The sequence below is a fragment of the Mesorhizobium sp. BH1-1-4 genome (assembly GCF_020165665.1).
Lineage (GTDB): Bacteria > Pseudomonadota > Alphaproteobacteria > Rhizobiales > Rhizobiaceae > Mesorhizobium.
The window spans coordinates 1-55,697 of the sequence record NZ_JAIUIN010000017.1 but is presented as its reverse complement, the minus strand read 5'-3'; the positions used below and the strand labels follow the sequence as shown (position 1 = coordinate 55,697).

Annotated in this window: 57 protein-coding genes and 1 riboswitch (1 of these 58 running past the window's edge); of the genes, 26 read left to right on the top strand and 31 right to left on the bottom strand. The window is 63.9% G+C overall.

Features of this window, described 5'->3' with window-relative positions; all coding sequences use genetic code 11:
- Positions 1-728: the end of an ABC transporter ATP-binding protein/permease gene (locus tag LB569_RS23495; RefSeq protein WP_224694288.1), read on the top strand. Its footprint begins 1,087 nt before the window's first position; only the last 728 of its 1,815 coding nucleotides appear in the window; its start codon lies beyond the left edge, outside the window; it ends in the stop codon at positions 726-728.
- Between the two features lie 98 nt (positions 729-826).
- A complete protein-coding gene (locus tag LB569_RS23490; RefSeq protein ID WP_224694287.1) occupies positions 827-1,630 on the top strand; it encodes a DUF1194 domain-containing protein in 804 nt (267 codons plus the stop codon).
- Between the two features lie 138 nt (positions 1,631-1,768).
- On the opposite strand, the gene LB569_RS23485 is transcribed toward LB569_RS23490, so the two are convergent.
- Together LB569_RS23485 and LB569_RS23480 are read right to left on the bottom strand one after the other, a co-directional pair.
- Positions 1,769-2,686 carry a glycosyltransferase family 2 protein gene (locus tag LB569_RS23485; protein WP_411970247.1) on the bottom strand — a complete coding sequence of 306 codons (918 nt, stop codon included), beginning with the start codon at positions 2,684-2,686 and terminating at the stop codon, positions 1,769-1,771.
- Between the two features lie 19 nt (positions 2,687-2,705).
- Positions 2,706-3,701: a glycosyltransferase family 2 protein gene (locus LB569_RS23480; protein WP_224694285.1), complete on the bottom strand. Its 996-nt coding sequence runs from the start codon at positions 3,699-3,701 to the stop codon at positions 2,706-2,708.
- A gap of 280 nt (positions 3,702-3,981) precedes the next feature.
- On the opposite strand from LB569_RS23480, the gene LB569_RS23475 reads away from it, so the two are divergent.
- Positions 3,982-4,302 (top strand): DUF1330 domain-containing protein, encoded by a 321-nt coding sequence (locus tag LB569_RS23475; RefSeq protein WP_224694284.1) that lies wholly within the window; start codon positions 3,982-3,984, stop codon positions 4,300-4,302.
- Between the two features lie 16 nt (positions 4,303-4,318).
- Here the strand turns inward: LB569_RS23475 and metW are convergent, their stop codons facing one another.
- Together metW and metX are read right to left on the bottom strand one after the other, a co-directional pair.
- The gene (gene metW, locus LB569_RS23470; RefSeq protein WP_224694283.1) at positions 4,319-4,933 is read right to left on the bottom strand and encodes a methionine biosynthesis protein MetW; all 615 of its coding nucleotides are present in this window, start codon (positions 4,931-4,933) and stop codon (positions 4,319-4,321) included.
- Complete coding sequence (gene metX, locus LB569_RS23465; RefSeq protein ID WP_224694282.1) at positions 4,930-6,099, bottom strand: homoserine O-acetyltransferase MetX; 1,170 nt, start codon at positions 6,097-6,099, stop codon at positions 4,930-4,932. The genes metW and metX overlap by 4 nt, the downstream gene beginning before the upstream one ends.
- Before the next feature lie 118 nt (positions 6,100-6,217).
- Positions 6,218-6,295: riboswitch (SAM riboswitch) on the bottom strand.
- A gap of 137 nt (positions 6,296-6,432) precedes the next feature.
- On the opposite strand from metX, the gene hisC reads away from it, so the two are divergent.
- Positions 6,433-7,551 carry a histidinol-phosphate transaminase gene (gene hisC / locus LB569_RS23460; protein ID WP_224694281.1) on the top strand — a complete coding sequence of 373 codons (1,119 nt, stop codon included), beginning with the start codon at positions 6,433-6,435 and terminating at the stop codon, positions 7,549-7,551.
- A gap of 47 nt (positions 7,552-7,598) precedes the next feature.
- Positions 7,599-8,534, top strand: coding sequence for a prephenate/arogenate dehydrogenase family protein (locus tag LB569_RS23455; protein ID WP_224694280.1), 936 nt, complete (start codon positions 7,599-7,601; stop codon positions 8,532-8,534).
- Positions 8,535-8,671: 137 nt separating this feature from the next.
- Here the strand turns inward: LB569_RS23455 and LB569_RS23450 are convergent, their stop codons facing one another.
- Both LB569_RS23450 and LB569_RS23445 read right to left on the bottom strand, forming a co-directional pair.
- Positions 8,672-9,598: a sugar kinase gene (locus tag LB569_RS23450; RefSeq protein ID WP_224694279.1), complete on the bottom strand. Its 927-nt coding sequence runs from the start codon at positions 9,596-9,598 to the stop codon at positions 8,672-8,674.
- A gap of 5 nt (positions 9,599-9,603) precedes the next feature.
- Positions 9,604-10,602 carry a DUF2125 domain-containing protein gene (locus tag LB569_RS23445; RefSeq protein ID WP_224694278.1) on the bottom strand — a complete coding sequence of 333 codons (999 nt, stop codon included), beginning with the start codon at positions 10,600-10,602 and terminating at the stop codon, positions 9,604-9,606.
- A gap of 153 nt (positions 10,603-10,755) precedes the next feature.
- Between LB569_RS23445 and LB569_RS23440 the strand changes: the two genes are divergently transcribed.
- The 3 genes from LB569_RS23440 to LB569_RS23430 all read left to right on the top strand — a co-directional run bounded on the left by LB569_RS23440 (position 10,756) and on the right by LB569_RS23430 (position 13,059).
- Positions 10,756-11,277, top strand: a complete 522-nt coding sequence (locus LB569_RS23440) for a gamma-glutamylcyclotransferase (protein ID WP_224694277.1) — start codon at positions 10,756-10,758, stop codon at positions 11,275-11,277.
- Between the two features lie 120 nt (positions 11,278-11,397).
- Positions 11,398-12,345 carry an aldo/keto reductase gene (locus LB569_RS23435; protein ID WP_224694276.1) on the top strand — a complete coding sequence of 316 codons (948 nt, stop codon included), beginning with the start codon at positions 11,398-11,400 and terminating at the stop codon, positions 12,343-12,345.
- Between the two features lie 87 nt (positions 12,346-12,432).
- Positions 12,433-13,059 (top strand): LysE family translocator, encoded by a 627-nt coding sequence (locus LB569_RS23430; RefSeq protein ID WP_224694275.1) that lies wholly within the window; start codon positions 12,433-12,435, stop codon positions 13,057-13,059.
- A gap of 12 nt (positions 13,060-13,071) precedes the next feature.
- Here the strand turns inward: LB569_RS23430 and LB569_RS23425 are convergent, their stop codons facing one another.
- Both LB569_RS23425 and LB569_RS23420 read right to left on the bottom strand, forming a co-directional pair.
- A complete protein-coding gene (locus tag LB569_RS23425) occupies positions 13,072-13,860 on the bottom strand; it encodes a lysophospholipid acyltransferase family protein (protein ID WP_224694274.1) in 789 nt (262 codons plus the stop codon).
- A 77-nt stretch (positions 13,861-13,937) separates the two neighbouring features.
- A complete protein-coding gene (locus LB569_RS23420; RefSeq protein WP_224694273.1) occupies positions 13,938-14,843 on the bottom strand; it encodes a LysR family transcriptional regulator in 906 nt (301 codons plus the stop codon).
- Positions 14,844-15,003: 160 nt separating this feature from the next.
- Here LB569_RS23420 and LB569_RS23415 point away from each other — a divergent pair, with 160 nt between their 5' ends.
- The gene (locus tag LB569_RS23415) at positions 15,004-15,636 is read left to right on the top strand and encodes a pyridoxamine 5'-phosphate oxidase family protein (RefSeq protein ID WP_224694272.1); all 633 of its coding nucleotides are present in this window, start codon (positions 15,004-15,006) and stop codon (positions 15,634-15,636) included.
- 7 nt (positions 15,637-15,643) lie between these two features.
- Here the strand turns inward: LB569_RS23415 and LB569_RS23410 are convergent, their stop codons facing one another.
- The 3 genes from LB569_RS23410 to ftsE all read right to left on the bottom strand — a co-directional run bounded on the left by LB569_RS23410 (position 15,644) and on the right by ftsE (position 18,127).
- Positions 15,644-16,369: a YdcF family protein gene (locus LB569_RS23410; protein WP_224694271.1), complete on the bottom strand. Its 726-nt coding sequence runs from the start codon at positions 16,367-16,369 to the stop codon at positions 15,644-15,646.
- A gap of 119 nt (positions 16,370-16,488) precedes the next feature.
- The gene (locus LB569_RS23405) at positions 16,489-17,475 is read right to left on the bottom strand and encodes a cell division protein FtsX (RefSeq protein WP_224694270.1); all 987 of its coding nucleotides are present in this window, start codon (positions 17,473-17,475) and stop codon (positions 16,489-16,491) included.
- A complete protein-coding gene (ftsE, locus tag LB569_RS23400) occupies positions 17,468-18,127 on the bottom strand; it encodes a cell division ATP-binding protein FtsE (RefSeq protein ID WP_010911739.1) in 660 nt (219 codons plus the stop codon). The genes LB569_RS23405 and ftsE overlap by 8 nt, the downstream gene beginning before the upstream one ends.
- A gap of 190 nt (positions 18,128-18,317) precedes the next feature.
- Here ftsE and LB569_RS23395 point away from each other — a divergent pair, with 190 nt between their 5' ends.
- From LB569_RS23395 to LB569_RS23385, 3 genes are all read left to right on the top strand, one after another.
- Complete coding sequence (locus LB569_RS23395; RefSeq protein ID WP_224694327.1) at positions 18,318-18,959, top strand: hypothetical protein; 642 nt, start codon at positions 18,318-18,320, stop codon at positions 18,957-18,959.
- 23 nt (positions 18,960-18,982) lie between these two features.
- Entirely contained in the window at positions 18,983-19,525 is a 543-nt protein-coding gene (gene hpt / locus LB569_RS23390; protein WP_224694269.1) for a hypoxanthine phosphoribosyltransferase, read from the top strand.
- 119 nt (positions 19,526-19,644) lie between these two features.
- Positions 19,645-20,016: a response regulator gene (locus LB569_RS23385; protein ID WP_181173781.1), complete on the top strand. Its 372-nt coding sequence runs from the start codon at positions 19,645-19,647 to the stop codon at positions 20,014-20,016.
- Here LB569_RS23385 and LB569_RS23380 read toward each other — a convergent pair whose 3' ends face one another.
- Positions 20,017-20,964, bottom strand: coding sequence for a DMT family transporter (locus LB569_RS23380; protein WP_224694268.1), 948 nt, complete (start codon positions 20,962-20,964; stop codon positions 20,017-20,019).
- A gap of 219 nt (positions 20,965-21,183) precedes the next feature.
- Here LB569_RS23380 and LB569_RS23375 point away from each other — a divergent pair, with 219 nt between their 5' ends.
- Positions 21,184-22,041 (top strand): LysR family transcriptional regulator, encoded by an 858-nt coding sequence (locus LB569_RS23375; protein WP_224694267.1) that lies wholly within the window; start codon positions 21,184-21,186, stop codon positions 22,039-22,041.
- Positions 22,042-22,043: 2 nt separating this feature from the next.
- Here the strand turns inward: LB569_RS23375 and LB569_RS23370 are convergent, their stop codons facing one another.
- The 6 genes from LB569_RS23370 to argH all read right to left on the bottom strand — a co-directional run bounded on the left by LB569_RS23370 (position 22,044) and on the right by argH (position 29,251).
- Complete coding sequence (locus tag LB569_RS23370; RefSeq protein ID WP_140708454.1) at positions 22,044-22,415, bottom strand: glyoxalase superfamily protein; 372 nt, start codon at positions 22,413-22,415, stop codon at positions 22,044-22,046.
- A 45-nt stretch (positions 22,416-22,460) separates the two neighbouring features.
- Positions 22,461-25,049 carry a TIGR02302 family protein gene (locus tag LB569_RS23365; RefSeq protein ID WP_224694266.1) on the bottom strand — a complete coding sequence of 863 codons (2,589 nt, stop codon included), beginning with the start codon at positions 25,047-25,049 and terminating at the stop codon, positions 22,461-22,463.
- Between the two features lie 213 nt (positions 25,050-25,262).
- On the bottom strand, positions 25,263-26,204 hold the full coding sequence (locus LB569_RS23360; RefSeq protein WP_224694265.1) for a threonine/serine dehydratase: 942 nt from the start codon (positions 26,202-26,204) through the stop codon (positions 25,263-25,265).
- Positions 26,205-26,232: 28 nt separating this feature from the next.
- Positions 26,233-27,501 carry a diaminopimelate decarboxylase gene (gene lysA / locus LB569_RS23355; protein ID WP_224694264.1) on the bottom strand — a complete coding sequence of 423 codons (1,269 nt, stop codon included), beginning with the start codon at positions 27,499-27,501 and terminating at the stop codon, positions 26,233-26,235.
- A 27-nt stretch (positions 27,502-27,528) separates the two neighbouring features.
- On the bottom strand, positions 27,529-27,735 hold the full coding sequence (locus tag LB569_RS23350) for a hypothetical protein (RefSeq protein ID WP_140708462.1): 207 nt from the start codon (positions 27,733-27,735) through the stop codon (positions 27,529-27,531).
- Positions 27,736-27,850: 115 nt separating this feature from the next.
- A complete protein-coding gene (argH, locus tag LB569_RS23345; protein WP_140708464.1) occupies positions 27,851-29,251 on the bottom strand; it encodes an argininosuccinate lyase in 1,401 nt (466 codons plus the stop codon).
- A 35-nt stretch (positions 29,252-29,286) separates the two neighbouring features.
- Between argH and tlpA the strand changes: the two genes are divergently transcribed.
- On the top strand, positions 29,287-29,967 hold the full coding sequence (gene tlpA, locus LB569_RS23340) for a thiol:disulfide interchange protein TlpA (protein ID WP_224694263.1): 681 nt from the start codon (positions 29,287-29,289) through the stop codon (positions 29,965-29,967).
- A 57-nt stretch (positions 29,968-30,024) separates the two neighbouring features.
- Here tlpA and LB569_RS23335 read toward each other — a convergent pair whose 3' ends face one another.
- The gene (locus LB569_RS23335; protein ID WP_224694262.1) at positions 30,025-32,475 is read right to left on the bottom strand and encodes an EAL domain-containing protein; all 2,451 of its coding nucleotides are present in this window, start codon (positions 32,473-32,475) and stop codon (positions 30,025-30,027) included.
- Between the two features lie 494 nt (positions 32,476-32,969).
- Between LB569_RS23335 and LB569_RS23330 the strand changes: the two genes are divergently transcribed.
- The 4 genes from LB569_RS23330 (at position 32,970) to LB569_RS23315 (ending at position 37,352) form a co-directional block, all read left to right on the top strand.
- Positions 32,970-34,322, top strand: coding sequence for an extracellular solute-binding protein (locus tag LB569_RS23330; protein ID WP_224694261.1), 1,353 nt, complete (start codon positions 32,970-32,972; stop codon positions 34,320-34,322).
- A 106-nt stretch (positions 34,323-34,428) separates the two neighbouring features.
- Entirely contained in the window at positions 34,429-35,313 is an 885-nt protein-coding gene (locus LB569_RS23325; protein WP_224694260.1) for a carbohydrate ABC transporter permease, read from the top strand.
- 7 nt (positions 35,314-35,320) lie between these two features.
- Positions 35,321-36,235: an ABC transporter permease subunit gene (locus tag LB569_RS23320; RefSeq protein WP_224694259.1), complete on the top strand. Its 915-nt coding sequence runs from the start codon at positions 35,321-35,323 to the stop codon at positions 36,233-36,235.
- Between the two features lie 16 nt (positions 36,236-36,251).
- Positions 36,252-37,352, top strand: a complete 1,101-nt coding sequence (locus tag LB569_RS23315) for a sn-glycerol-3-phosphate import ATP-binding protein UgpC (protein WP_224694258.1) — start codon at positions 36,252-36,254, stop codon at positions 37,350-37,352.
- 97 nt (positions 37,353-37,449) lie between these two features.
- On the opposite strand, the gene LB569_RS23310 is transcribed toward LB569_RS23315, so the two are convergent.
- The 3 genes from LB569_RS23310 to LB569_RS23300 form a co-directional block, all read right to left on the bottom strand.
- A complete protein-coding gene (locus LB569_RS23310) occupies positions 37,450-38,532 on the bottom strand; it encodes an ABC transporter ATP-binding protein (protein ID WP_140708478.1) in 1,083 nt (360 codons plus the stop codon).
- Positions 38,529-40,109 carry an ABC transporter permease gene (locus LB569_RS23305; RefSeq protein ID WP_224694257.1) on the bottom strand — a complete coding sequence of 527 codons (1,581 nt, stop codon included), beginning with the start codon at positions 40,107-40,109 and terminating at the stop codon, positions 38,529-38,531. The genes LB569_RS23310 and LB569_RS23305 overlap by 4 nt, the downstream gene beginning before the upstream one ends.
- Positions 40,110-40,271: 162 nt before the next feature.
- Positions 40,272-41,279, bottom strand: coding sequence for an iron ABC transporter substrate-binding protein (locus tag LB569_RS23300; protein WP_224694256.1), 1,008 nt, complete (start codon positions 41,277-41,279; stop codon positions 40,272-40,274).
- A 272-nt stretch (positions 41,280-41,551) separates the two neighbouring features.
- On the opposite strand from LB569_RS23300, the gene LB569_RS23295 reads away from it, so the two are divergent.
- From LB569_RS23295 to LB569_RS23285, 3 genes are all read left to right on the top strand, one after another.
- Complete coding sequence (locus LB569_RS23295; protein WP_224694255.1) at positions 41,552-42,088, top strand: sigma-70 family RNA polymerase sigma factor; 537 nt, start codon at positions 41,552-41,554, stop codon at positions 42,086-42,088.
- A 1-nt stretch (position 42,089) separates the two neighbouring features.
- Positions 42,090-42,728, top strand: coding sequence for an NrsF family protein (locus tag LB569_RS23290; RefSeq protein ID WP_224694254.1), 639 nt, complete (start codon positions 42,090-42,092; stop codon positions 42,726-42,728).
- A gap of 216 nt (positions 42,729-42,944) precedes the next feature.
- The gene (locus LB569_RS23285; protein ID WP_224694326.1) at positions 42,945-44,864 is read left to right on the top strand and encodes a PAS domain S-box protein; all 1,920 of its coding nucleotides are present in this window, start codon (positions 42,945-42,947) and stop codon (positions 44,862-44,864) included.
- 63 nt (positions 44,865-44,927) lie between these two features.
- On the opposite strand, the gene LB569_RS23280 is transcribed toward LB569_RS23285, so the two are convergent.
- The 7 genes from LB569_RS23280 to LB569_RS23250 form a co-directional block, all read right to left on the bottom strand.
- A complete protein-coding gene (locus LB569_RS23280) occupies positions 44,928-45,806 on the bottom strand; it encodes a 3-hydroxybutyryl-CoA dehydrogenase (protein ID WP_140708488.1) in 879 nt (292 codons plus the stop codon).
- Between the two features lie 213 nt (positions 45,807-46,019).
- Positions 46,020-46,949 carry an electron transfer flavoprotein subunit alpha/FixB family protein gene (locus LB569_RS23275; RefSeq protein WP_224694253.1) on the bottom strand — a complete coding sequence of 310 codons (930 nt, stop codon included), beginning with the start codon at positions 46,947-46,949 and terminating at the stop codon, positions 46,020-46,022.
- Between the two features lie 23 nt (positions 46,950-46,972).
- A complete protein-coding gene (locus LB569_RS23270) occupies positions 46,973-47,722 on the bottom strand; it encodes an electron transfer flavoprotein subunit beta/FixA family protein (protein WP_140708491.1) in 750 nt (249 codons plus the stop codon).
- A 234-nt stretch (positions 47,723-47,956) separates the two neighbouring features.
- A complete protein-coding gene (locus tag LB569_RS23265; protein WP_224694252.1) occupies positions 47,957-48,757 on the bottom strand; it encodes a rhomboid family intramembrane serine protease in 801 nt (266 codons plus the stop codon).
- Between the two features lie 32 nt (positions 48,758-48,789).
- On the bottom strand, positions 48,790-49,371 hold the full coding sequence (locus tag LB569_RS23260) for a cob(I)yrinic acid a,c-diamide adenosyltransferase (RefSeq protein ID WP_224694251.1): 582 nt from the start codon (positions 49,369-49,371) through the stop codon (positions 48,790-48,792).
- Positions 49,372-49,395: 24 nt separating this feature from the next.
- A complete protein-coding gene (locus LB569_RS23255) occupies positions 49,396-49,587 on the bottom strand; it encodes a twin transmembrane helix small protein (RefSeq protein WP_224540500.1) in 192 nt (63 codons plus the stop codon).
- A 26-nt stretch (positions 49,588-49,613) separates the two neighbouring features.
- A complete protein-coding gene (locus LB569_RS23250; protein WP_224540502.1) occupies positions 49,614-50,480 on the bottom strand; it encodes an SDR family oxidoreductase in 867 nt (288 codons plus the stop codon).
- Between the two features lie 59 nt (positions 50,481-50,539).
- Between LB569_RS23250 and LB569_RS23245 the strand changes: the two genes are divergently transcribed.
- Entirely contained in the window at positions 50,540-51,391 is an 852-nt protein-coding gene (locus LB569_RS23245; protein WP_027031240.1) for a YihY/virulence factor BrkB family protein, read from the top strand.
- Positions 51,392-51,471: 80 nt separating this feature from the next.
- Here LB569_RS23245 and LB569_RS23240 read toward each other — a convergent pair whose 3' ends face one another.
- Entirely contained in the window at positions 51,472-52,368 is an 897-nt protein-coding gene (locus LB569_RS23240) for a DMT family transporter (RefSeq protein WP_224694250.1), read from the bottom strand.
- Positions 52,369-52,540: 172 nt separating this feature from the next.
- On the opposite strand from LB569_RS23240, the gene LB569_RS23235 reads away from it, so the two are divergent.
- Positions 52,541-52,777, top strand: a complete 237-nt coding sequence (locus LB569_RS23235) for a CopG family ribbon-helix-helix protein (RefSeq protein WP_140710055.1) — start codon at positions 52,541-52,543, stop codon at positions 52,775-52,777.
- Between the two features lie 11 nt (positions 52,778-52,788).
- Positions 52,789-53,076, top strand: coding sequence for a type II toxin-antitoxin system RelE/ParE family toxin (locus LB569_RS23230; RefSeq protein ID WP_140710057.1), 288 nt, complete (start codon positions 52,789-52,791; stop codon positions 53,074-53,076).
- 4 nt (positions 53,077-53,080) lie between these two features.
- Here LB569_RS23230 and gluQRS read toward each other — a convergent pair whose 3' ends face one another.
- Complete coding sequence (gluQRS, locus tag LB569_RS23225) at positions 53,081-53,956, bottom strand: tRNA glutamyl-Q(34) synthetase GluQRS (RefSeq protein ID WP_224694249.1); 876 nt, start codon at positions 53,954-53,956, stop codon at positions 53,081-53,083.
- A 75-nt stretch (positions 53,957-54,031) separates the two neighbouring features.
- On the opposite strand from gluQRS, the gene LB569_RS23220 reads away from it, so the two are divergent.
- On the top strand, positions 54,032-54,673 hold the full coding sequence (locus tag LB569_RS23220) for a DNA-3-methyladenine glycosylase family protein (protein ID WP_224694248.1): 642 nt from the start codon (positions 54,032-54,034) through the stop codon (positions 54,671-54,673).
- Between the two features lie 190 nt (positions 54,674-54,863).
- Positions 54,864-55,421 carry an HNH endonuclease gene (locus tag LB569_RS23215; protein WP_027031236.1) on the top strand — a complete coding sequence of 186 codons (558 nt, stop codon included), beginning with the start codon at positions 54,864-54,866 and terminating at the stop codon, positions 55,419-55,421.
- The last annotated feature ends 276 nt before the right edge of the window (positions 55,422-55,697 follow it).

Here is a 55,697-nt window from a genome sequence, read left to right as displayed (position 1 = left end):
TGCTGCACGACAAGGAGAAGCGTATCGCCTTCGATGAAAACGCCAATGGCAGCCTGACCTTCGAGAAACTCCAGGTGGCCTCGCCGGAGGGCTGCACAACGCTCTCCGACCAGCACGTCGAAATCCACGTCGGCGAGCGCGTAATGATCACCGGCGAGCCTGGCGCGGGAAAGACGCTGTTCTTCCGCGCCATTGCCGGACTGTGGCCATGGGGAAGCGGGAAGATCGGCATGCCGGGGGGAGAAGCCCCCACCTTCGTGCCTCGTGTCCCGTATTTCCCGGCCGGCACGCTGCGCGAAGTGCTAGACCATCCCTATGGTGTCGCTCCCGCAAGCGATGCCGAAATTTCGGCGGTGCTTGCCGAAGTCGGCCTCGAGCGGCTGTCGTCCTCGCTCGACCGGTCGGCCCGCTGGGAGCGTGAGTTGGGCGATGACGAACAGCGATCGCTCGCCTTCGCCAGGCTTGCCTTGCGAAAGCCGAAATGGGTGATCATCGATGAAGCGATGGATGCGTTCGACGGCCCGTCCCTCAGGCGCGTGCTGTCGCTCATGGACAAACATCTGAAGGGTGCGGCGATCATCAATATCGGGCGCGGCCTGCACAACAATCAGTTCTTTCCGCGCTCGCTGACGATCGTCAAGGATACCGGGGCGCCGGCGCTGAGACCCGCCCGCGTCAGGGCAGGGGCCATCGAACCGCCGCCGGTCGCTGCCCGGCGCAAGAAATAACACGGCCGGCACTCGGACCGACCGGGCGCGCAGCCGCAAGCTTTATTTCGCCGTGATCGCGAGCGACGGTCGCGATCGAAACATCGCTCGTGCTGGCCATGCTTGAGACAATGAGCCTGCTTGCCTGCCTGACCTGCGCCGAGGCCGCTCCGGTTCCTTCGGCGCCGGACAGGCTGGCCGTCGACGTCGAACTGGTGCTGGCGGTCGATATCTCGCTGTCAATGGACGAGACCGAGTTCGCCCTGCAACGCGCCGGCTATGTCGAGGCGCTGCGGCACGCCGATTTCATCCAGGCCGTCCGTTCCGGCCATACCGGGCGCATCGCGCTCGCCTATTTCGAGTGGGCCGGCACGGTGCGCGACGACGCGGTCATCGGCTGGCAGATCATCGACAGCGCCGAGAGTGCCAACGATTTTGCCGACAAGCTCGCGGCCCGCCCTTTCCGGAGCTTCCGCGGCACCTCGATTTCAACTGCGCTTGCCTTCGGGACCGGGCTTTTCGACGGCACCGGTTTCATGGGCGAACGCAGCGTCATCGACATATCCGGCGACGGCCCGAACAATATCGGGCCGCCGGTCACCGCGACGCGCGATGCGGCCATTGCCAAGGGCATCGTCATCAACGGCCTGCCGATCCTGATCAAGCCATCGCCGACATTCAGCCATCTCGACCAGTATTATGCCCAGTGCGTGACCGGTGGACCCGGTTCCTTCGTGCTGCCGATCCACGCGGCCGCCGAATTCTCGACGGCGATCCGGCGCAAGCTGATCCTAGAGGTCAGCGGCATTCAGGACACGCCCAAAATCACGCCCGTCAACATGGACGCGCCGGTCGACTGCCTTCTGGGTGAACGGGACCGGCGGTTCCTGTCGGATCCCTATTTCCCGGAGCTGGACCGATAGAGCGGTTCAGCGTTTAATAGAAACGCCGAACCGCTCTACTCTTTGTTTCCACGCAATTCCCAAGGGGAAACGCTACGCGCTTCTCCCGGGAAAACCGTTACACGCTTTTCCTGGAATTGCTCTAGGCCTGGCCGTGGTTCAGGCAGGCCGGGCGCCGCGTTCGTCGCGGAACTTGTTGGAGAGATCGCGCCGCCAGCGCCGGCCCTGGACATATCCGCTGACCAGTTCCGGCAAGGAGTAGCCGAGCGCCTTCGAAGAGCGATTGGCCATGTAACCCTCGAACGCCTCCGGTATCCGGCCCCTGAGAATGTCGGCGATGATCTGCCGTGCGATCATGTAAGGCGGGATGTGCGGGTAGGAGTGGGCGATATGCGGGTGTTTGCCCATCAGGTTCGCATAGGCCTCGACGTAACCCGCCCGGCGGCCCGAAATCGAATTCTGCGAATTGTATTTCGTCCAGTCCATATCTCCCGACAGTTGCGCGCCGAACCGTCGCGCCAGGCGCAGGAGCAATTCGCGGTCCTGCATCCGGTTGATGTCGCTGTCATAGCCGCCAATCTCCAGCAAGGCCTCGCGGCGGGCTGATATCGCGGAGCCGGCGATGAAGATCGTCTGGGCGACGAGCGTCCGCTCCAATAGCATTGGGCTGACGAAGGTCTCGGGATTGACGCAGTTGGTGCTGCGGCTGCCCTTCCGGGAGACAAAGGAGCTGAGCAGCACCTGAAGCGCGGCATTGTCGTCGAACCAGGCCAGGGTCCGCTCGAGCCGATGCGGCAGGTAGACGTCGTCGGAATCGAGAAATGTCACCACCGGAGCCCGCGCACGCTCGATGCCGGCATTCCTGGCGGCGTTGGCGCCGCGCCATTTCGCGCCGACATAGACCAGCCGTGGATCGCTGATGCGGGCCAGCGCGGCTGCGGTTCCATCGGTCGAACCATCGTCGACGACGATATGCTCGAACCGCGTCATGCTCTGGGAAAGCACGCTTTCGACGGCGCGGAGCACCGTTTCGCGCCGGTTGTGGGTCGGTGTGATGACCGTGATGAGGGGTGCCATGTCCACAGTCCTGGCCATGTCAGCTATGACCCACATGAACAGGCACGAGTTCCGGCTCGTCCCGGACCAGGCCAAGCGCCATGGCCGCCTGGCCGAAAAAAACCAGCGTGCAAAAGGCCAATCCGACGACCAAGGCGAACGGAATTTGCCAGACCGGCATTCCGAGTTGCGACGCATGCGCAAGGATGCGCCCGCTTACGCGCCGGGACATCGAAAACCAGCGCCTCGTCGCTTTCAGCACGCGACCGGGACGTGACGGCGATTCCAGCGCCACATATTTCCGGTCCGCATCGCGGCCGGTGACCAGAGCGCGCCAGAAGAAAAACCGCCAGCCACGCGGGGGATAGTGGCTCGCCCGTGCATTGACCCTGACGAAATCATGTCCACTTTCCCGCAACTGGCTGGTCAGCAGCGTGCAGGAAACCTTGAAGCCATTGCTGGCGGGATAGGGGTGGCTAGCCAACCAGCTTCTGCGAAAGGCACAATTGTTGGCGTTCATCGCTCGCCTGGAAGCGAAACGCTGATCACCGTCGCGCAGCGGGAAGAACCATAGGAGGGCAAAGGTCCGAGAGGCGAAATCGTCATGGCCGAGATAGGTATAGCCATTTACGGCAATCGTCTTGGGGTCTTCCATCGGCTTGAGGAGCGCGGACAGCCAACCAACTTCGATCACCGTGTCGGAATCGCAGAAGATGACGACGTCGCCATTTGCCAACGCAGCACCGGCATTCTTGACCTCATAATACCGGCCGCCGGGACAGGCGCTGAAAAGCATAGTCGCGGCCGTGGCAAGTTGCGGAACAAGTTCGAGGATACGGTGCTGGAGAAGCGGCGTGTCGGTGCTCTGTCCGCTGTGAACGACAATAAGCTGCGGCTTGGGATAATGGCCGTTCGTCGTCGTGCGTTCTATTTCCCGCGCCAAGGCAGTCAACGAAATGCCAATTTCGTCCTCGTTGATGGACTTGGCATTTTCCATTTCAACAACGATCGAATACGTCTGATTCTTCGGTTCCATGCTCCCGCCCAGCATCTATTCGGCGCGACGCTACAAAGAACATGTCCCTGTGTCATCACATGATGCGACGTTCAACACCTTCCGAAATGACGAATTTCTGACTTGGCGCCCCAATCGCAACACTCCTCGCGCGTCAGGAGACCTGCAAAGCCCGCACGATCGACGCTGATTCGCATATGTCGTTCTTATTATCTCGGAAGTAATCGAATTGCGTCGTGCTCCTTGGCAATTTGCGATCGTGAAGCTGGCAACTCAGCTTCGATCGAAAGGAGTTTCGTCCATGACCGCTTACGCCGTTGCCCATATGCGTCAAACCACGATGGGTCCCGAGATCGTCGAGTACCTGCACAGGATCGATGCCACGCTGGAACCTTTCGGCGGCCGTTTCCTGATCCATGGCGGCAATCTGGAGGTGGTCGAGAACGACTGGCCGGGCCACCTCGTCATCATCGAATTCCCTGACAGGGCGCATGTGCGCGACTGGTATGCTTCGCCGGCTTATCAGGCGATCCTGGCGCTGCGGACCGACAATTCGCTGTCGGATGTGGTGTTCGCCGACGGCGTCGAACATCCGCACAAGGCGACGGATGTCCTGGGATAGGATTGGGCCGGCAGCCCTACCGCTTCAGCAAGAACACCGCCTGCTGGCCGAAGAAATTCCAGAACCACCAGGGCATCGACAGGCCGATCTTCTGGCCGTTGGCGTCGAGCGCGGTCGCCTTTTCCACCGTCGCGCCAAGCTCTTCGCACAGGTTGACGAAGTCGCGGATGGTGCAGAAGTGGATGTTGGGTGTGTCGTACCAGGAATAGGGCAGGTCCTTGGTCACCGGCATGCGGCCCTCGACGAACAGCGACAGGCGTACCCGCCAATGGCCGAAATTGGGGAAAGACACGATGGCGCGGTTGCCGATCCTGAGCAGTTCGTCGAGCACCAGCTTGGGGTTGCGGGTCGCCTGCAGGGTCTGAGACAGGACGACGAAGTCAAAACCCTTGTCGGGATAGAATTCGAGGTCGGTGTCGGCATCGCCCTGGATGACGCTTAGCCCGCGCGCCACGCATTCGTTGACGCCACGCTGCGATAGTTCCAGGCCGCGGCCGTCGACCTGCTTGGTTTCCTGCAGCAATTCGAGCAGCGAGCCGTCGCCGGAGCCGACGTCGAGCACGCGCGATTGCGGCGGGATGAGATTGGCGACGACCTCGAGGTCGACACGCTGGCTGCCGTTGACGCTCATGATGCGAGTCCCCTGGCGCGCGCGGCGGAGCCGACGAAGCCGTTGATGGCGGCAAACAGTTCCGGTTCGTCGAGCAGGAAGGCATCGTGGCCGCGGTCGGTCTCGATCTCGACGAAGGACACCGAGGCGCCGGCGGCGTTGAGCGCGTGCACGATCGAGCGGCTCTCCTCGGTCGGGAAAAGCCAGTCCGACGTGAAGGACACCAGGCAGAAACGGGTCCTGGTGCCGGCAAAGGCGTCCGCCAACCTGCCGCCATGGTCGGCGGCAAGGTCGAAATAATCCATCGACCGCGTCATGTAGAGATAGGCGTTGGCGTCGAAACGATCGACGAAGGTCATGCCCTGGTGGCGCAGATAGCTCTCGATCTGGAAATCGGCATCGAAGCCGAAGGTCAGCGCTTCGCGGTCCTGCAGATTGCGGCCGAACTTGCGGTGCAGGGCGGCTTCCGACAGATAGGTGATGTGGGCGGCCATGCGCGCCACCGCCAGCCCCTTTTCCGGGCGCTTGCCGTGCTCGAAATATTTGCCGCCATGCCAGTCCGGATCAGCCATCACGGCCTGGCGCCCGACCTCGTGGAAGGCGATGTTCTGTGACGAGTGGCGCGCGCCGGTGGCGATCGGCAGTGCCGAAAAGACCCGTTCGGGATAGCTCGACGCCCATTGCAGAACCTGCATGCCGCCCATCGAACCGCCGAGCACGCAGAACAGCTTCTCGATGCCGAAATGGTCGACCAGCATCTGCTGCGCGCGTACCATGTCGCGGATGGTGATGACCGGAAGGTCGAGCCCATAGGGCTTTCCCGTGGCGGGGTTGGTCGAGGCCGGCCCAGTGGAACCGAGGCAGCCGCCGATGACGTTGGAGCAGATGACGAAGAAGCGGTTGGTGTCGATTATCTTGCCGGGGCCGATCAGCACTTCCCACCAGCCCGGCTTGCCGGTCACCGGATTGGTGTTGGCGACATGCTGGTCGCCGGTCAGCGCGTGGCAGACGAGGATGGCATTGGAGCGCGCGTCGTTCAAAACGCCATAGGTCTGGTAGGCGATCTGGAACGGCGACAGCAGTGTGCCGGCATCGAGCTTGAGCGGCTTGTCGGGTCCGAAACGCAACACCAGGCTCGACGGATTGTCGACCTCGTTGTTGGTCCTTGCTGCGCGCGGAGCGGCCATTCTCAATCTCTCTTGCTGCATCGTTTCTTGCGAAGTCGCCGCTTATTTCGCGGCGCCGATGCGGTCGTCCGGCCGGCAGCGGACAATAAAAAACCGGCATTGCCTTCGCAAAGCCGGTTACGTCACGCAAACGGCCCTTTAGCGAATTGTTTAACGTGGCTGCAAGCCGACCGGCCAAATCACCACGGAACTGTCTTCGTCCTTCTAGAACCCGCCCGGCTCGCCGTCAATGGCGGCCGCTGCCACCACTGCCGGCTCTCGACATTGCCGGCCATGGCTTGTATTTCCGCTGCGGCTTCCGGATGGAGGCGCTTTCGACGGATTTTGCAAGACATGAACCAGATACCGGATCAGGCACGTCCAACCCCGCGTGCGGGCATCATGGAGATAGACGCCTACGTGCCGGGAAAGAGCGCCGCGCCGGCCGGTGTCACCAAGGTCTACAAGCTGTCGTCAAACGAGAATCCGCTCGGGCCTTCGCCCAAGGCGATCGAGGCAGCGCGTGAGGTTGCCGCCAAACTCGACATCTATCCCGACGGCACCGCGAGGCGGCTGCGCGAGGCGATCGCCGAGGTGCATGGCCTCAACGCGCGGAACATCATCTGTTCCAACGGTTCCGACGAGATCCTCGGGCTGCTGGCGCAGACTTATCTCGCGCCCGGCGACGAGGCCATGTTCACCGAACATGCCTTCATGGTCTACAAGATCTACATCCAGTCGGCGGGCGCCACGCCGGTCGTGGTCAGGGAGACCGACGAGCGCGCCGACATCGATGCGATGCTGGCGGCGGTGACGCCGCGCACGAAAATCGTGTTCCTGGCCAATCCCAACAATCCGACCGGCACCTATGTGCCGTTCCAGGAGGTGCGCCGCCTGCATGCCGGACTGCCGAAAAACGTGCTGCTGGTGCTCGACGCGGCCTATGCCGAATACGTCCGCCGCAACGATTATGAGGCCGGCATCGAGCTGGCCGGCAGCGCCGAGAATGTGGTGATGACCCGCACCTTCTCCAAGATCGGCCTCGGCGGAGCGCGTATCGGCTGGATGTATGGTCCCATGCACATCGTCGACGCGATCAACCGCGTGCGCGGTCCCTTCAACGTCAATGCGACGGCGATCGAGGCCGGCATCGCCGCGATCCGCGACCGCGCTCATGTCGAGCGCAGCGTGGCGCATAACGAGACCTGGCTTGCCTGGCTGAGCGAGGAGATGACCAGGCTCGGCCTGCGCGTGACGCCGAGCGTCGGCAATTTCCTGCTCATTCATTTTCCCGACGACCAGAAGCATTCGGCGGCGGCGGCGGACGATTATCTGAGCGCGCGCGGCTATATTCTGCGGCGCGTTTCAGGCTACGGCTTTCCCAACGCGCTGCGCATGACCGTCGGCACCGAGGAGGCCAATCGCGGTGTCGTCGCCGCGCTCACGACATTCCTGAAAAGCCAGAACGCCTGAAAAGCCAGAACGCCTGAAAGCTAGAACGTCCGAGAAGCTGGAACGCCATGACATCACCGATGTTTGAAAAGATCGCGCTGGTCGGCATCGGCCTGATCGGCTCGTCGCTGGCCCGTGTCATCCGCCGCGAAGGCCTGGCTCGCCATGTCGCGATCTCGACCCGCAGCGCGGCAACGCTCAAGCGGGCCGAGGAATTGGGGCTCGGCGATTCCTACACCACCGACGCCAGGGAAGCGGTGCGCGATGCCGATCTGATCATCGTCTCGGTGCCGGTGGGCTCATCCGGGGCGGTGGCGCAGGAGATCGCGCCGGCGCTGAAGCCCGGAGCGATCCTCACCGATGTCGGCTCGACCAAGGCCTCGGTCATCGCGCAGATGCAGCCGCATGTGCCCGATGGCGTCCATTTCATTCCCGGCCATCCGCTGGCGGGTACCGAAAAATCCGGCCCGGATGCCGGGTTTGCCGACCTGTTCGACAATCGCTGGTGCATCTTCACGCCGGTGCCGGGCACCGATGCGGGTGCCTTGGAAAGGCTGTCGGAATTCTGGCACCGCTGCGGCGCCAACATCGACACGATGGACCCGCAGCATCACGACATGACGCTCGCCATCGTCTCGCATTTGCCGCACATCATCGCCTACAACATCGTCGGCACCGCCGACGATCTGGAATCGGTGACCAAGACGGAAGTCATCAAATATTCCGCCTCCGGTTTTCGCGATTTCACGCGTCTGGCCGCCTCCGACCCGACCATGTGGCGCGATGTGTGCCTGCACAACAAGGATGCCATCCTCGAAATGCTGGCGCGGTTCTCGGAAGACCTGGCGTTCCTGCAGCGCGCGATCCGCTGGGGCGACGGCGACAAGCTCTTCGACCTGTTCACCCGCACCCGGGCCGTGCGCCGCTCGATCATCGAGGCCGGGCAGGACATCGACGTACCCGACTTTGGCCGCCAGGCGGTCGAGCATCCCAAAGGGAGCTGATATTCAGGTGAGGCCGGCCTGCAAATGGCTGATACCTGCGCTTCCGGTGCTCACGTACAAAGGTACGCTCCGCTCCGGTTCTCGGCATCAGCCATTTTCGACTCGGCCTGACCTGAATCTCAACTCCCTTAGCGTTGTTAGAGTGTCGGCCAGGTCACTGCCATCATGGCGAGCGTCTCCGCCCGATCTGGTGCGCCCAGCCTGCCGCCGAAGCGCAGGCATTTGAGCGCGGCGGCGGCACTGGCAAAGCGCAGCGCCTGCTCGACCGGCATGGCCTCCGCCAGCCCGACGGCAAAAGCGCCGTGAAATACATCGCCCGCCGCCAGCGTGTCGACCGCCTTGATCCTCGGGGCCTCGACATGGCGGGATGTTCCGGCGCTTCGATCGAACCACCATGTGCCCGCCGCGCCGCCGGTGACGGCGACGAAGGCATCGGTGCGGGAAGCGAGTTCGGTGCAGGCGGTCTGCAGATCCAGCGCGTGGCCGCATACGATGCGGACCGCCGGCTCGGAAGCGACGATGTGCGAGGCCAGCGGCAACAGCAGCTCCAGCACCGCCAGCGGCGCGGTGTCGGCATCGAGGATCGCCGGCCGGCCGGCCGCGCGCGCCGCCTTCAGGGCAAGTGCCGCTGCACCCGGCCAGCGCACATCGGCCAGCACGGCATCGAATGCCCTGATGTCGGGGAACGGCAAAGCCTCGGGATCAGCCTGCGCGCGCGGGTCGTAGAAGGGCACGATGATACGCTCGCCATGCGCGTCGACCAGGATCGAGGCCAGCGCCGAGCGCGCACCGCTGACGCGGCGCACATGGCTGCAATCGACGCCCTCGGCTTCTATTCCGGCAATCAGTTGGTCGCCGACCGGATCGTCGCCGGCGCTCGCCCATAGCGACACATTGGCGCCCAGGCGATGCGCGGCGCAGGCCGCGCTGGTGGCCATGCCCGAGGCGATCTGGACGCCTTCGGAAGCGATGAATTTCCCCTGATGGTGGGGCAATGTGTCGACACGCAGGATCGTGTCCAGCGTCAGCGCGCCAACACTCAGGAGCCTCGCCGATCTTGCCATGGGTGCTATTGCACCGGCTTGATCTTGCCCAGCGGAATGAAGCCGAGCGAGGCCTTGCCCTTGACCACTTTCAGCGGCATCGACGGTTCGCTGCCGAGCAGCGCCAGGGCGGCAAAACCCTGCTCGATCGCGTTCTTCTGCTCGGGTATGGCGCCGGCAAGGATGGATGCCACGGCCTTGGGATCCTTGATCCTGATCATCAGATCGGCGTCGACCAGGCCGTCCACGTCAACCGACAGCGGCCCGGAAAGGGTGACACGCGCCGTCCCCGACGACAGATCGAGGTTGCGGATTTCGATCCTCTGGCCGCGCAGGCTTTTCACCTGCGTGCCGACCAGCGCGACACCGTTCTTCAGGGACACGTCGCCGCTGGCATCGAGCGCCGGCAGGACGCGCCCGCCGATCGCGTCGGCATCGATCTCGAGATCGCCAAAGCTGCCGACATAGTCGAGATCGCCGTTGTTGGGCTGCAATTGTCCAGAAGCCTTGCCGGCGCTGAACAGCTCGACCGGGTCGGTGTCGTCGGCCGGGTCGGTCTGGCCCGACAGGCCTTCGGCCTGCAGCGCGATACGCCGGGGCAGCGGGTACCACAATTTGACATTGGCCTGCAGATTGTCCCAGTCGATCCAAAGCGGCGTCATGCCCGGAACGGAGGTTCTGAGCGGACCGCGCAGATTGGCGACCGGCGACAGGGGCTGGACGATCTGGGCGACGGCATTGAAGGAACCGGCCGAGGCGGCAATGTTCTTGGCATCGTCCTCGTAGGCAAGGTTGTCGCAGGAAACCGTGAAGCTCAGAGGATAACCGCTGACCTTGAGATTGGCGCAGCCGGCCTCGATGCCGTTCTTGTTGAGCGTGGCAACGGTCTTATCGGCCTCTGACCTGACCTTGTCGGCCAGATAGAACCAGCCGGCGCTGTAAATGGCGAACAGCACGAGGATGAACGCGGCAAGCCACCACAGGCGGCGACGGTTACCCGGTTGGCGTTCGTCACTTGACGTCATGCTTTGGCTCTCATTAACGCAGGGATGTCGTGTACGGATTCTCGGGTTGCGACAACAGAGGTCGACGGTGACGAATAGGTAGCCGGGGACGGACGGAAAAAACACCGGTTTCCGGTGTGGTGTTGCCATTCTTTTTCAATCAGGCGCGGCGATATGGGCGATTTTTGGGTGTTCGGTTATGGTTCGCTGATCTGGCGGCCGGGTTTCGCGCATGTCGAGACACGGCGCGCCCAGCTGCATGGCTACCGCCGCTCGCTTTGTGTCTATTCCTTCGTGCACCGGGGCACGCGCCAGCGGCCCGGATTGGTGCTTGGCCTCGACCATGGCGGCTCGTGCGTTGGTCTTGCCTTCCGTGTGCCGGGCGAAGTGCGCGGCGAGGTCATCGCCTATCTGCGCGAGCGCGAGCTCGTCACCAGCGTCTATCTCGAACGGACGCTGAAGGTTCGTCTGGACGGCGGCGGCGCGGTCGAGGCGGTGGCCTATATCGTTGACCGCAAGCATGAGCAATATGCCGGGGCTCTGGATGCGGCTGACGCGGCGGCCGTCGTGCGCGGCGCCGTTGGCCGATCCGGCAACAACGAGGAATATGTGCTGAGCACGCTGGAACATCTCCAAGCGCTCGGGATCCGCGACCACTGGCTGGAGGATGTGGCGCGCCGGATAGCGCTTTTGTGAAGCGCTGGCTTTGCGGAAAAAGGCGGCCAGGCCTTTGACGTCGATCTGGCAAGACCTAGGTTAGGCTGAACCCAGCCAACGGGCGGCATCGCCCGGCCCCAATCATCACGGAGATCCGTCTTGCAGAAACGCCGTCTCGGTCGCACCGACCTTTCCATCGCGCCGCTGGTTCTGGGCGGCAACGTCTTCGGCTGGACCGCCGACGAGAAAACCTCTTTCGACCTGCTCGACCGCTTCGTCGGGGCTGGCCTCAATGCGATCGACACGGCCGACGCCTATTCGCGCTGGGTTCCAGGCAACCAGGGCGGCGAATCGGAAACCATCATCGGCAAGTGGATGAAGGAGCGGGGAAACCGCGACAAGGTCGTCGTGGTCACCAAGGTCGGCTCGGATATGGGGCAGGGCCACAAGGACCTCTCCGCCGCCTATATCGAGAAGGCCGTCGACGCCTCGCTGAAGCGACTGCAGACCGACGCAATCGACCTCTATCTGTCGCACTGGCCGGATCCGGCGACACCTTACGAGGAAACCCTCGGCGCCTATGAGAAGCTGCTCGCCAAGGGCAAGATCCGCTATGCCGGCTGTTCCAACCTCGATGCCGGCCAGTTGCGTGCGGCACTCGATGTGGCGAGCCTGCGCGGCCTGCCGCGCTACGAGGTGCTGCAGCCGGAATACAATCTCTATGACCGCTCCTCCTTCGATGGGCCGCTGCGCGACCTCTGCGTGGCCGAGGATATCGGCGTCATCACCTATTTCAGCCTGGCCAAGGGTTTCTTGAGCGGCAAGTACCGCACGGAGGCCGATCTCGGCCAAAGCGAGCGCGGCGGCGGGGTGAAAGACTACCTCAATGCGCGGGGCATGCGCATCCTGACGGCGCTCGATGCGGTGTCGGCGAGGCACCAGGCCAAGCAGGCGGAGGTTGCGCTTGCCTGGGCCATCGCGCGGCCTGGCGTCACCGCGCCGATCGCCAGCGCCACCAAGCCCAGCCAGATGGACAGCCTGATCAAGGCGGTGTCGTTGAAGTTGAGCGCCGACGACATGGCGGAACTCGACAAAGCCAGCGGCTGAGGCCGACAGCACGCACGAACGTCCAAGACGATTCTCACGCCCTGCCATACCGTCCTTCGCACGAAAGGCTCATGGGCGGAGGATCGGATGGCCGGCCTGCTTGTTTCGCAACCCGAGCTTTGGCGCCAGCTGCTCGCGTTGCTGCTGGCCGCCACCGTCGTCATGGGCAGTCCGGGGCCGGCGACGATAAGCGTCACCGCCGTCGGCGCCGCCTTCGGCCTGCGCGATTCGCTGCGTTACACCGGCGGCATCGTCGTGGGCACGATCGCCGTGCTGCTCGTAGTGGCGACCGGGGTCATGGCGGCGCTTGCCTCCATGCCGAAGCTGGCGCCGTTGCTGGTTGTCGCGTCCGCGGCCTACATCCTCTATCTCGCTTTCAAGATCGCCACGGCGCCGCCGCTGGCGGCATGTGCCGCCGAGGGTTCGCGCCCGACATGGCTGGCCGGGTTTCTGCTGGCGGTCGCCAATCCCAAGGCCTATGTGGCGATCGCCGCCGTGTTCGCCGGCGCCTCGTCGAGCGAGGGCGGTGCCGAACTCGACCCGTGGACGAAACTGACGGTTCTGGCGGTGATGATCGTCGTCATCCACGCCGTGTGGCTTCTTGCCGGTGCGGCGTTCGCGCGCTTCCTGCGCAGGCCCGTCGCCTCGCGGATCATCAACCTCTTCTTCGCGGCGACGCTGGTGCTGACCACGGTGCTGGCGGTGTACGGTTGACGGCCTGGGCCTTCAGGCCTTCGCGCCGAGCTCCCGAAGGCGCTTGACCGCGGTCGGAGGCAAGGCCGGTGGGTTTGGTGCGCGCGATGCCTCGACGAGAAGCTGGTCGCAGGCAGCCTCGGTCTCGCCGATCAGGCGCGCCATGAACTCGTCCTTGCCCAGACCTGGCGGAATGGGCGGCAGGAACCGCGCCTTGATGGTGCCGGGATAGCGCAGGAATTTGCGGCGCGGCCAATAGAGGCCGGCGACATGGGCCACCGGCACCACCGGCACGCCAAGCTGCGCGTAGATTTCGACGATGCCGTATTTGTAGGCCGGTTCGTCGCCAGGTGCCCGGCGCGTGCCTTCGGGATAGATGATCAGCTGGCGCGGGTTGCGCGCCATCTCTTCCCTGGTCGCGGCGACCACAGCTTTCAGCGCCTTGGAGCGGCTGCCGCGATGCACCGGGATCATCCGCATCTTCAGGATGTACCAGCCGAAGAACGGGATCCAGGTCAGCTCGCGTTTCAGGATATAGAGCGGGTCCTGAAGGAAAGGAAAGAAGGCGATCGCGTCCCAGAATGACTGATGTTTCGGTGCCAGGATGAAGGACCCCTCGGGCAGGTTTTCCTGTCCGGTGATCTCGTTCTTCGTGCCGGCGATCTTGTCGTAGAGCCACATCGAAGTGCGCGACCAGAATTTCGGCACGAACCAGGCGCGGTGGCGCGGCGACAGGAAATAGTAGGGGGTCCAGAGGATCATCTGGACGATCAGATTGACGTAGAAGACGAAATTGAACGCCAGCGATCTGACATAGAGCATGGGGGAGGTCCGGTGAGGAGGTGTGCGTTGGTTACACCAAGCGCGCAGAAAAAGGAAACGGTGCGATGCTGCCCATCCTACCAGGTCGCGTGAGCCAGGCGTTCCCTCAGGCGTGGGGCGGCAAAGTCGAGGAAGGCGCGCAGTTTCACCGGCAGCCGGCCCTGGCCCTCATGCACCAGGTTTACCGGCCAGGGCTCGGCTTCGAACTCCCTGAGCACGGGGCGCAGTGTTCCTGATCGTACTGCCGCGACGATCTGGTAGGAGAGCACCCGCGCCAATCCGACACCGTTGATCGCCGCATCGATCGCCGCCTCGGCGGTGTTGACCCTGAGCCTCGAGCGGACCGGCACGGCAAGATCAGCCCTGTCCACGGCGAAGGTCCAGGTGGCGGGTGAGCCAAGGCTTTCGAAGGCGATGCAGCTATGGGTCTCGAGATCTCCCGGGACCCGGGGAATGCCGTGCGCGGCCAGATAGGCCGGGCTTGCGCAGACGACATGCCCGATCGAGCCGACCCTGATGGCGACCATGCGCGAATCCGGCAACCTGCCGATGCGAACGGCGAGGTCGATATGATCCTCGGCCAGCTGGCTTATCCTGTCGCCGAGCGTGAGGCGGATATCCACCAGGGGATAGGCGGCGAGGAATTCGGTGACGACCGGCAGCACGTGAAGGCGGCCGAAGACGATCGGCGCGGTGATGATCAGTTCTCCGGTCGGGGCGCTGTATTCGCCGCCGGCGGTGCGTTCGGCGTCGCCGACCTCGTCGAGAATGCGGCGGCAGGCCGCGAGATAGGCGTGGCCCGCGTCGGTCAGCGTCAGCCGCCGCGTCGTACGGTTCAACAGCCGGGTCTTCAGATGCCGCTCCAGTTCGGAGACTTTGCGGCTGACCGTTGCAAGCGGAACGCCCGAACGGCGTGCGGCAGCGGAAAGGCTGCCATCTTCCACCGCCGCGACAAAAAGGGACATGGCTTCGAGGCGATCCATCATTCTTCCGGAAAATGGAAGGGAGGGTTGCGAGTATGACATCTACATTCGCAATATGGAAGGTCGCATATGGGTGGGGTGCAAACGCCGCCAGTGGGCGAGCGATGATTCGCGTCGTCGGAGCTCGGGCTCCGGGGATGTCGCATGCCAGGAGGTTTCGATGAACATGCACGCCTTTGCCAGCGATGTCGCCTTCACGCCGACGATCAAGGCGATCCAGGCGCGCAAGGGTTCGCGCCAGTCCTATGCGCGCGTCGAGGAGCGCGGCGGCTGGCAATCGGCGATCACACCGGACCTTGCCGCTTTCATCGAAATGCAGACCAGCGTCTTCCTGTCGACCGCTAATGGCGATGGTCAGCCCTATATCCAGCACCGTGGCGGGCCGGCCGGCTTTCTCAGGGTGCTAGATGAAAAGACGATCGGCTTCGCGGATTTTCTAGGCAATAAGCAGTTCATCACCCAGGGCAATCTGGCCGACAATCCGAGGGCCTTCCTGTTCCTGATCGATTATATGACGCGCCAGCGCATCAAGATCTGGGGTACGGCCCGTGTCGTCGAGGATGACCCTGAGTTGAGGGCGAGGCTGATGCCTCGGGACTACAGAGCGCGGCCCGAGCAGGTCATCCTGTTCACCGTCTCGGCCTGGGATGCCAATTGCCCGCAGCACATACCGCAGCGTTTCGAGGCAGCCGATGTGGCAGCGGCACTTGGCGAGCGCGACCGGCGCATTCAGCACCTCGAGCAGGAGATCGCACGTCTCAAGGGAATCTCGGGGGCTGCCGCCAAGGAATGACGCGGGATCAGCCGCCGGCCGCGGTTTCGGCCAGCGCGATGCCGTCGGGCGTCGGCTTCACCGGCACGATGCCACGTGCCAGCGCCAGCAGATATTTGGTGTATTCGGTGAACAGCACGCGCAACGCCTGCGGCTTGGTCAGCCAGCCGCCATTGTCGAGGTTGGAGTTGACCACCGGATAGGGCTCCAGCTTGGCACCATGCAGCAGTCGGCCCATCTCCAGCAGGCTGCGCGGCATGTGATAGTTGTTGGTGACCAGGATCACCGTGCCATAGGCATGGTTTTCCACCCACTTGGCGCTTTCCTCGGCATTGCCGATCGTGTCGAGCGCGGCGCGATCGATGTCGACGCAGCAGGAAAACAGCTTCTTGTCGCCGCCGGTCGCCGCCTGAAGCTGGCGGCGGCTGGCGGAAGGATGCACACCACTGATCAAGAGCCGCGCGCCCTTGCCGGACGCCAGCAGCTCCATCGCGGCGTCGAGGCGCGATTGCCCGCCGGTGAGCACGATGATGGCATCGGCCTTGGCCGGATTGGTGGGCGTGGCCAGATGGCTGACCTTGTTGGCGAACCAGCCAAAGCCACCGGCAAACAAGGTCGCGAGGATGAGGAGTGATAGAGCGGATATCCGCAGAGCGGTCTTTAAACGGCTAATCCGGGGGTGGCCGCGCCAACGGGCAACCACCACTGGCATCTGTCCAGCCGTTCCGGTCGAATCCCGCACGTCCATGACCATATGGTTAATCCCGAAATACGGCCTTTGATAGGTGAAAGATGCACTTTGCGTTACGCGAATTCTCCATCCGTGATCGCCCCCTTTTCATCGACGCCGTCTAAGCAAGAACGGATCTCTTTTCATGCGTCGGGCTGGCGAACGTCGATGTCGCTGAGATAGGCGACGACCGTGGCGTGCGAGGTCGCCGCCGTCAGCGCGCCGATCACCAGCACCATCAGGACGACGCCCAGGTAACCAGCCGAGCCGATGGCGAAATTGCCGAACAAAGCCGTTGCCTGATCGGCCTGCGGCGTTGCCATGTTGCGCGACGACCACCAGGAAAACACGATGAAGACGAGCACCGCCGCAGCGCCGCCGGCGGCCGCGCCCTTCATGCCGGTGACTAGGAAATGGCGGCGGAATTCGCGCGCGATGAAGGCCGCCTCGGCGCCGACGAAATGCAGCACCTCGATGATATGGCCATTGCCGGCCATGGCGCCACGGGTCGCGAACACCACCGTCAGCACGGTCGCCGACAGCATCAGGGCCAGAACGGCGATGCCTATGGTCACCGTGGTGCGGGCCATGGCGACCAGCCGGTCGACCCAGGTGCGGTGGTCGTCGAGCGATGCGCTCGGCAGTTTCGGCGTGATCGCGGCGCGCATGGCGGCGAAGTCGGGCGGACTGGTCTCGTCGATGGTGACGATGATCAGCCGCGGCACCGGCAGGTCGTCGATGTTGAGGCCCGAACCCAGCCACGGCTCCAGCAGCCTTGCGGTCGCTTCGCGGTCGATGATCCGGGTCGACTTCACGCCGGGAAATTCGCCGGCGATCCGCGAGGCCTGGGTAAGGGCCGCCTCCATGTCGAGGCCGTCGGCCGGTTTGATCTGGATCGTCGCCTCGCGCGAAATCTGGTTCTCCCAGACCGAGGCCGTGTCGCGTACCAGCGTCACGGCGCCAAAGGTCAGGCAGGACAGGAAGGTCATGATGGCGATGACCAGCACCAAAGCGCGACCGGCAATGTTCTGCGCCGGCACGATCGGCGCCATCTTGCGTTGCGCGCGCGGCCTCGCCTCGACCGCCTCGGCATCCTGCTCCTCGAAATGGTCCGCCGATAGGTCAGTCATAGATGTCCAGCCTTCCGCCGGCCAGGATCATGCGGCGCGCGTCGACCTGTTCCATCAGGCCGAGGTCGTGGGTGGCGATCACCACGGCGGTGCCGAGGCGATTGAGCTCGATGAACAGCCTGAGCAGGCGCCGCGCCAGCGGCGGGTCGACATTGCCGGTCGGTTCGTCGGCAAGCAGGATTTCGGGCTGTTCGATCAGGGCGCGGGCGATCGCGGCGCGCTGCTTCTCGCCGCCCGACAGCACCGGCGGCAGCACATGCATGCGCTCGCCCAGCCCCACCCATTTCAACAGCTCGGTGACGTCGGTGCGGTAGCTCGCTTCCTCGCGCCCGCGCACGCGCAGCGGCAGCGCGACGTTTTCGTAGGTTGTCATGTGGTCGAGCAGGCGAAAATCCTGGAACACCACGCCGATGCGGCGGCGCAGGTGCGGCAGTTCGGTGCGTGAGATGCGCGAGCGGTCCTTGCCGAAGATGGTGATCAGCCCGCGCGTCGGCTTCAGCGACATGAACAAAAGGCGCAGCAACGTCGTCTTGCCGGCGCCGGAAGGCCCGCTCAGGAACTGGAAGGAGCGCTCCGGTATGTGCAGGGAGATGTCGCGGAGGATTTCCGGACCCATGCCATAGCGGAGGCCGACATTTTCGAAGCGAATCAATTTCGACGACCTGAGATTCCGGGTGGCGGCGAGCCAGCCTGTTCTGGAAAAAGACCATCGGCCCGCATGGTTAACCGGCGGTTAATTCCTGGGTTGTTTCGGCTCTTCACGAGGGCTCCGGTGGGGAAGCGTTAACCATTTGTGTTTACTCAAAAGAAACGAAAAGCGAACGTGCTGCAATGCTGGGGCCATCATGGCTGAGGAACGAACCGCGCGCCCGGTTTCCGGCGAAATCATGACCGAACCGCCCGCAATTGCCATGGAGCGGATCGTGCGCGGTCCGGCGGCCGATGTCGTCGATGCGGACTACGTCGTCATGTCGCGGCCCGTCCCGCCGGTGGAAAACGCTTCGCCACCGCCGCGCCTGATTGTCACCCCGCCCATCGAGGGCATGGACATGCTGCGCAAGCCGGAAGCGCCGGCGGAGAGGCCGCCGGCCTCGCGCGGCGGTCCGATCTTCTGGATCGCCGGCGTCAGTGCCGCCCTTGCCGCCTTCTGGGTCTCGGGCGGTCATGCGCTGATGCGCCAGGCGCCGTTCCTGGGCGGCGCGCAAGCGTCGGCGCTGACCATTTCAGGCGTCACCTCCCGCGTCGACGCCTCGGGCCCTAAGCCGGTGCTGTTCGTCGATGGCGAGGCCGCCAATGACGGAACGGGCCTCGCGACCATGCCGCCGCTCGAAATCCGGGTGACGGGCAATGACGGGCAAACAATCCGCTATACGTTGGGGACATCCGGCCGTTCGCTGGCATCGGGCGAAAGATTCGGCTTTGCCAGCCGGCTCGACGTGCCTAAGAACGGGGTCAAGACCGTTTTGGTCACTTTCGCCGAGTAGGCGACCACTGGGGAAGACCAGCAATGCCCATCGTACGCGACAAGGACATCGAAGTCCTGTTTTCCGCGTCGGCGATCGCGCGCCGCAATCTCGAACTCGCCAAGGAGATCGCCGAACACGACTACCATGATCTGCTGGTGATTTCGGTGCTGAAAGGCTCGTTCATCTTCGCCGCCGATCTGATCCGCGCCATGCACGATGTCGGCCTGTCGCCGGAAGTCGAGTTCATCTTCATCTCCAGCTATGGCGCCGGCACCACCAGCGGCGAGGTGAGGGTGCTGCGCGACATCGACAACGAGGTTGCCGGCCGTGATGTGCTGTTGATCGACGACATCCTCGAATCGGGCAAGACGCTGAGCTTCACCCGCGACCTGATGCTGTCGCGCGGCGCGAAAAGCTGCTCCATCGCCGTGCTGCTCGACAAGCGCATGCGCCGCCAGACCGCGCTCAACGCCGACTATGTCGGCTTCGACTGCCCCGACTATTTCGTCGTCGGCTACGGCATGGACGTCGCGCACGCCTTCCGGGAATTGCCGTTCGTGGGTGTCGTGAAAGACGATGTGTGAGGCCAGCGGTCCGCACCGGTGAATGCTGAAAAAGACCTTAACGGTTTCAGGAAAATTAGCCTGGCCTGGCGCCGCGGTTTTCAGGAAAAGTCAACTTTTGGCCGCCAAGAATGCCGGCCATGGCAAAGCTTCTGATCGTCGAGGACGATGAGTCCGTCCGTACCCTCGCAGCCCGCGCGCTCGAACGCGCCGGCCACGCAATCGATATCGCCGCCGACGGCGCCCAGGGGCTTTCGCTGATCCGGGCCGCGAACGGCGGATACGATCTCGTCGTCTCCGATATCCGCATGCCCGAGATGGACGGCATCGAGATGGCGATTGCGGCCGCAGCACTTTTCCCGGCGATGAAGATCATGCTGATGACCGGCTATGCCGACCAGCGCGAGCGCGCCGAGGAGTTGAACGGAATCATCCTCGATGTCGTGCAAAAACCCTTCACGCTGGCCGAGATCCGTTCGCGTGTCGAGCAGGCGCTGATCTGCTTCGCCTGATCAGGCCGGATCCCTGGCGACAAGCACGGGTGCCGCGCTCCCGCGCCGCCCAGTGTTGAGCGCCAGCAGACCGGCGCCGATGATGAGGGCCGCACCGATCACCGTCGTCGACCTGGGCACCTCGGCAAAGAAGAGGAAGCCCCACAACGGTGACCACAGGATGCCGGTATATTCGAAAGTGGCGACGCGGTTGGCCGGCGCCAGCCGGTAGCCCTGCGAGAGCAGGATCATGCCCGCGGAGGCGACGAAACCGCACGCTGCCATCTTCAGGAAATCCGGCGGTGTCGGCCAGATCCACGGCCTCACCAGGAATTCGAGGCTGGGGTGGACGGCGTGAGTTATGCCGGCAAGATGGAACGAGCCGGCCACCACGGCGGCCCCGACCAGATAGGCGCCGTTCTGGTAGAAGGCCATGACGGTGGACGATTCGGTGTCGCCGATCTTGCGGGCCATCAATTGCGAGAAGCCGTAGAGCGCCGCCGAGCCCAGCGACAGCAAGGCCGCCCAATCGAAAAGCCCGGCGCCTGGACGCACCATCACGACCACACCCAACAGTCCGATCAGCACGGTCGCCAGCGTCCGCCAGGAGACGTGTTCGCCGAGATACGGCCCGGCAAGTGCCATGATGAACAACGGCGCCATGAAATAGAGCGCCACGGCGTCGGCCAGCGGCAGGGCGGCGATGGCCAGATAATACACCGTGTAGGAGGTGAACTGGATGAAGGCGCGGATCGTCAGCAGGCCGAAGCGCCGCGACAGGATGGCCCGCAGCCCGACGTCGGCGTGGACGAGAAGGATCAGGATCGGCAAGGCGACGATCGAACGGATCGCCATCACCTCGGTCACCGGATAGCCGCTCGACACGGCTTTGACGAGCGGATCCTGCAACGAGAACACCAGCACGCCCAGGCACAGGCTCAGGACGCCGCGCACCATCCTATTCTGCATGCGTTCAGGCTCCCGTGCGTACGATCCGGCGAACGTCTCCAGATCAAAAAGAACCCGCCACCGTTTCGGGTAGCGGGCACGAGTGAGGACTCTTTGATTGGTCCGCGGCCGATTTCGCGGTCGCATATCCAATGGGTGCGGCAACTATCCACTGGCGTTTGACATGTTGCAAACGAATTGGAATGATGCCAGCGATCAGATTTTCTTATGGTGGATTCCATGCGCCCAACCCTCGACAGCGATCTCCTGCGCACCTTCGTGGCCATCGCCGAAGCCGGCAATTTCACCAGGGCGGCCGAGCAGGCTGGCCGCACCCAATCGGCCGTGTCGATGCAGATGAAGAAGCTCGAAGAGCTGGTCGGCGACAGCCTGTTCGAGCGCGGCTCGCGCGGCGTGGCGCTGACGCGGCGCGGCGGCGAACTGATCGTCAATGCCCGCCGCATCGTCTCGCTGCTCGACGAGACGGCTGCGTCGATGGCGGCGGCGCCGCTGGGCGGGCCGGTGCGCATCGGCATTCCCGAGGAATACGGCCACGCCATCCTGTCGCGCGCGCTCGGCGCATTCGCCAAGCGCCACACCAAGGTCGAGGTCACCGTGCGTTACGCGCATTCGGAGGCGCAGATCGCCGCGCTGGCCGCCGGCGAACTCGATCTCTGCGTGGTGTTCGAATGGCAGGATCCTTCGGGCGGCGAAGTGCTGATGCACGACCCGACCGTCTGGGTGACGTCGGCACTGCACCGTATGCACGAGGAGCGTCCCGTGCCCATCGCGCTCTACAACCGGGTCAGTTGGTGCAAGGACTTCGCCATCAGGTCCCTGGAACAACGCGGGCTTGCCTATCGTGTCGCGTATTCCAGCGACACCACCGGCGGCCTGAAGCTTGCCGTCACCTCGGGACTGGCGATCGCGCCGATCTCGCGCAGCAACATTCCGGACGGTTGCCGGGAGCTCACCCCCGCCGACGGGTTCGGCGATATCGATTCCTCGAATGTGGTGATGCACCGCAACCCGAATGCGTCAGGGGAAGCGATCGACGGCATGCAGGACGCGATCCGCGAGGCATTCGTCAACCGGTAGGGTCAGTCCCCCGCATCCTCATAGAAAGTCAGGCTATTGCCGAACGGATCGCCGACCGTGACCTCCCTGGTCTTCCAGGGTGTCTGCTCCAAACCCGGCCTGGCAAAGCGGTATTTCCTGGCGGTCAACTCGTGGTGCAGCCCAGCAATGTCGGCCGTCTCGATCCGGATGTGAGAGCCCGGCGTGCCGTCGCCATGATGTTCGCTCAGATGCAGGACACAGCCGTCGCGCGCGACGGCTGTGTAAAGCGGTGCGCCGTCGTCGAAGCGATGTTCCCACTGCACCTCGAATCCGAGAAATCCGACGTAGAATTCATGCGCCTTGGCAATATCGAAGATGCGCAGGATGGGCGTGACAGGACCAAGTTTCGGCATGGTGGTGCAACCGTTCGGGAGGGGGCGGATGGGGGACGACGATCGCTACTTCAACTCCAGAAGCCGTTCCAGATAGCTGCGCTCGATATCGGGGCTGAGCGCGTTGCCCAGCCGCTTTCGGATCGCTTCCAGGATCTGGCGCGCGCGCTGGACGTCGATCTCGTCGGGCACTTTCACCGAGTCGCCGAAATCAGGACCCTGGCTGGCGCGCGGCCGGCCGAGCGGGTCGCGATCGGCGTCCTGCTGGCGGCCGCCTTGCTGGCTGCCGCCCTGGTCGCCCTGCATGGCCTGCATCTGCTTCATCATGTCCTTGGCGCCCTTGCGCAGCGCCTCGAGCGCCCGGCCCTGGTGGCCGACGGCTTCGTCGCCCTGGCCCTCGCCAAGCGCCTGTTCGGCGCTGCCCATGGATTTGCCGGCCTCGCCAAATCCTTCATTGGGCTCCATGCCCATGCCTTCCAGGCCTTTCTTCAGCTGCTCGAGATCGCCTTTCAGCTGGCCCTGGCCTTCCTGCAGCTGCTTCAGGGCATCGGCGAATTCCTGCGGCGTCATCGGCTTTGGCTCGCCATTCTCGCCGGGCTTGCCGTTTTCGCCCGATTGGCCTTGCTCACCGTCCTGGCCAAGCTGCTCGTCGCGGTTCTGGCCACGCTGGCGCTCGCCGCGCTGCATCTGGTCCATGCGGAAGGTGTCGTTCATCATTTCCTGCTGGCGCCGCAGGATCTCGCCGAGCTTGTCCATCTGCTGGCGCATCTGGCTGTCCTGCTCACCGCCCTGCTGCTGGCGGCCGGCCTGGAGGTTGTTCATCATGTCCTGCAGTTGCGACAGCAATTGCTGGGCCTTGTCGCGATCACCCGATTTCGCCAGGTTCTCGATCTGGTCCATCATGCGGTCGATGTCGCTCTGGCGCAGTTCCTGGCCATTCTGCTGCATCTGCGGTGCATTCGGGTTCTGCTTGGCGCGTTCGGCGAATTCCTGCAGGAACTGGTTCATCGCCTCGCGCAGTTCCTTCATCGCCTTCTCGATCTCGGCGTCGCTGGCGCCGTTCTTGATGGCATCCTGCAGCGCCTGCTGCGCCTGACGCAGCCGCTTTTCGGCGGCCGACAGGTTGCCCTCCTCGATGCCGAGCGCGATTTCCCAGAGATAGGCAACCTCGCCGCGCAACTGATCGTCAATCCCGGCCAGTTTCAGCCGGCTCATCGCGCTCATGATGGCGAGATAATGGGACATATTGTCGAACGTATCTTCCGGCCGCAGCGTGATGGCATCCATCAGGTCGAGTACGCGCGGCTTGGCGTTGGCGTCGAGCGCCAGCAGGCGGCGCTGTTCGATCACCGCGCGCGCCAGCGGGTTGGCGAACGGGCGCTCGGGCATCACGAGCGTCTTGGTCTCGCTGGACGCGGTGTGTCCTGCGTCGTCGGTGGCGACGAGCGTCAGCTTGATGCTGCTGCCGGCCCAGACATGCTCGGTCAGGTCCTTGGTGGTCTTGGCGGCGTTCGACCTGCCGCCACGGCGCGGCAGCGACAGCGGCATCTCGGGCGGGCCATAGAGCGGATGAGCACCAGGCGCCTGCGGATCGGCCAGCGTGAAGACCGCCTTGGCGGTGGCGGCGCCGTAGTCGTCGTCGATCTGGTAGTTGAGCTCGAAGGCGCCGTTGGCGGCGCGCTTGGGCTCGCCGACGAAGCGGATCTGGGGGGGCTTGTCCGGCAGCACGGCGAAGGCCCAGCGACCAAGCTGATCGTCGCCCGATTTCAGCGTCAGCGTGCCGTCGCCAGTCAGCTTCCCGGTGAATTGGCGCACATTGGACGGTGTCGGGCTTGCGGCCAGCTTGACCGTGGCGGCGGCTTGCGGGACGGCCGGGTCGATGGCGCGCGCGTTGCCGTCCTTGTCTGCATAAGAAAGCGTTTCTTCCCCGGATCCACCGGTCACGCGTAGCGACACATCGCTGCCTTCCGGAATGGTGAAGGTCGGCGTCGCCTGGTTGGCATCGGCGGTCAGGAAAACCGGCGGCTTGCCGGTATAGGCCGGCGGCGTCACCCAGGCGTCGATGCGCGGCGGCAGGATGTCGAGCCTGCCGTGCGCGCTGAACCCATCGCTCAGCCGGCCACCGGTCGGCCCGAAGGAGAAGGCGAAGGCGGTGACGAGCAGCAGCGCCGCCACGGCGCGCAGTCCCCAGGGGTCGCGCTCGGGCACGCGCGTGCGCGGCAGGTCGGCGCCGAGACTGTCGAGCTTTCCAGCCATGCGCTTCTGATGCTCGCGCCAGAGCGCCTGCGAGAAACTGCTTTCCTGGCCGCTGGGCCGGTCGCCCTGCACCTGTACGGGGCTGTGCAGCAGTTTGTTAGCGGCCTCGATGCGGCGATCGATCTGGGCCGCGGCAGGCATGCGGAAAAAGCGCAGCGGATAGAGCGCGGCCAGCCCTGCGAGGCCGAACAGGGCGAGAAGGCCGATGCGCACGACATCCGGCAGCCGGGGAAAAATGCCGAACCAGGAGGCGCTGAGGAAGAGGGCGACGACAATGATGAGCGGGAGCAGCAGCGGCCAGCCACGCTCGACCGTCATCGAGACCCGCGTCGCCAGCCGGCTCAAGGCAAGGCGTCCGGCCAGGCCGCGGTCGTTGCTGAAGATGGGTCGTTGCGTCATCGGCCCTTCCCAGAGCCGGTTCCATCCCGAAACCCTGGGATGGGGCTCTATCTTTTCTGGGCATGATCCGTTCCCGAAAACGGGATACCATTTTTCGGGATCATGCCGTAGGGCGGGCAGGATAGCCCAAACCCCGCGACTCGAAGAATACCAGCAAACACGGCAAAGGCGAGGCGGTTTGAAAAAACGTGAAGCCGGCCGCAATGGTTGCGATCAGAAATTGGCGGGGTTTGCGTTGGCGCCGCAGACCAGCACGGCCACCCGTTCGCCCGGCGCCGGCGCGTAGCGGCCGGACAGGATCGCGGCGAAGGCCGCGGCACCACCCGGCTCCGAGATGATGCGCACGCGGTTCCAGAGCGCCTTCTGGGCGGCGATGATGTCGTCGTCGCTGACCAGGATGGAGCGTTCCACGAAGGCCTCGGCGATCGGGAACATCATTTCGCCGACGCGCTTTGGCGCCAGCGAATCGGCGGCGATGCCTTCGGCCGGCGCGTCGACAGGATGGCCGGCCTCGAAGGCGCGATGAAGCGTCGGCGCGCCCTCGGGTTCGATGGCGACGATGCGGATGCGGCCGGCATACCAGGCGGCGATGCCGCCGATCAGGCCGCCACCGCCGACGGCGACCAGCAGCGTGTCGATCTCAGGCAGGTCGTTCTCGATCTCGAGCCCAAGCGTGCCCTGGCCGACCAGCGTTTCCTGCTGGTTGAAGGCGTGGATCTGCAAAGCTCCGGTTTCCTCGGCGAAACGCTCGCTGGCGGCCAGCGCCTCGGCATAGCGGGCGCCGCCGACGACGAGGTCGGCGCCATAGCCGCGAATGCGGTCCAGCTTGGCCTGCGGGCTCACTTCAGGAACGAAGATGGTCGCCTTATGGCCAAGCCGCATGGCGGCATAGGCGACGGCGGCGCCATGGTTGCCGCCAGACGCGGCGACGACGCCGGCCTCGGGAACCGGCCGCTCCAGGAGATTGGTGAAGGCGCCGCGCGCCTTGAACGAGCCGGAATGCTGCAGGCATTCGAGCTTGAGATCGACCGCCAGAGGCGGGCGGTCGAAATCGGCCATGTCGACGCGCAGCACCGGCGTGTGCCTGATATAGGGGCGGATGCGCGGTTCCATCGCGGCAATGCGCTCGCGTGTGACGGGACTGCCGTGCGGCATGACTTTCTCCTCGTGTAGAGATACCGGCTTATGCCAGCCAGTCTGGCATCGAATCCAGCCCGATCAAATCGTCATAGGTCAGCCGCGGACGCACGATATGGAAACGGTCGCCGTCGACCAGCACCTCGGGTACCAGCAGGCGGGTGTTGTAGGTGCCGGCCTGGACCGCGCCATAGGCACCGGCGGTGGAAACGGCGACGAGATCGCCGGCCTTCAGTCTCGGCAGGTCGCGGTCGAGGCCGAGATAGTCGCCGGTCTCGCAGACCTGGCCGACCACATCGACCATCATGCGCGGCGTGTCGGCCGGTGGCTGCACGACCGGCCTGATCTCGTGGAAGGCATCGTAGAGCGTCGGCCGAATCAGGTCGTTCATGGCGGCGTCGACGACGAGGAAGTTCTTGGCGTCGCCTTCCTTCACGAAAATGACTTCCGAGACCAGGATGCCGGCATTGCCAACGATCAGCCGGCCCGGCTCGAACATCACCTTCATACCCAGCTTGGTGACATGCTTGCGCACGATCTGCGCATAGGCGTCGGGCAAGGGGGGCGGGTTGTTGTCGACGCGGTAGGGGATACCGAGGCCGCCGCCGAGATCGACATGGTCGATGGCATGGCCGTCGGCGCGCAACGCACCGACCAGGTCGACCAGCAAGGCGAAAGCGTCGTCGAAAGGCTGCAGTTCCGTGATCTGGCTGCCGATATGGGTGTCGATGCCGGTGATCTTGATACCCGGGAGCGTTGCCGCACGGGCATAGACCTGGCGCGCCCGCTGCCACGGAATGCCGAACTTGTTCTCGGCCTTGCCGGTTGAGATCTTCTTGTGGGTCCTGGCGTCGACATCGGGATTGATGCGCAGCGACACCGGCGCCACCTTGCCGAGCGTCGAGGCGCGGGCCGAGAGCAACTCGAGCTCCGGCTCGGATTCGACGTTGAAGCAGAGGATGCCGGCCTCGAGCGCGAAGTCCATTTCGCGCGCCGTCTTGCCGACACCCGAGAACAGGATCTTGCCGGCCGGGACGCCGGCGGCCAGTGCCCGGCGCAATTCGCCTTCCGAGACCACGTCGGCGCCGGCGCCAAGCTTGGCCAGGGTGCGCAGCACCGCCTGGTTGGAATTGGCCTTCATGGCGTAGCAGACCAGCGTGTCGAGACCGGCAAAGGCCTTGGTGAAGACACGGTAGTGCCTGGTCAGGGTTGCCGTCGAATAGCAGTAGAACGGCGTGCCGACCTGCGCGGCGATATCAGGGATTGCCACGTCCTCGGCATGCAGCACGCCGTCGCGGTAGTCGAAATGGTTCACGAGAGTGATTCCGGAAGTTGGCGGGCGCTAGATCAGCGGGTCGAGGATGAACTTCTTGTCCACGACCGGTTTTTCCGGTTCCGGCGGCACCGGCTGGTGGGCCTTTTCGGCGTCCTTGCGCGCCTGGACGGCAGCCTCGTAGGGGGTGTCGAGACCAGCCTTGCGGCCGCAGGCGGTCACAGCGGCCATCGCAGCCAGAAGCGTCAGCGTCACCAAAATCCTGCTTCCGGTCATCGATCCATCCGTCCGAAACTTTTGCCAGCCGCCGCTTTTAGCCGAGTTCTCGGCGTATTGCACCCCGGAATTACTGGTCGCAATATCCAGATATTGCTGGTCGTAATATCCGGCATTACGCCTTGGCGATACGCTTTTTCCAGGCGCGGATCTGCTTCCTCACTTCCGACGGCGCGGTGCCGCCGAAGCTTGTGCGGCTCTTGACCGAATTCTGCACCGCCAGCACCGAGAAAATGTCTGGCGTGATGCCGGGGTTGATCGATTGGAGATCCTCCAGCGAAAGCTTCTCCAGGCTCACCCTCTTGTCTTCGGCCAGCGCCACCGCGCGGCCGGTGACATGATGCGCCTCGCGGAACGGCAGGCCGAGCGTGCGCACCAGCCAGTCGGCGAGGTCGGTGGCGGTGGCGTGGCCGGAGCCGGCGGCCTTCTTCATCGCCGCCGCATTGACCGTCATGTCCGAGACCATGCCGGTCGTCGCGGCCAGCATCAGGTCGAGCGTCTCGGCGGCGTCGAAGACCGATTCCTTGTCTTCCTGCATATCCTTGCCATAGGTCAAAGGCATGCCCTTCATCACCGTCAGCAGGCCGACCAGATGGCCGTTGACGCGGCCGGTCTTGCCGCGCACCAGTTCGGCGGCGTCGGGGTTCTTCTTCTGCGGCATGATCGAGGAGCCGGTGGAAAAACTGTCCGACAGCCTGATGAAGCCGAATTGCGGCGTCGACCAGATGATGATTTCTTCCGCCAGCCGCGACAGGTGCGTGGCGCAGATCGCGGCCATGGCCAGGAATTCCAGCGCGAAATCGCGGTCGGAGACGCTGTCCAGCGAATTGCGCATCGGCTCGCGGAAGCCAAGCGCCTTGGCGGTCGCATGACGGTCGATCGGAAAGCTGGTGCCGGCGAGGGCGGCCGCACCCAGCGGGCTCTCGTCCATCCGTTCGATGGCGTCCCGGACGCGCGAGAGGTCGCGCGAAAACATCTCGACATAGGCCATGCAATGGTGGCCGAAAGTCACCGGCTGGGCTGCCTGCATATGGGTGAAGCCCGGCATCACGGTTGCCGCATGTTCCTCGGCCCGTTCCAGCAGGGCCTGGATCAGCCCCTTCAGGGCTTCGGCGACGCGAAAGCACTCGTCCTTGACCCAGAGCCTCAGATCGACAGCCACCTGGTCGTTGCGCGAGCGGGCGGTGTGAAGCCGGCCGGCAGAAGGACCGATCAGGTCGGCGAGGCGGGCCTCGACATTCATGTGGATGTCTTCCAGCTTCGTCGAAAACTCGAAGCTGCCGGCTTCGATCTCTTTCAGGATCGTGTTCAGCCCGTGCGCGATTTTTTCTTGATCGGCCGCCGAAATAATGCCCGTTTGCGCCAGCATCTCGCTATGGGCGATCGAGCCTCTTATGTCCTGGGCATAGAGTTTGCGGTCGAACGAGATCGACGCGTTGATGGCTTCCATGATCGCGGCCGGACCCGAGGCAAATCGTCCGCCCCACATCTGGTTGCTGGTCTTCTTGTCGCTCATGGCTATAACCCGTGCTTCGGAGCAGTTTTGAGAAAATGGCAGACGGAAACAGATTTTTCCCGGCCCCGCGCCTGATCCTCGCCGCTTTGGTGGCGGGAGCGCTGGCCGGCGCGGTCGCGGTATATGTCAGCGAGAGCCGGTCTGGCAACAACGCACCGGCCCAGACGGCCGCCGGCGAGAGCAAGGACGATGTCGCTTGCACCGCCAAGGGCGAGCGCGCCAAGAAGGTCGCGGCCGCGGCCACCGGTGAGGTCGCGGCGCTTTTGCCGGCCGACCCGCCGCAGTCGATGCGGAGCCTCGCCTTCAACGGTCCGGACGGCAAGCCGATGACGATCGCCGATCATACCGGCAAGACGGTGCTGCTCAATCTCTGGGCGACATGGTGCGCGCCATGCCGTGCCGAAATGCCGGCGCTCGATGCGCTGCAGAAGGAGAAAGGCAGCGACGCCTTTCAGGTCGTCGCCGTCAATGTCGATGCCGGCGACGACGTGAAGCCCAAGAAGTTTCTCGCCGATACCGGTGTGCACACGCTCGGCTACTACCGGGATTCGACGATGACGCTGTTCAACGAGCTCAAGACGCGCGGGCTGGCGCTCGGTCTTCCCGTCACCATGCTCATCGACGGCGAGGGCTGCCTGATCGCCCATATGAACGGCCCGGCCGAATGGTCGGGGCCGGACGCCAAGCGGCTGGTCGAGACGGCGCTCGGATCGTAAACCCAAGCAAATGCAGGACACGCAAATGCAGGAAAAGCGCGTAGCGCTTTCCCCAGGCTAGGCCGAGCGCACCTTTGGCTTGAGCAGTACGACGCCGCCATCCTGGCGGCCGGCACGCACCGGAGCGGGCTTGCCGTGGCCGGTCAGGTCGTCGAACGCTTCGATCGGCGCAGGCTTGCCGAGGTAGTAGCCCTGGCCGATCTCACAAGCCTCGGCGTCCAGGAACTTCAACTCGCCAAGCGTCTCGACGCCTTCGGCCAGAACCGGCAGGCCAAGGCCGCGCCCCAGCCCAAGCACCGCGCGCACGATCGCCGCGACCTGGCCGTTCGTGTCGACCGCCTTGATGAAGGAGGCGTCGATCTTGATCTTGTCGAAGGGAAAGGCGCGCAGGTTGGAGAGGGAGGAATAGCCGGTCCCGAAATCATCCATGGCCACGCGCACGCCGAGCGACTTGACCTGGCGCAAGGTTGCCAGCGCACGCGGCATGTCCTTCACCAGCGCGGTCTCGGTGATCTCGAGTTCCAGCCTGGTCGGGGCAAGGCCTGTCTTCATCAAGGTCTCGTGGACCTTGCGGCTGAAATTGGGATTGTGGAGCTGGACCGCGGAGACGTTGACGGCGACCGTCAGCGGGTTTTCCCAGCGCGCGGCTTCCTCGCAGGCCGCTTCGAGCACCCAATCGCCGATCTGGCCGATCGCACCGCTGTCCTCGGCCACCGGGATGAAAATGGCCGGGGAAACCTCGCCGCGCTCAGGATGGCGCCAGCGGATCAGGGCCTCGAAGCCAACCATCCTGCCGCTGCTGATCTCCTTCTGCGGCTGGTAGACGAGGTAGAATTCACCGCGCACGACGGCCTGGCGCAATTCATGTTCCATCACGCGCTTGTCGCGGGCCTCGGCGCCCATCGAGGCCTCGAAATAGCGATAGGTGTCCCTGCCTTCGGTCTTGGCCCGGTAGAGTGCCGTATCGGCATGGCTGATCAGGCTCGTCTGGTCTTCGGCATCGAGCGGATAGACCGCGATGCCGATGCTGGCCGAGACCAGACCGCCGCCGACAGCTGCCCGGTTTTCCTCGCGCATGGCGGCAAGCACCGCATTGGCGATGCGGCCCGCCGCCTGCGGGTCCGGGAGGTTGGGGGCGATGATGGCGAATTCGTCGCCGCCCAGGCGTGCAAGCATCTGGCCGTGGCGCAAAACACCGGACGCGCAGCTTGCCACCTTCTGCAACATGGCATCGCCCGCGCCGTGGCCGTAGAGGTCGTTCACCTCCTTGAAGCGATCGAGGTCGAGCAAAAGAAGCGCAAGATGCCGGCCTTTGACGCCTGCGTCGGCTTTTGCGACCCGGTTCATGGACGCGATTTCCGCGTCGAGACGGCTGGAGAAGGAGCGGCGATTGGCAAGTCCTGTCAGCGGATCGAAATGGGCAAGGCGAAGGATTTCCTCTTCGGCCTTCCTGCGTTCGCGTATATCGCGCACGGCGATGACGTTGTGCGGCTTGCCGCAATAGTCGATGCTCCTGGCGATCAATTCGACGGGAATTCTGGTCCCATCGCGGCCCCTCAGCTCCGCCTCCCGCGGCTGGCCCTCCAGACTGGTCGCGTCGAATGCGGCGCGTTCGTCGAAAAGTTCGCCCAGTTCCATACCGTTCAGCGTCGTTGCCGGCGTGCCGGTCAGCTTGCCCATGCTGTCATTGGCGCTGACGATGCGGCTGCCGTCGCAGACGATCAGGCCTTCCACGGCCGCATTGGCCAGGCCGTGCATGCGGTCGACCTCGAGTTTCTGGCGCCGGAAGCGCAGATCGATCCACAGCGCCGATGCCGACAGCACCAGGATCACCAGCGTGGCGGCCGCGGCCGCGAAAGCCTGCGACGTCGGCTCGATCGTGTATTCGGATATGACGATAGAGGAATCGGGAAAGATCGAGACGGCGCCCATGCCGATGAAATGCAAGGTGCAGATCGCCAGTGTCAGCAGTACGGCGCCGGCCGATGTGGCCAACAGGGAAGGGCGGCGCAGAACGACGTGCAGCGCCATTGCCGCAAGCGTCGCGCCGGCCAGCAAGGACACTGCGACAAGCAGCAGGTTCCATTCGATCCGGCCCTGGACCTCGAACGCCGCCATGCCGACATAGTGCATGGCTGCGATGCCGCCACCCAGAACGGCGCCGCCGACGAGATGGTAATCGATCTCGTCCCGCAAGGTGGCGATCCACATGCCAGCCGCCGTCAGTGCGACCGAGGCGGCGAGCGAGAGCACGGAAAGTCCCGGATCGTAGGCGCTGGGGATGCCCGGGGTGAAGGCAAGCATGGCAATGAAATGCGTGGCCCAGATGCCGAACCCGGTCGACGTCGCCGATATCATCAGCCAGACCAACCGGTGGCGGTCCGTCGAGCGGCTGATGTGGTGAAGCAGGTTCACAGCAGAAAAACAGGAAATCCCGCAAATCAGCGCGGCGAGTACGACCAGTCTCAAATCGTGCTGGTTCACGATGCAATTATAGACAGTCAACACCTTATTTCCCCCTAGCCCATAGGAAATAAAAAAGGAAATATGACTGATTAAGGCTTGGCCGTTGAAGGATCGATAAAGCCGCCTGCAACCATAGCGTGCCCTCCTGGGGCAGAATGGCCGCTGGCTTTGAGTGCCGGGAGGGGCTGGCCGCGAGGCGGCGCGTGAGACCCGTGCCGCGGATATATGGCGCAGTCGCGAGGGCCGCCGCGCATCGCCTGCCTGTCGGCGATGGGCATGTGCGTCAGCTGCCGCATCAGCGTTTCATCGTCCTTTAGCCGGATAACCATGACGACCTTTACGTCCTTGACAGCCGCCCTAGCTACCTAAGGCGCCGGCGTGACGTTTTCATGCCGGGGCCACCGCCGAGGGGCAGGAAAGACCAACTGGCAGAAGGCCCGGGAGGCCACAACAGAACTGTCACATACCTTCTCTAAGAGAGCGGGCAAGGACTTGCGCAAGACCCTTGTCAACAGTCATTCAAGAGGGAAGAAACCATGACGATCATCAAGCGGGGCCTCGCTGCCCTTGCCGCAGGCGCGCTCAACACCGCGCTGGCAATTCCTGCCTTCGCGGAGCCGGTAAAATTCGATTTCTGGTTCGGCCTTTCGGGCGACCTCGCCCGCGTCGTCGACACGCTGTGCAAGAACTTCAACGCCTCGCAGAAGGACTATGAAGTCGTCTGCACCAGCCAGGGCAATTACGATGCCACGCTGCAGAACACCATCGCCGCCTTTCGCGCCGGCAAACAGCCCGCCGTCGTCCAGGTCTATGACGTCGGCACCGCCACAATGATGCTGTCGGGCGCCTACAAGCCCGCCGACAAGCTGATGGAAGAAAACGGCTACAAGATCGACTACGCCGACTATTTCCCCGGCATTGCCCGTTACTACGCGACCTCGAAGGGCGAGATGCTGTCCTTCCCGTTCAATTCCTCGACCCCGCTGATGTACTGGAACAAGGACGCCTTCGCCAAGATCGGCAAGACCGAGGCGCCGAAGACCTGGGAAGATGTCGGCGCCGACCTCAAGGCGTTGAAGGACGCCGGCTACGAGTGCCCGATGGCGATCAACATCTCCGCCAACGAAAGCTGGCAGATCATGGAGCAGTTCTCGGCCATCCACAACCAGCCGATCGCGACCAAGAACAACGGCTATGACGGCCTCGACGCGCGTCTGGAAGTCAACAAGACCAAATTCGTCCAGTACGTCACCGACCTGAAGAAGTGGTATGATTCCGGCCTGATCAAGATCAAGTCCAAGGATCTCGGCCAAGACATGGTCCAGGCCTTCGCGACCGGCACCTGCCAGGTGATCATGACCTCGGTCGGCGATCACGGCACGGTCGGCAAGACGCAGAAGGAAGGCATGAACTGGGATGTCGCCGAACTTCCGGTCTATGCCGGAACCGAGCGCAAGAACTCGCTCGTCGGTGGCGCTTCCCTGTGGGTGCTCTCGGGCAAGTCGGACGCCGAATACAAGGGCGCGGCCGCGTTCCTCAACTTCATCCACGACCCCAAGACGGCTTTGTTCTGGTCGACCAACACCGGTTACATCCCGGTCACCAAGTCGGGCTTCGAATACCTGAAGTCCCAGGGTTTCTACGACAAGGCTCCCTATAAGGGCCGCGAAACCGCGATCGCCAGCCTGACCGCGTCCGAGCCGACCGAAATCACCCGCGGCGTGCGCCTGGGCAACTTCACCCAGATCCGCGCCGAGTTCGGCACGCAGATGCAGGCGATCTTCGCCAACAAGGTCAGCGTCCAGGAAGGCCTCGACACGCTGGTCAAGAATGGCGACGCCATCCTGGACCGCTTCCAGCAGACCTATCCGGGCAAGACGCTGCCCTGATCGCGAAGCTTATACCGAGGCCGCCCGGCGAGATTCGACGGGCGGCCGTTTCATGTATTAATCTCATCTTGCTCTAGGCTGGCCGTTCCGCGGCCTCGGCGGACCGATGGAAAAACGCGTTACCTTCAGCAGATCGACGATCGGTATCCTGTTCGCGGTGCCGCAGTTGCTGCTGATCTTCACCTTCTTCTACTGGCCGGCCGGCCAGGCGGTGTACTGGTCGCTGACGCTGCAGCAACCCTGGGGCGGCGGCAACATCTGGGTCGGTCTCGACAATTTCCGCTCGATTCTGTCCAACGCCGACTACTGGAACTCGATCACAGCCAGCCTGATTTTCGCGGCCATCAGCACCGGCCTGGCGATGTTCATCGCGCTGGTGCTAGCCGCCCTGACCGATCGGCAGCTTGCCGGCTCGTGGCTGTATCGCGTGGTGCTTATCTGGCCTTATGGCATCGCCGCTCCGGCGCTGGCGCTGGCGTTTCGTTTTATCCTGGCGCCGGAAGCCGGCTTCATGGCCGTCGTCAACCGCGTCTGGCCCGGCTTCTGGGATCCAGGCCTCGACGGCGCAGATGCAATGGCCTCGATCATCGTTGCCTTCTCCTGGAAATATGTCGGCTACAACTTCATCTTCTTCCTCGCCGCCTTCCAGGCCATCCCGCGCTCATTGATGGAGGCGGCGGCGATGGACGGCTCCGGTGTCCTCAGGCGGTTCTGGGATATCCAGTTCCCGCTGATCACGCCGACGATCTTCTTCCTGCTCGTCATCAACATCACCGAGAGCTTCCAGGACTCCTTCGGCATCGTCGACATCATGACATCAGGCGGACCCGCGAATGCGACCAATCTGATGGTGTACAAGATCTACTCCGACGGGTTCAAAGGCCTCGACTATTCGGGCGCGGCCGCACAGAGCATCATCCTGATGGTACTCATCGTCGCCCTCACCATCGTCCAGTTCCGCTTCATCGAGCGGCGCGTGCATTACAGGTGAGATTGACATGGTCGAGCGCACCCCGTTCCTCAACTTCTTCACCCATCTGATCCTGTTCGCCGGCTTCGTTTTCTGTGTCGCGCCCTTCGCCATCGTGGCGATCGCCGCGTCGCACAATCTCAAGGACGTCAACGATGTGCCGATGTCGCTGTTGCCGGGCAGTGACTTCGGGGTCAACATCAAGACGGCCTGGGTGACGGCCGATCTCGGTCCCAAGCTGCTCAACAGCTTCATCATGGCGTTCGGCGTCGCGGCGGGGAAAGTGATCATCTCGGCGCTCACCGCCTTCTCGCTCGTGTACTTCCGCTATCCTGGCCGCATGCTGATCTTCTGGCTGATCTTCATCACCCTGATGCTGCCGCTCGAAGTGCGCATCGTGCCGACCTACGCGGTGGTTGCCAACGTGCTCGAGCCCTATCAAACGATTCTGGACCTGACCGGGCTTTCCTGGCTGATCGAGAAAGTATCGGGGGTGCGGGTCTCGATGAGCCTGGGGCTGCTCAATTCCTATAGCGGCCTGATCCTGCCGCTTGTCGCCACCGCCACCGGAACCTTCCTCTATCGCCAGTTCTTCCTGACCGTGCCGGACGAATTGACCGAGGCCGCGCGCATGGACGGTGCCGGCCCGCTGCGGTTCTTCATCGACGTGCTGCTGCCGCTGTCGCGCAACAACATGGCCGCGCTCGGAACCATCATGTTCCTATGGGCCTGGAACCAATATCTGTGGCCGCTGCTGATCACCACCGACCAGTCGCATGCGATGGCGGTGACCGAGCTCAAGCAACTGATCCCCAATGTCGGTGGCGCTCCGGAATGGCACATTGCCATGGCCGGAACGCTCATCATCATGGTGCCGCCGATGATTGTCGTGGTCTTGATGCAGCGCTGGTTCGTGCGCGGCCTGATCGCCACCGAGAAATAGCAGGGAGACAGAAAAAATGGCCTCCATAACAATACGCGGCGTCAAGAAGAACTACGCCAAGACGCAGGTCGTGCATGGTGTCGATCTCGACTTCGCCTCGGGCGAATTCGTCGTCATCCTGGGGCCGTCCGGCTGCGGCAAGTCCACCTTGCTGCGCATGATCGCCGGGCTGGAGGAGATTTCCGACGGCACGATCGCCATCGACGGCACCGTCGTCAACAAGCTCGAGCCGCGCGAGCGCGGCTGCGCCATGGTGTTCCAGAACTACGCGCTCTATCCGCATATGAGCGTGGCGCAGAACATCGGCTATTCACTGAAGGTATCAGGCGTACCCTCGGCGGAGCGCAACCAGCGCATCCAGGCGGTGGCCCGCACGCTGGAGCTCGAGCATCTGCTCGACCGCAAGCCGATGGCGCTTTCCGGTGGCCAGCGGCAGCGCGTCGCCATGGGCCGCGCCATGATCCGCGAGCCGAAAGTCTTCCTGTTCGACGAGCCGCTGTCCAATCTCGACGCCAAGCTGCGCGTGCAGATGCGCTCGGAGATCCGCAAGCTGCATCGCCGGCTGAACGCAACCTCCGTCTTCGTCACCCATGACCAGGTCGAGGCGATGACGCTCGCCGACCGGCTGGTGGTGATGAATGGCGGACGCGTCGAACAAGTCGGCACGCCAGGCGAGATCTACACCCGCCCGGCCAGCCGCTTCGTCGCCACCTTCGTCGGCGCGCCGGCGATGAACATCCTTGAAGGCACTGTCGAACTCGACGGGCTGTCGCTGCTCGGCGGCAGCCGGCGCCTGGCGATGGCTCGTGCCGGCCTGCCGGTCGGCACCAAGGTTGCGATGGGCATCAGGCCGGAAGCCGTCCGGCTGGTGGCACCGGGAACGCCGGGCGCGCTCGATGCCTCTGTCGATCTGGTCGAGGAACTGGGCGCGGGGCGGGTGATCTATGTCGACCTCGACGGCGCGCCGTTCTCGGTGATGACCTCGGAGGCCGTGCACCCCGAGCCGGGCAGCACCGTCGGCCTGAAGATCTCGCCAGACGACATGCACTTCTTCTCGTCGGAGACGGGTACCCGTCTCGATGTGTTCAAGGCTTCAATGCCCGAGCCGGCGCTTTGATTTTCTAGCTAGCCTCGTTGAGCAGTGGCCGCTCTACGCGGCCGAATCCGAAAAACGCGTCTCGCCATCGCAGGCCGGGTGCGGCACCGTCAGATATTCAGGCGAAGACGTGCGCCTTGCCCGACACGGTCAGCCGCACGATTTCGCCGACAGCCGGCGCGTCCATGCCGGATTTGCGCAGGATCAGCGGCGTGCCGCCGATCGCGGCGGCGTCCGGCGGATCGGCATTGTTCAGAAGCCGCACCGCGATCGTGCATGTCGAGCCGGCGAATTCGCATTCCGTTACCTCGCCGAACAACATGTCGGGCGTGCCGGACATGCCCTCGCGCGAGGTGCGTTTGAGCCCGATCTGCTCCGGCCGCAGCATGATGCGGGCGATATCGCGGCTGTCGGCCGTGTCGACGGCGATGCGGCCGAGCGGCGAGTTGGCGAAGCCGCCCGAAATGCTCGCCGGCAGGATGATGGCATCGCCGAGGAATTCGGCGATCATCCTGTCCTTTGGCTTGAGATAAAGTTCGCGCGGCGTGCCGACCTGGGAAAATCTTCCATCGCGCATCACCGCCACCTGGCTGGCGAAGGACAATGCCTCGGCCTGGTCGTGCGTCACCAGGATGGTGGTGATGCCGGCCGCCTCCAGAAGTTCGGCCACAGCCTTGCGCATCGAGGCGCGCAGGCCGGTGTCGAGAGCCGAGAATGGCTCGTCAAGCAGCATCAGCCTGGGCTTCATCGCCATGGCACGGGCCAGTGCCACGCGCTGCTGCTGGCCGCCGGACAGTTCGTGCGGACGACGTTTCAGGATCGCCTTGTCCAGGCCCACGATATAGGCGAGTTCGACGATGCGCTCGGCGCGCTTGTCGTCGTTCCGTCCCATGCCGAAGCCGATATTGTCCGAGATGGTCAGATGCGGGAACAGGGCGCCGTCCTGCGCCACCACGCCGATGCCGCGGCGATGCGCCGGGACAGCGGCGCCGCCATTGGCCAGCACCTGCCCGTCGAGCACGATGCGGCCCTGGTCCGGCGCCTCGAAGCCGGCGATCAGCCGCAGCAAGGTCGTCTTGCCGCAGCCGGAAGGTCCAACGATGGCCGTGCGGCTGCCGCTGGCGACGTTCAGGTCGACGCCGGCAAGGGCCGCGACCGGGCCATAATGCTTGTGCAGATTGCCGAGTTCCAAAAAGCTCATCGTCCGGCCATCCGCTTCGACTGGACATAGAGCAGCCAGGTCAGGGGCAGCGACATCGCCACCATGATGAAGGCGTAAGGGGCCGCCGAGGCATAATCGATCTCGCCGCTGTAGGACCAGAATGCCATGGCCAGCGTGCGGGTGCCGTTCGGCGCCAGCATCTGGGTCGCGGTCAATTCGTTCATGATGCCCAGCGCCACCAGCGCCATGCCGGCCGCCGCGCCCGGCGCCGAGAGGCGGATTGTCGTTGACCACAGCGCGTTGAGGGGATGCCGGCCGAGGCTCGACGCGGCGCGTTCGAGTTCGACCGGTGCCTGGGCGATGGACGCGCGCAGGCTGACCAGGGCACGCGGCAGGAACATCAGCGCATAAGCGACAAGGATGGTGAACAGGGTCTGGTAGAGCGGCAGCGCGATGCGCACGGTGATGGTGACCAGTGCCAGCGCGATGACGACACCCGGCAGCGAGCCGACGATATAGTTGCAGCCCTCGAGCAGGCGCTGCAACGGTCCGGGCGCGCGGATCGAGATCCAGGCCATCGGCATCGCCGCGACGGTGGCAAGCAGCGCCCCGGCGAGCGACAGGAACAGCGTCTGGCCTAGCGCCAGTCCGATTTCGTCGAAGCGCCAGACATCGGCGCCGCCGGCGGCGAGCCAGCGTCCGATGATCACGAATGGAACGCCAAGCGCCAGCAACGTGGTGACGACAAGCAACAGCAGGCTGGGCAGGGTGGCGCGGCCGAGGCTGATCCGCCGCTGATACCGCGCGGCGCCTGAGCCGACGCGGGCATAACGCTCCTCGCCGCGCACCAGCACTTCGAGGCCGAGAAGAACGAAGCAGCATGTCACCAGCACGCCGGCCAGCATGTTGGCGGCCGGGCCGTTGAAGGTCGACTGGAACTGGTCGACGATCGCGGTCGTGAAGGTGTCGAAGCGGATGAAGACGTAGAGACCATATTCGGCCAGCAGGTGCAGTCCGACCAGCAACGAGCCGCCGCATATCGCTAGCCTGAGCTGCGGCAACACGACACGCCAGAACACGCGCCAGGGTCCAAGACCAAGGGCGGCCGCGGCATCCTCGAGAGCTGGATCGAGACGGCGAAGTGCCGCCGAAACCGGCAGATAGAGAAAAGGAAAATAGGCAATGACGGAGACCAGTACGCCGGCCCAGAGGCCGTGCAGCCCCGGCACCAGGGTGATCCAGGCATAGGAATGCACGAAAGCCGGAATGGCGAGCGGCGCCACGCAGAGCCAGGCCCAGAGCCGGGCACCGGGCAGGTCGCTGCGCTCGGTCAGCCAGGCCAGCGTCACCGACAAGGTGATTGCGATGGGGACGGAAAGCAGCACCAGCAGTCCGGTGTTGACCAGGAGTTCGCCGACGCGCGGCCGGAAGACAAGGGCCGAGACGGTCTCCCAGCCGGTCTGCACCGCGATCCAGATGATGAAGGCGAGCGGCACCAGGGCGAGCAGAGAGACTGACATGGCCGCGATGACAATCCACGGCGCGACCCGACGATGCGCCCGACGGCGTATTTTCGGCGACAGGTCCGTGCGCGCAAAGTCTACCGCGGACTGCATCACACGAGACGCCAGGCCGTTGCTGCCGCCGCGGCGGCAATCGAGCGGCCGCGATCGCGGCCGGACAGGGAGCATGTCGTCATCGACAGGTCTCAAAAACAAAACGCTCCCGCGGGATTACCGCGGGAGCACGGTCGGTGTCCTTATTAGGACGAAAGCCAACTAAAGCAAGCCAGCTGCCGTCATCAGGTCGGTGACCTTCTTGGAGTTCAGCGTCGCGGCGTCAACCTTCGGCGCCTGCAGATCGGCCAGCGGCACCAGCTTCGAATTGGACTGCGCATCCTTGCCGACCGCGTATTCGAAGGAGGTTCCGTCCTTCAGCACGTCCTGGCCACCCTTGGCGGTCACCCATTTCAGGAAAGCCTGGGCCTCCTTCTGATGCTTGCTCGAGGCGAGCACGCCACCGCCGGAGACCGATACGAAGGCGCCCGGATCCTGGTTCTTGAAATAATGCAGCGCCACGTTCTTGGAGTTCTCGCCGGTCTTGGCCTGATCGCCGAAATAGTAATAGTGGTAGATCACGCCGCCCTCGATCTCGCCGGCATTGACCGCCTTCATGACGGTGCTGTTGCCCTTGTAGGCGGTGAAGTTTTCCTTCATCGCCTTCAACCAGTCGGCCGTGGCGGCCTCGCCCTTGAGCTGCAGCAGGGCGCTGACGATCGCCTGGAAATCGGCGCCCGAAGGCGAGGCGGCCCAGCGGCCCTTCCAGCTCGGATCGGCAAGGTCGAGCAGCGACTTGGGCAACTGGTCTTCCTTCAACTTGTCCTTGTTGTAGGCAAAGACGGTGCTGCGCGCGGCCACGCCCACCCACTTGCCGCTCGACGGCTGGTAGTCCTGCGGAACCTGGGCCAGCGTCCCGGCATCGACCGGCGCGAACAGGCCCGCGGCTTCGACCAGCGCCATGGCCGGCGAATTCTCGGTCAGGAAGACGTCGGCGGGCGAGGAGGCGCCTTCCGCGACGATCTGGTTGGAGAAGTCGCTGTCGCCGCCATTGCGCAAGGTGACCTTGATGCCGGTTTCTTTGGTGAACCCCTCGGCCCATTCCTTGGCCAGGCTTTCATGCTGGGCGTTATAGACGATAATGCCGGCATCTTCGGCCGTCGCCGGACCGGCGGCGAGGCTGATTGCAAGCGCCGCTACGCTGGCCAGGGCAAGAAAAGGGGATTTCATAAGGGACTCCTCGGGTTGCCCGCACTGCGGGTGCGTCCGAGTAGCAATTCATGAATGGGTTAGTCAAGATTGAAAGGTGCTCGACTCCATCACGGTTTCGCGTGTCGGACGCCGATGGCATCGCCCGATATGGGGACCAGAGGATCCGTCAGGGAATTTCGTGGCCCATCCCGAAAACTTTCGTGATTTGCCCGTAGATTGGCTTGGACATTATTTCGCCGGCCACGTAACAAATCAGTGCCGAGGCGCGAAGATCGGGGGAGTGAACTCTTGTGAGCGGCAAGGACGAGGCCGAGCTTTCCCGGCTGATGCGGGCCGCGATCGCGGGAGATGAAAAGGCCTATGCCGATTTTCTCCACCGGATTGCCGCGCTGATCCGCGGCTTTGTCCGGCGCAAGATCGTGCAGGGCGGAGTCGATCCCGAGGATGTCGTGCAGGAAACCTTGCTGGCCATTCATGTGAAACGACATACCTGGCGCCAGGACGCGCCGGTGTTGCCCTGGGTCTATGCGATTGCCCGTTTCAAGCTGATCGACGCATTCCGGCGGCGCGGACGGCGCATCGAGATCGATGTCGACGACATCGCCGAGACTTTCGCCGAGCCGGAGACCGAGACGGTCAGCGAGCGCGACGTCAACCGGGCGCTCGACACCTTGCCGCCGGCGCAGCGTTCGGTGGTCTCGGCCATATCGGTCGAGGGCCACTCGATCGGGGAGACGGCGGCCAAGTTCGGCATCAGCGAAACAGCGGTGCGGGTGTCGCTGCACCGCGGACTTGCCGCGATAGCCAAGCGGTTTGGACGGCAGTGACATGAGAACCGAAGATCTCATCAAGGCACTCGACGCCGATATCAGCAGCAAGGCGATGCCGCTGCGTTCGGCCTGGTGGCTGGCGGCTGGTATGGCCGTTGTGGTCGCTGCCGCGGTCTTCTGGATGACCATCGGTCCGCGCCCCGATTTCATGGCGGCCGCGCATACGATGCGCTTCCTCGCAAAGTTCGTTTTCACCATAGTGCTCGCCGCCAGCGCCTTCGCTTTTATACGCGTCCTGTCGACGCCTGGCGCCTCGACGGCGCGGGCCTTGGCCTGGATGGCCGCGGCGCCCCTGCTGGTGGCTGTTGCGGTGGCTCTTGAGCTGTTCATGGTGCCGCAGGCGCTGTGGGGCACGCGCATGGTCGGCTCCAACATGATGATCTGCATGGGGTTCATCCCGCTGATCGGCATCGGCCCGCTGGCCATCTTCCTGTGGATGCTGCGTTATGGCGCGCCGACACGGCCGGTGCTTGCCGGCACGGTCGCCGGGCTGCTTGCCGGCGGGCTGGCGGCGACTTTCTATGCCGCGCACTGCTTCGACGACTCGCCGCTTTTCGTTGCCACCTGGTACACGATCGCCATCGCGGCACTCGCTGTGCTTGGCGCGCTCGGCGGGCGGTTTTTCGTGCGCTGGTAGCGCTAGCCGGGATCGCACGCCGTGCACACTGATCCTTAATCATGCCGGCAATTGTTTGCCGGTTTCCCATATCGCCGGTACCTCGAGCGCAACCTTTCCTTAAAATCGATCCTTCAGGGTTTTAACGGGAAAAAGCGATTGCCCACGGGGGTGGCATAAATCGTGAGATTACGAGCACTCATCAGGCCTCACAGACATGCGGCGCTGGCCTTGGCCGTGGCCGGTCTTGCCGTAGCGGCGGCCTCGGTCATGTTGCCGAGGCTGGACTTTGGCGCCGAGGCGCTCAAGCTCTGCCTTCAGGTGTCGTCCGCATTGACAGCCGGCGTGCTCGTGCTCGCGGCCCTGTTCATCGCGCGCATCCCCGGCGACCGCCGGCTGGTTGCCGAGAGCGAGCAGCGGTTCCGCCGGGTCATGGAGGACTCGGCCATCGGCATCGCCATCGTCAGCCTCGACGGGCGTATACTGCAGACAAACCCGGCGTTCGCCGCCATGCTCGGCTACAGCCGCGAGGAGATAGAGGCGCTGACCTTCTTCCAGATCACGTATCCCGACGATCTGGAGATCGGACGCGAAACGATGGCCGGCCTGAAGGCCGGCACCGTCGATGCTTTCCATTTCGAGAAGCGTTATCTCAAAAAGGACGGTACACCCGTCTGGGCCCAACTTGCCGGCTCCGTCATTCGCGATGAGAAGAACGGACGCCCGCTCTATCTCGTCTCGCAGATCGAGGATATCGACGCGCGCAAGCAGGCCGAGGCACGCATCGCCGAGGCCGAAACGCGTTGGAATTTCGCGCTGGCCGGCGCCGGTCAGGGTGTCTGGGACCTCGACATACGCAAGGGAGGCACCACCTATTCCTCCACCTGGGTCAAGATGCTCGGTTTCGAGGACGGCGAGCTGGATGGCGACCCCGACCGCTGGCTGACGATGATCCATCCGGACGACCGCGCCGCCGTCGCGGAGGCCGATCGCGCCCATCTCGAGGGCGAGACGGAATTCTTCGAGGCCGAGTTCAGGATGCGCCACAAGGATGGCCGCTGGATCTGGATCCTCGACCGCGGCAAGGCCATCGAGCGTGACGCGGATGGGCAGCTGATCAGAGCGATCGGCAGCTTGACCGACATCACCCGACGCAAGCAGGCCGAAGAACGGCTCACCGTCTCGGCGGCGCTGCTGGCCGACGAGAAGGAGCGGCTGAAGGTGACGCTGCAATCGATCGGCGACGCCGTCATCTGCACCGATGCCGCGAACCGCGTCACCTTCATGAATCCGGTGGCCGAGAAGCTGACCGGCGTTTGTGGCGACGAGGCACTCGGCAAGACGCTCGGTCATGTCTATTGGGCTGTCGACGAGGAGACGGGGCAGCGCATAGGCGTGGCGCGCGCATCGATCGGCGCCGGGGCGCCCTCCGACCAGAACAGCCGTGCGGTGCTGATCCGGCGCGACGACACGCGCTGCAGCATCCGCCAGGTGGTGTCGCCGATCGTGAACGAGCGCGGCGAATTCTGCGGCCTGGTCATCGTGTTTCAGGACTTCACCGATGCGCGCGCCCTGCAGCGGCAGCTCGCCCATGCCGCCGCGCATGACGCGCTGACCGGGCTGGCCAATCGTTCGAGCTTCATCCGCATCATGGAGGACCTTGTCGGCCAGGCGCGCAAGGACGGCACGACGGCAGGCGGCGGCCATCAGTTCATGTTCATCGACCTCGACCATTTCAAGCTGGTCAACGACACGGGCGGCCACGCCGCCGGAGATGCCTTGCTGAAGCGGGTCGCCGAGGCCGTGCGCGGCGTACTTGGTCCCGAAGACATCGTCGCGCGTCTGGGCGGCGACGAATTCGCGGTCATCCTGAAGTCCGGCTCGACGGCCGGCGCCGGGATCGCGGCACGCTCCATCATCGATGCGATAGCCGGCCTGAACTTCACCTGGGATGGCCGGACGCACGTGATCGGCGCCAGTATCGGACTGGCGGCGATCAATGCCGATTGCGGCGAAGCCGACGAGATCATCGCAAGGGCCGACACCGCCTGCTATGCGGCCAAGGCCGCCGGCCGCGGATGCGTTTGCGTGGCGCCGGCCGGCAGGATCGCCGACGACCGGTCAGAGCCACCGGAGCCGCTCGCGGCGGCCTCGTGAGGGCAATCACGTCAGCACGGTTCATCGGCTGACGGAAACGCCGAACCCTGTGCCGTGACCCCGTCAGCGCGTTGGAACGGGGTGTTCGCCGCGATAATCGTAGAAGCCGCGCCCGGTCTTGCGGCCGAGCCAGCCGGCCTCGACATATTTGACCAGCAGCGGGCAGGGACGGTACTTCGAATCCGACAGGCCGTCATGCAGCACCTGCATGATCGACAGGCAGGTGTCGAGGCCGATGAAATCGGCAAGCTGCAGCGGCCCCATCGGATGGTTGGCGCCAAGCCGCATGGCGGTGTCGATGGCATCCACCGAGCCGACCCCCTCATAGAGGGTGTAGATCGCCTCGTTGATCATCGGCAGCAGGATGCGGTTGACGATGAAGGCCGGGAAATCCTCCGAGACCGTGATCGTCTTGTCGAGCTGCTTCACATAGGTCTTGGCGGCTTCGAAGGTCTGATCCTCGGTGGCGATGCCGCGTACCAGCTCGACCAGCTTCATCACCGGCACCGGGTTCATGAAATGTATGCCGATGAAACGCTCCGGCCGGTCGGTCTGCGCGGCGAGCCGCGTGATCGAGATCGACGAGGTGTTGGTTGCCAGTATGGCTTCGGGATTGAGCTGCGGACAGAGCTGCGCGTAGATCTTGCGCTTGACGGTCTCGTCCTCGGTCGCCGCCTCGATCACCAGATCGGCGCCTGCCAGATCGGCCATCGTGGGCGCGGAGGCAATGCGTGCCATCGCCTGGTTGCGCAGCTTCTCGTCGAGCTTGCCGGACCCCACCTGACGGGCCATGTTGCCGCTGATGGTGGCAATGCCCTTCTCGATGCGGTCGGGCGATATATCGTAGATCAGGACCTTGTAGCCCGAAAGCGCGGAGACGTGGGCGATGCCGCCGCCCATCTGGCCCGCACCAATGATGCCGATCGTCTCGATCTTGCTCATTACCCGATCCCGTCCGGAGCGTTTTTCGCTGGAAAAGCGAACCGCCCCATCTCTTTTGTTTTCCTGCAATTCCCGGCGCAAAAACCCCTGCGCACTGCTGCTGGAATTGCTTTAAGCCTTTTGTGGCCTGCTTATTGTGCGGTGCAAACTAAAAGGGCGGGGCGACTTCGTCTACCCCACCCCTCGCAATTTAATACGGTTTGCGCGGAAGCGTCAAAGCGCCTTCTGCAACTCCGGCAGGATGACGAAGAGATCGCCGACGAGACCGTAGTCGGCGACCTGGAAGATTGGTGCCTCCTCGTCCTTGTTGATGGCAACGATGACCTTGGAATCCTTCATGCCGGCAAGGTGCTGGATGGCGCCGGAAATGCCGACCGCGATGTAGAGATCGGGAGCGACGACCTTGCCGGTCTGGCCGACCTGCCAGTCGTTCGGCGCATAGCCGGCATCGACGGCGGCGCGCGAGGCGCCGACCGCGGCACCGAGCTTGTCGGCGACCGGCAGGATGACCTCCTGGAACTTTTCGGAAGAGCCAAGTGCACGGCCACCCGAAATGATGATCTTGGCCGAGGTCAGTTCGGGACGATCGGTCTCCGAGAGCTTGTTCTCGACGAAGGTGGACAGGCCAGGATTGGCCGCCGCCTGGACGGTCTCGACCGAGGCCGAGCCGCCCTCGGGCGCCGCCTGGAAGGAAGCCGTGCGCACGGTGATCACCTTCTTGGTGTCGGTCGACTGGACGGTCTGGATGGCGTTGCCGGCATAGATCGGGCGCTTGAAGGTGTCAGGCGACACCACTTCGATGATCTCGGAGACCTGCGCGACATCGAGCAGGGCCGCGACGCGCGGCGCGACGTTCTTGCCGGCTGATGTCGCCGGGGCGATGATGGTGTCGTAGGCGCCGGCCAGCGAGACGACCAGTGCCGCCGTCGGCTCGGCGAGACGCTCGGCCAGTTCGTCAGCCTCGGCGAGCAGCACCTTGCCGACGCCCTTCAGCTTGGCGGCGGCGTCGGCGGCGGCCTTGGCGCCCTTGCCGGCCACCAGCACATGAACGTCCGAGCCGATCTGCAGCGCCGCCGACAGCGCCTTGGCGGTCTGGTCGGAAAGGGTGGCGTTGTCGTGTTCGGCGATGAGGAGAATTGCCATATGTCTGTTCCTTTCCCGATCGCTTACAAGACGCCGGCTTCGTTCTTCAGCTTGTCGACCAGTTCGGCGACGCTCTTGACCTTGACTCCCGCCTTGCGGCCGCTCGGCTCCTCGGTCTTGATGACCTTCAGGCGCGGCTTGACGTCGGCGCCGTAGTCGGCGGGCGTCTTCTCGTCGAGCGGCTTCTTCTTGGCCTTCATGATGTTGGGCAGCGAGGCATAGCGCGGCTGGTTGAGGCGAAGGTCGGCGGTGACGATCACCGGCATCTTCAGGTCCACCGTCTGCAAGCCGCCGTCGACTTCGCGCGTCACCTTGGCATGGTCACCCTCGAGCACGACCTTGGACGCGAAGGTGCCCTGCGCCCAGCCAAGCAGCGCGGCCAGCATCTGGCCGGTCTGGTTCGAGTCGTCGTCGATCGCCTGCTTGCCGAGGATGACGAGGCCAGGCTGTTCGGCGTCGACGACGCCCTTCAGCACCTTGGCGACGCCCAGCGGCTCGGTCTGTTCATCGGTCTTGACCAGGATGGCCCGGTCGGCGCCCATGGCGAGCGCGGTGCGCAGGGTTTCCTGTGCCTGCTGCGGACCGATCGACACGACGATGATCTCTTCGGCCTTGCCGGCTTCCTTGATCCGGATCGCTTCCTCGACCGCGATCTCGTCGAACGGGTTCATCGCCATCTTGACGTTGGCCAACTCCACCGCCGAACCATCGGCCTTCACGCGCACCTTGACGTTCGCGTCGACAACCCGCTTCACGGGCACAAGGATCTTCATTTGCCTGTCACCTCTTCACGCTAGTTGGGCGCGCTATAGCAGCCTGCGCCCGCTCTGAGTTGTCGAAAGCCGACATTCCTGACTGAATTCCGGCCAGACGGAATTCTGGCAGGATGGAAATTCTGGCCTTTGCCCATCGTGGACCGCTCCTTAACAGCCTCGGGCTCGGACGGAGACGTTTCCGTAGTTGGGGCAACCCTTGACGTCAATACGCAGAAAGCGGCTCAAATCGGTTCAGTTTGGGCCAGAAGGGTTTCCTCGGCCCCAGCGCGTCGTGGTGGCCGACGGTTCGGACGCGGCTGGTTCAGCGGCAACCGGCTGCTGGTCCGGTGTGGGAGCCACGGTATCCTCGTCGGCGGGGGCAAATAGCGGCACGCCGCGGCTGCGCAGGACCAGCACCAGAATAGCGCCGGCGATGATGCCGCCGATGTGGCAGGCCCAGGAAATCTGGTCCTCGCCGCCGGCCGCGAACATGACGATCTGGAACGCCACCCACAGGATGAGCGGGATGAAGGCCGGAATGCGCAAGGGGATGCGGGCAAAGGCAAGGACCCACACCTTTACCCTGGGATAGAGAATGAGGTAGGCGACGACCACGCCGGCAATGGCGCCTGAGGCGCCGATCAGCGGAACTTGCGAATCCCAGGCGACGAGCCCCTGGAAGGCGGCACCGGCGATGGCGCACAGCAGATAGAAGATCAGGTAGCGGATGTGACCGAGCGCGTCCTCGACATTGTCGCCGAACACCCAAAGGAACAGCATGTTGCCGCCGAGATGGAAAATATCGGCATGCAGGAAGGAATAGGTGAGATAGCTCAGGCTCTCGGGGATGATGACAAAGCGGGGGTCGAGTTCGGCCGTGTCGTGAACGACGGAGGGGATGAAGCCGAGGCCGAGCACGGCAGCGTTGGTAAAATTCTCGCCGCCGAGCGCTGTTGCGCAATAGACCACGGCGTTGGCGACGATCAGGCCGATCGTCACATATTGCAGCCTGATGTGGCGCAGCCTGTTGGTGTCGTAAAGCGGGATGAACATCGGTCGCTGGCCCCCTCCGCTTTCCGGTTCGTTCAGCGGTTCTTGCCGGGCACCCATAGCACGTCGGCATTTCCATTGTCATTGACCGCCCGGGCGGCGACAAACAGGAAATCCGAGACGCGGTTGATGTATTTCAGCCCGTCGCGGTTGACGTGTTCGGTAGGTTCCTGGGCCAGGGCGACCATCAGCCGCTCGGCGCGCCGCGCCACCGTACGGGCGAGATGCAGGGCGGCGGCGGCAGGTGTGCCACCGTTCAGCACGAAGGATTTGAGCGGCCGCAGATCCTTGTTGACGAGGTCGATGTCCTTCTCGACGCGGTCGGTCTGCGCCGGCGTGATCCGCAGCGGCTCGTAACCGAGCGGCTTGCCGTCATCGGGCACGGCGAGATCGGCGCCGAGGTCGAAGAGATCGTTCTGGATGAGCGACAGCATGGCGTCGATCGCCGGATGGCCGTCCGCCGTGTGGATCCGGGCCAGGCCGATACAGGCATTGGCTTCGTCGACCGTGCCGTAGGCGTTCACCCTGAGGTCGGATTTCAGCCGCCGCTCGCCCGTACCGAGGCCCGTGGTGCCGTCATCGCCGGTGCGGGTGTAGATCTTGTTGAGCTTGACCACGTCGTCTCCCCGCTGCCGACATCCTCACTTGCGGGTGAAATACACGGCCAGCAGGATCAGCACCAGCGCCACGGCCTGCAGCATGACGCGTGCCTGCATCAGCTTGTTGGAGGTGACGCCCGAACCGCCGCGCATCATGTTGATGAGGCCCCGGACCAGCACGATCACCACGGCGGCCATAACCAGAATGGCGAGGATGTTGAAGACGGTTGCCATTTTTGCGTTTCCAGTTGTTTTCGCGTTCAGGCGCGTTTGGCCATCAAGCGGTAGAGTATCGATGCCGGCAGGATGCGTTTGAGCGCAGCGCCGATCCTGGCCGGCACTGTTACCACATAGTGTGGACGCGGGCGCCGCGACAGAAGTGCATGGCGCAGAACCTTGTAGACCACCTCAGGCCCGGGTTTCAGCGCCGACTGGCTGCCGCCGGCGCGCAATCGCTCCAGTTGCGCGGCATAATCGGCGCTGTGCACGGAATTCTCGATGTCGATGTTTTTCAGGAACCAGGGCAGGCCGTTGCTGGCGATCCTGGATTTTACCGGCCCCGGCTCGATCAGTGAAACGTGGACGCCGCTGCCGGCCAGTTCCTGGCGCTGGCAGAGCATCAGAGCTTCGAGCGCATGCTTGGACGCCGAATAGGCGCCGCGAAAGCGCACCGGCACCAGGCCAAGGATCGAGGAGCAATGGACGAGGCGGCCGTGGCCCTGGCGGCGCATCACCGGAACCAGCCGGCGGGTCAGGTCGTGCCAGCCGAAGAAATTGGCCTCGAACTGCTCCTTGAGCGCCGCAACGGACAGATCCTCGACGGCGCCGGCCTGCGCATAGGCACCGTTGTTGAACAGCGCGTCGAGCCTGCCGCCGGTGCGGTCGAGCACCGCCGCCACCAGGGCGGCGATGGAATCCGGTTCGCTATAGTCAAGGTAAAAAGCCTCGATGCCGTCCGCTTCGAGCGCGGCAATGTCTTGCGGCTTGCGCGCCGTCGCGAACACCCGCCAGCCTTCGGCCTTCAAAGCACGGGCGCAATAGGCGCCGATGCCGGAAGAAGCACCGGTGACGATGATGGCGCGCAACTCTGCTGCTTGCGAATTCGTGGTTTGACGAAGGGTTGCCATTTGCCGCATTCCCTTCCCATATTCGCGGCGTCGAGACAATCGAAGGGGAGCGCGCGTTCTTGCTGCGGAATATTGTCGCCCTGCGCCGCGTGCTCTACGACGCGCTCGGCCATTTCAACACCGATGACGGCTGGGCGATGGCCAGCCATCTGGCGATCACCTCGCTGATGGCGCTGTTTCCGTTCCTGATCTTCGCCACGACGCTGGGCAGCTTCCTCGGCGCCCAGGCCTTCGCCGACACGGCCGTGCATCTGGTCTTCGACACCTGGCCGGACCAGATCGCCAAGCCGATCGCGCATGAGGTGCTCAACGTGCTGACCGTCAGGCGCACCGACCTGTTGACCTACGGCGTGCTGCTTGCCGCCTACTTTGCCTCGAACGGCATCGAGGCGCTGCGCACATCGCTCAACCGTGCCTATCGGGTCACGGAGACGCGCGGCATCATTTATCGCCGGGTGCAGAGCATCTTTTTCGTGCTGATCGCCACCGCCGGGTTTCTGGCGATCAGCGTGCTCCTGGTGTTCGCGCCGTTGCTGGCGCGGCTGGCGGAAGCCCATTTCGAGTGGATCAAACCCTATACCGGCACGATCACTTTGTGGCGCTACGTCATTGCCTCGACCGTCATCATCGGCGGCCTGTTTGCCGTCCATTACTGGCTGCCGGCCGGCAAGCGCCGTTTCGTCTCGCTGGTGCCGGGCATCATCTTCACGCTGGCGGCATGGCTTATCGGCTCGACGATGTTTGCCACCTATCTCGACCATTTCTCGTCCTATGTGACGACCTATGCCGGCCTCGCCTCGATCATGATCGCGGTGGTCTTTCTCTACATCGTCTCGGCGATCTTCATCCTCGGCGGCGAGCTCAATGCCGCAATCAGCCGGTATCTGGAGGCGCGTGCGCGGGTTGGATGACCGGCCGAATTGAGGAATTGGAGAACTGGAGAACTGGAGAAATCAGGAATTGCACGCCGGCACCAGATGGCTGCAATTCCTCAATTCCTCAATTCCTGAGTTCTCCCCTTGGCCTGTCGCGCTGTCGCCAGGCCGACGCCGAAGGTGGTGATCGCCATGCCGACGATCTGCAAGGCGTTGAGCTGTTCGTTGAACAGGGCCCAGGCGATGAGGGCGGTGACGGCGGGCACCAGATAGAACAGCGAGGCCACTTTCGACATCTCGCCGTCGCGGATCATCACCATCAACAGGAAGATGGCGCCGAGCGACAGCACCAGCACCAGCCAGGCCATGGCGAAGATCAGTTCGCCATTGATGACGACGGTGTGCGTTTCAAAGGCAAGCGCGGCCAGGATCATCAGCGAGGCGCCGCCGACATATTGCCACATGGTCGCGGCGACGAGGTCGCCGCCGGAAGCAAAACGCTTCTGCCAGATGGTGCCGGCGCTCATGCCGAGCACCGAAACCAGCGAGGCGGTCAGCGTCGCCGCAGTCACGCCTCCGCCGAGCGCCCCGAGTTTTGGCCACAGCACGATGACGATGCCGACCAGGCCGATGCCGAGGCCAAGCCAGTGGCGCGGCAGGATGGCCTCGCCCAGAAACTTGCCCGCAAGCACCGCGGTGATCAGCGGCTGCAGGCCGACGATCAGGGCCGAAAAACCGGCCGGCATGCCCCGATGAATGGCCCAGAAGACGGCGCCGAGATAGACGCCATGCATCAGCACGCCGGCGCCGGTGGCGTGCAGCGCCTCCTTGCTAGTGGCTCGTTTAGAGCCCAGCACAAGCGTCAGCAGGGCCAGCAGCACGGCGGCGATGAGGAAGCGCGCGGCGAGGAAGGTGAATGGTTCCGCCCATGGCATGGCATAGCGCGCGCCGATGAAGCCGGTCGCCCACAGGACGACGAAGGTGGCGGGGATGAACCGCTTGAGGCTGTGCATGTTCCGGGACCGCCACGCTGGTGAGAATTGACTGTGGCGATGCTCTAGGCCCGTTCAGCCCGCCGCGCAAAACGAAACGATTGATCCATGGGTCATGGGGACGATGAACCTGTCGGGATGCTCAGACGGTATTTTCTTGGCGACGCGGCCGTGTCTGTGGCAAAATAGCAATATGGACAGGATCGACGGCATTTCAGATGATCTCTTGCGGCGCATCGATGCGCTAACGGCCCGGTCGACGCTAACGCGTGCCCAGATCATTGAGGACGCGCTTGCGCGCGGACGCTCGCTCGCATGGCAAGAAAATTGGATCTCGGGCGTCCAGGCCGGGCTTGAAGAGGCCGATCGCGGCGAGTTCGCCACCGAGGAAGAGATTGCTTTGGTCCTCAATAAATACAGCACGGCGTAAGCCGGGCAATCATGCGCATTGTCTGGACCAGACGCTACCTGACTGAGCTTGAAGCTATCGGCGACTACATCAGCGAACACAATCCACGCGCCGCTGCCCGCATCGTCAAGGAGATCCATGGTAAAACCAGTCGCCTTCTTTCGGCGAATCCATTCATCGGCCGCACCGGCGAAATCAATGGTACACGCGAACTGGTCATCCCGAGCACGCCCTACATTGTCGCTTACCGCGTCAGGGATAAGGAAATCGAGATTCTCTTCGTTCAGCACGGTGCGCGACAATGGCCCAACGAACCTTGACCGCTTATAGCCCCACCATCCTTTCGACATCATCCGGCGAAGCCCCTGCGTCACGCAAGGCGGCGAGGCCGGTATCCCCGAGGCTCTTCGACAGTTTTCGTCCGTCCGGCCCGAGGATCAGCCGATGATGGAAATAGGCGGGCCGCGGCAAACCCAGAATGTCTTGGAGCAGGCGCTGCACGCCGGTCGCGGAAAACAGATCCTGTCCACGCACGACATGGCTGACGCCTTGCAGCGCGTCGTCCATGACGACGGCGAGGTGATAGCTGGTCGGGATGTCGCGCCGCGCCACGATCACGTCGCCCCAGTCCTGCGGACGGGCCTCCATGGAGCGCGTGGCGGAAAGCGTCTCATCGGTGAATTCGGTCCATGTGAGGTCCTTGCCGGCACGCGCCATGGCGGCGCCGACGTCCAGCCGCCAGGCGAACGGCGCATTCCCGGCAATCCGCCGCTTGCGCTCCTTCGTCGGCAGCGCCTTGTCGGCCGGGGGATAGAGCGGCACGCCGTCGGGGTCGCGCGGCCAGTCGCGCCCGCGCGTTTGGGTCTCGGCTATAAAAGCCCTGATCTCGCCTCGGCTCATGAAGGCGGGATAGACCAGTTCCTCGCGGATCAGGCGCTCGAGCACCGTCCCGTATTCCGCGAAATGCTCCGATTGCCGGCGCACCGGCTCTTCCCAGGCCAGGCCGAGCCATTTCAGGTAGGCGAGCATGCCCGCCTCGAACTCCGGCGTGCAGCGCGTGATGTCGATATCCTCGATGCGCAGCAGCAGGCGGCCGCCTGACGCCTTTGCCAGCTTCTGGTTGAGCAGCGCCGAATAGGCGTGGCCAAGATGCAGTTGGCCGTTGGGGCTGGGCGCGAAGCGGAATGTCAGGAGCGTCATGTCTCTGGCGGCAATCGGGTTGTGCTGTGGTTTTGGCGGTTGCTACTTTGCGGCACATTCGCGGACAAGGATACCATGCAGCGCATCGCCACACTGGACGACGTCGAGCGCGGGCTCGATGCGCTTTGCCTCATCGATCCCCGCCTGGAAAAGGTGCGCGGCATGGCCGGCGAGGTGCCGCTGCGGCTCTCGGAGCCCGGGTTCAGAAGCCTGGCCTCGATCATCGTCTCGCAGCAGGTGTCTCGCGCCAGCGCCGATGCCATTTTCGGCCGGCTGACGAAACTGGTCGATCCGCTGACACCCCAGGCGATCCTTGCCGCCGGCGAGGACATGTTTCGCGAGGCCGGCCTGTCGCGGCCCAAGCAGCGCGGCCTGATCGCGGTCGCCCAGGCCGTGGACGACGGGCTCGACCTGCATCACCTCTGTTGGCTCGACGCCGGGGAGGCGATCACGGCAATGACCGCGGTGCCCGGCATCGGTCCCTGGACGGCGGAAGTGTACCTACTGTTCGCCGCCGGACACCCCGACATCTTCCCGGCGCGGGACGTCGCCCTGCAGAGCGCTGTCGGCCATGCGCTCGGTATCGACCCGCGCCCAGCGGAGAAAACACTGATCGCCCTGGCCGAATCATGGAGCCCGTGGCGAGGTGTCGCATCGCGGCTTTTCTGGTCCTATTATCGCGAAACCAGGGGCAGGGACTCCACGCCGCCAGCCTGAATCCGCAAAAAAGCATGAAAATCATGCGTTTTTCGCAGTTAGGGCGAGTGACAATCCGCTTCACATCCCTGTCATGTCAGGCTTACAGTATCCGCGCCGAACGGTCGGGCTTTTGAAGCTGCACGCGGTCCTTTGCGAGAGTCGAAATTTCGATTTTCGAGGGCGTGTGCGAACCAAGGAGGTCAACAAGGTGACGGTTGCCGTATCTCCGGATGGGCTTCCAGCGCTGGTGCTGAATGCGGATTACCGTCCGCTCAGCTATTACCCCTTGTCGCTCTGGTCCTGGCAGGACGCCATCAAGGCGGTTTTTCTTGACCGGGTGAATATCGTCGCCGAATACGAGCATGCGGTGTCCTCGCCGACCTTTTCGATGAAGCTGCCGAGCGTGGTCAGCCTGAAGGCCTACGTGAAGCCGTCGAGGCACCCGGCATTCACCCGCTTCAACGTGTTCCTGCGCGACCGCTTCCAGTGCCAGTATTGCGGCACGCCAGAGGATCTGACCTTCGATCACGTCATCCCCCGCCATCGCGGCGGTGCCACGACGTGGGAGAATGTCGTCGCCGCCTGTTCGCCTTGCAATCTGAGGAAAGGCGGCATGATGCCGGCGCATGCCAAGATGTTTCCCCTGCAGAAGCCCTACCAGCCGACGGTGCATGATCTGCACAATAACGGCCGCCTGTTCCCGCCCAACCATCTGCATGAAAGCTGGATGGATTATCTCTACTGGGATGTGGAGTTGGAGCCGTAGAGTTCCACGCGATCGGTCAGCCACGCAAATTGTCGATCCCGGCGCTGCCCCTCATCCGGCTGCCGCCACCTTCTCCCCGTATAGTGACTGGGAGAAGGGAACTGTCCGCGACGCCGGCACCGTTCTGCAACGTCGATGATTGGCGAAACCATTGACGAGGGAATCTTTCTCCCCGTCATATACGGGGAGAAACGTCCGGTGTCCGAACCGGATAGATAGGTAACAGAATGGACTGATTGCATGGGTGACAGTTTTCTTGTCCGCCGGGAGGACCGG

Excerpts from the sequence above, each read along its gene's own strand:
- LB569_RS23490 (WP_224694287.1), top strand. The coding sequence starts at position 827 with ATGCTTGAGACAATGAGCCTGCTTGCCTGCCTGACCTGCGCCGAGGCC.
- LB569_RS23485 (WP_411970247.1), bottom strand. The coding sequence starts at position 2,686 with ATGGCACCCCTCATCACGGTCATCACACCGACCCACAACCGGCGCGAA.
- LB569_RS23480 (WP_224694285.1), bottom strand. The coding sequence starts at position 3,701 with ATGGAACCGAAGAATCAGACGTATTCGATCGTTGTTGAAATGGAAAAT.
- LB569_RS23475 (WP_224694284.1), top strand. The coding sequence starts at position 3,982 with ATGACCGCTTACGCCGTTGCCCATATGCGTCAAACCACGATGGGTCCC.
- metW (WP_224694283.1), bottom strand. The coding sequence starts at position 4,933 with ATGAGCGTCAACGGCAGCCAGCGTGTCGACCTCGAGGTCGTCGCCAAT.
- metX (WP_224694282.1), bottom strand. The coding sequence starts at position 6,099 with ATGGCCGCTCCGCGCGCAGCAAGGACCAACAACGAGGTCGACAATCCG.
- hisC (WP_224694281.1), top strand. The coding sequence starts at position 6,433 with ATGAACCAGATACCGGATCAGGCACGTCCAACCCCGCGTGCGGGCATC.
- LB569_RS23455 (WP_224694280.1), top strand. The coding sequence starts at position 7,599 with ATGACATCACCGATGTTTGAAAAGATCGCGCTGGTCGGCATCGGCCTG.
- LB569_RS23450 (WP_224694279.1), bottom strand. The coding sequence starts at position 9,598 with ATGGCAAGATCGGCGAGGCTCCTGAGTGTTGGCGCGCTGACGCTGGAC.
- LB569_RS23445 (WP_224694278.1), bottom strand. The coding sequence starts at position 10,602 with ATGACGTCAAGTGACGAACGCCAACCGGGTAACCGTCGCCGCCTGTGG.
- LB569_RS23440 (WP_224694277.1), top strand. The coding sequence starts at position 10,756 with ATGGGCGATTTTTGGGTGTTCGGTTATGGTTCGCTGATCTGGCGGCCG.
- LB569_RS23430 (WP_224694275.1), top strand. The coding sequence starts at position 12,433 with ATGGCCGGCCTGCTTGTTTCGCAACCCGAGCTTTGGCGCCAGCTGCTC.
- LB569_RS23425 (WP_224694274.1), bottom strand. The coding sequence starts at position 13,860 with ATGCTCTATGTCAGATCGCTGGCGTTCAATTTCGTCTTCTACGTCAAT.
- LB569_RS23420 (WP_224694273.1), bottom strand. The coding sequence starts at position 14,843 with ATGGATCGCCTCGAAGCCATGTCCCTTTTTGTCGCGGCGGTGGAAGAT.
- LB569_RS23415 (WP_224694272.1), top strand. The coding sequence starts at position 15,004 with ATGAACATGCACGCCTTTGCCAGCGATGTCGCCTTCACGCCGACGATC.
- LB569_RS23410 (WP_224694271.1), bottom strand. The coding sequence starts at position 16,369 with ATGGTCATGGACGTGCGGGATTCGACCGGAACGGCTGGACAGATGCCA.
- LB569_RS23405 (WP_224694270.1), bottom strand. The coding sequence starts at position 17,475 with ATGACTGACCTATCGGCGGACCATTTCGAGGAGCAGGATGCCGAGGCG.
- hpt (WP_224694269.1), top strand. The coding sequence starts at position 18,983 with ATGCCCATCGTACGCGACAAGGACATCGAAGTCCTGTTTTCCGCGTCG.
- LB569_RS23385 (WP_181173781.1), top strand. The coding sequence starts at position 19,645 with ATGGCAAAGCTTCTGATCGTCGAGGACGATGAGTCCGTCCGTACCCTC.
- LB569_RS23380 (WP_224694268.1), bottom strand. The coding sequence starts at position 20,964 with ATGCAGAATAGGATGGTGCGCGGCGTCCTGAGCCTGTGCCTGGGCGTG.
- LB569_RS23375 (WP_224694267.1), top strand. The coding sequence starts at position 21,184 with ATGCGCCCAACCCTCGACAGCGATCTCCTGCGCACCTTCGTGGCCATC.
- LB569_RS23370 (WP_140708454.1), bottom strand. The coding sequence starts at position 22,415 with ATGCCGAAACTTGGTCCTGTCACGCCCATCCTGCGCATCTTCGATATT.
- LB569_RS23365 (WP_224694266.1), bottom strand. The coding sequence starts at position 25,049 with ATGACGCAACGACCCATCTTCAGCAACGACCGCGGCCTGGCCGGACGC.
- LB569_RS23360 (WP_224694265.1), bottom strand. The coding sequence starts at position 26,204 with ATGCCGCACGGCAGTCCCGTCACACGCGAGCGCATTGCCGCGATGGAA.
- LB569_RS23350 (WP_140708462.1), bottom strand. The coding sequence starts at position 27,735 with ATGACCGGAAGCAGGATTTTGGTGACGCTGACGCTTCTGGCTGCGATG.
- argH (WP_140708464.1), bottom strand. The coding sequence starts at position 29,251 with ATGAGCGACAAGAAGACCAGCAACCAGATGTGGGGCGGACGATTTGCC.
- tlpA (WP_224694263.1), top strand. The coding sequence starts at position 29,287 with ATGGCAGACGGAAACAGATTTTTCCCGGCCCCGCGCCTGATCCTCGCC.
- LB569_RS23330 (WP_224694261.1), top strand. The coding sequence starts at position 32,970 with ATGACGATCATCAAGCGGGGCCTCGCTGCCCTTGCCGCAGGCGCGCTC.
- LB569_RS23325 (WP_224694260.1), top strand. The coding sequence starts at position 34,429 with ATGGAAAAACGCGTTACCTTCAGCAGATCGACGATCGGTATCCTGTTC.
- LB569_RS23320 (WP_224694259.1), top strand. The coding sequence starts at position 35,321 with ATGGTCGAGCGCACCCCGTTCCTCAACTTCTTCACCCATCTGATCCTG.
- LB569_RS23315 (WP_224694258.1), top strand. The coding sequence starts at position 36,252 with ATGGCCTCCATAACAATACGCGGCGTCAAGAAGAACTACGCCAAGACG.
- LB569_RS23310 (WP_140708478.1), bottom strand. The coding sequence starts at position 38,532 with ATGAGCTTTTTGGAACTCGGCAATCTGCACAAGCATTATGGCCCGGTC.
- LB569_RS23305 (WP_224694257.1), bottom strand. The coding sequence starts at position 40,109 with ATGCAGTCCGCGGTAGACTTTGCGCGCACGGACCTGTCGCCGAAAATA.
- LB569_RS23300 (WP_224694256.1), bottom strand. The coding sequence starts at position 41,279 with ATGAAATCCCCTTTTCTTGCCCTGGCCAGCGTAGCGGCGCTTGCAATC.
- LB569_RS23290 (WP_224694254.1), top strand. The coding sequence starts at position 42,090 with ATGAGAACCGAAGATCTCATCAAGGCACTCGACGCCGATATCAGCAGC.
- LB569_RS23280 (WP_140708488.1), bottom strand. The coding sequence starts at position 45,806 with ATGAGCAAGATCGAGACGATCGGCATCATTGGTGCGGGCCAGATGGGC.
- LB569_RS23275 (WP_224694253.1), bottom strand. The coding sequence starts at position 46,949 with ATGGCAATTCTCCTCATCGCCGAACACGACAACGCCACCCTTTCCGAC.
- LB569_RS23270 (WP_140708491.1), bottom strand. The coding sequence starts at position 47,722 with ATGAAGATCCTTGTGCCCGTGAAGCGGGTTGTCGACGCGAACGTCAAG.
- LB569_RS23265 (WP_224694252.1), bottom strand. The coding sequence starts at position 48,757 with ATGTTCATCCCGCTTTACGACACCAACAGGCTGCGCCACATCAGGCTG.
- LB569_RS23255 (WP_224540500.1), bottom strand. The coding sequence starts at position 49,587 with ATGGCAACCGTCTTCAACATCCTCGCCATTCTGGTTATGGCCGCCGTG.
- LB569_RS23250 (WP_224540502.1), bottom strand. The coding sequence starts at position 50,480 with ATGGCAACCCTTCGTCAAACCACGAATTCGCAAGCAGCAGAGTTGCGC.
- LB569_RS23240 (WP_224694250.1), bottom strand. The coding sequence starts at position 52,368 with ATGCACAGCCTCAAGCGGTTCATCCCCGCCACCTTCGTCGTCCTGTGG.
- LB569_RS23235 (WP_140710055.1), top strand. The coding sequence starts at position 52,541 with ATGGACAGGATCGACGGCATTTCAGATGATCTCTTGCGGCGCATCGAT.
- LB569_RS23230 (WP_140710057.1), top strand. The coding sequence starts at position 52,789 with ATGCGCATTGTCTGGACCAGACGCTACCTGACTGAGCTTGAAGCTATC.
- gluQRS (WP_224694249.1), bottom strand. The coding sequence starts at position 53,956 with ATGACGCTCCTGACATTCCGCTTCGCGCCCAGCCCCAACGGCCAACTG.
- LB569_RS23220 (WP_224694248.1), top strand. The coding sequence starts at position 54,032 with ATGCAGCGCATCGCCACACTGGACGACGTCGAGCGCGGGCTCGATGCG.